Here is a 41808-nt window from a genome sequence, read left to right on the forward strand (position 1 = left end):
CGCTCCAGCCTGAATCTATCAAAGTGTCGGCCAGCCTGCCCACGATCGTAAAATGGCTGCCCACAATGGCGTGAAACGCGTGCCCGACATCGCGCGAAATCAATGCCCACATTCCGCGAAATGCGCAATCAACTTCTCGCTGATGTATTCTGGGCCATTATCGACTCTTATTGTGCCGGGCTTTCCGCGCCATTCGATGATGCGGTTGAGGCTCCGGATAACCCGTTCGGCGGGCAGGGAAAAATCCACATCGATACCCAACCCTTCCCGGTTAAAGTCGTCCAGCAAGTTCCAGAGCCGGAATGCGCGACCGTCTATTACCCGGCAGTGGTTTGCATGCAAACCATGAGAGGGCCCAAGGCGATCGGCCATGAAGTCCCCTCTCAGCGATGCCTTGCATCGCCTGCCGGGCAATGATCGACCACGTCATGTTCGGCGCTTTTGGAACCGCTAAAGCATCAGGTTTGTCCCGCTTCAACCTCTTGCGGGGTTTGATGCGCAGGCTCAACTCAAGCTCGCAATAGATCCGGTAAACGCGCTTATGGTTCCAGGGATGGCCCTTAAGGTTGCGTAAATGCAGGAAACATAGACCAAACCCCGAAGTCTTGCGCGCGTCTGTCAGATCGGTCAGCAATCTGTTCGTTCTCGTCGCTCAGAAGCGGGCTGTAACGATAGCAGGTCTCGCTGATCCCGAAGGTGCGGCAGGCCAAGGAAATGCTGCACCTGCGCCGCTCTACCGCCGTTGCGGCCATCTCTCGTCGCTGACCCTCTCATGGTTCGCAAGCGAACCACTGCCGGGCAGTAGATGGCCCTATATTTTTTTCAAGGGCTTCCTTCAGCAACTCGTTCTGCATGCTTAGTTCGGCGAACATCTTCTTCAGCCGCCGGTTCTCGTGTTCAAGCACCTTGGTCTGCGCGATCATTGACGCATCCATTTCGCCATGCTTCGCCCGCCATTTATAGAAGGACGCCGTGCACATACCATGTTCGCGGCAAAGCTCGGACACCGGAACGCCGCCCTCTGCCTGACGCAGGATCGCAAGGATTTGGGGCTCACTGTATCTCGTCATCTGAATCTCCTCAGGTATCTTGCTGAGAAAATTCTACATTCGCATCCCATTACTTTCGGGGGGGATTACCCTTGGCATGTCGACTCTGAACAAATGGATTACAGCACACCGAGACACTGATGTGGTGTCGAGAGCCGATTTAAGCCTCGCCCAAGAGAATGACCGGGTTGGACGCGAGAACCTCATTCTCAGGGAGGAGAGGGACATCCTAAAGAGGCCACCCAGTTCTTCGCGAGCCAAAAGCCATGAGGTTCAGGTTCATCGAAGAACAGTGCGGGGCCTTCCCGATTGGCCGGATGTGCGAAGTGATGAATGTCAGGCCGCGTGAGTTGCGGGCCTTTGGCAGCCGCCCTGCGAGTCGCAGGCAGCGCACGGATATGGTCGTTCTGGCACATATCAAGGAACAATCGCGCCTGAGCCTTGGCAGCTATGGCCGCCGGCTAATGACCGGAGAGCCAAAGGAGATCAGTCTGAACATTGGGCACCGGCGGGTCGGAAGGTTGATGCGGGAAAATGGGATCACCGTTGAAAGAACGCGGAAGTTCAAGGCGACCACGGACCGCGACCACAAGTTCAACATCGCGCCGAACCTGCGGGATCGTGACTTCACGGCAGATCGACCCAACCAGAAATGGACGAACGGCATCAGCTACATCTGGACTCGTGACAGTAGGTTTTATCTGGCTGTGATCCTTGACCTGCATTCCCGACGCGTGATCGGCTGGGCTGCCAGCAACCGCATGAAGCGCGATCTTGCAATCAGGGCGTTGAAGATGGACATTCCCTTCAGGTCACCGCCCAAGGGCTGCATTCATCACACCGATAGAGGCAGCCAATACTTTTCGCACGACTATCGGAAGATCCTGTGTGAACATGGACTTCGGGTCTCGATGAGTGGAAATGGCAACTGCTATGACAATGCGGCGTCGTGCCGAAAGCACGCCTCCGGCGGGGCGCTCGGCCTCGTGCCGCGGCAGCATTCCAAGGAGTTTCACAAGGCTACGGCGGCACCAATTTCCTGATCTTGTTTTGATCGACAAAATTCTCCCTTTGGCTCTTGCGCTCCCCCGGACCTTGCCGTAGGTAATACGAACTTGGCGCGGGATGGAGCAGCCCGGTAGCTCGTCAGGCTCATAACCTGAAGGTCGTAGGTTCAAATCCTACTCCCGCAACCAAAAAACAGCGCTAAATCAAACGTTTAGAACCCGACTTAATAAGTCGGGTTTTTGCGTTTCTGGTTTACATCAACGCCACATCAACACCGCACCAGAAAAACCGCACCAGCCCGCATAAGCAGGCAGTGGCATGCATCCACGCCCAAAGGCGCGCTACTCACCGTCATTCAAATCAGTTGATCACGGTGGACTGCTTATCGCTTTGCATCTGGCCCCGCGAAAAATCCCGTGGCAGCATCGGGCCATGATCACCTTCCGCCCTCTTCCCGATGACCATCCCGACCTTGCGCATTCGCCGCTCCTGCGCGCGGCGCTGTTGACGCTGCAGTACGCCCAGGAACACGGAGCCATCGGCCTGACTAAGACGAAAGCGTTCAAGCGCGTCTTCGTTCACTGGACCGTCGAACACTTCAACTGGCCGGGCTCAAGCGCGGAGGAAATGTTCCGCTACAACAAGGTCATCAATGAATATGAATTCCCGCCGCTTGAGGTGCTGCATTACTTGTTGATCACCCTGCGCCTGGGGAGGCACTTCAAAGGTGAATTCCGCCTGACAAAGCGTGGCGCAGAACTGGCACAGTCCCCAGCGCAGCTGTTTGCTGAACTCATCCCCTTCTTCGTCCTCAAGATCGATCATGCGTCCTATGCCCGCTTTGAGGATCGCCCTTTTGGCAAATGGGATGTCTGGATGAATGTCATCAACGTCGAGGCCGACCACGGCACCACCGAGCGGGCGCTGTTCGCAGCCTTCTATGGCGACGAGCATGACTGGGACAATGCAGGATGGCGCGAAATGGCCGCGTTCTCCTCCTGCGTCCTGCGCCCGCTTGAATGGGCCGGATTGCTTGTCCAAACCCGTGAAGAGCGCGACGGCAGGCATGTGCATCATGTGTTCAAGACACCGTTGTGGCGCAGCGCCCTCCAGTTGGACACGGACGGCATGTTGCGGCCTGCATCAGTTCAGTGAAAACGGCACGAACTGCAAAGAGCTGTTCTTCAAGGTCGATGCAGCGAAGGTCTCAAACGAGCCCAGACTCACCGGTGCTGCAGGCGGCGCGAACGTCGGCTTTTTTTGCGTGCGGCCAGAAACGTCACAGACTCAAGATTTCTTTTGCCAAGGGTTCGCGGCACCGGGATTTTTAATGGTTTTAGGCAGCAGGCAGCCAGTGATAAGTACGACGGTGTGTGGCGTACAGGTTTGACAGGGGATTTTTGTCCGCTAAGGCGCGGCCGCAAACAAGATGCGTGCGCTGACGCACGAACTTTGATAGTATGCTTGAGTGACAGTCTGTGCAGATGATCAGGAGGAAGATAGAATTGATTAGATTTTTTAGTTTATCTTTTGCTTTAGCAATCCTGTTGCTCTTGCTTCCAGGTAAGGCATTAGCACAATCGGTGAAATTGGATTGGCTTCGGCAAGCTGGGATATCGTGCGGTGGTGGGCTTGCGATACAAGTTCAAGGCGAAATCGACAGTGTCATCATCAAGAAGCTCAAGCTGGCTTCTATCGAAGGTGAAGGTGTATACAACCAGTCGCATGTAATCTCGCTATTGGAACAATTTAGTAACGAGAGAAAAGAACCTGTATTTAGCGAGTATGTCAGGTGTTTACTATCGCTTATGAAGATTGCCAACGATGTAGTTGGTTTGCCGCCAAGAGAAGTAGTTCTGTCCAGTCCCGTAGCAGTCGCTGGTCTCGATTTAGTAAGTCGGGGTGATCGTTTTGTGATGGTCCCAGGAGATGTAGTTGCTGTCCGAGACTACAGTTTGATCTTCACGGTGATTTCAATTGGATCGTCGGCAAATGGCACTCGCCTAAGTTACACGTTTTCGAATTCCGAAACCGGCCGTGATTCCGCCAAATTCACTCATCAAGCGGAGATCATTTCACTGGGTGAAAATTGCGTTCTTGTCCCCTACAAGGTTGATGCGGAACCCAAACAAGTGTCCTTATTGTCAAACTGTTAAGCGGTTGCAGAATCACTATTTACTTTGTCACATCACGCTATCATTCAAGATAAGCTATTTTAGGCCAAGAGTGCGTTGACGTTAAGTAGCGCGTCGCGCAGGTCGTCGACGCTTTTGTCATCGGCGGAAGCGACGGTTTTTGGTTCGTATCGAAACTAGACGTTGGGGCAATCGCAGCGAAAGTCGGGATCGTCCCGCTCTGCGGTCACTCAAGTTCAATGCCAAGAGTGACCGCGCTGAAGCAGGTTCACCCTATCGCAGTCGTTTGTCAGCGACCGACCAGACCACCGAGCCGATGGTCAGCAGCGCACCGATAACGGGCTCGATGTCGGATGCCTGGACGTAGCCCATTGCTACCAGCGCGGTGCCCGCTACGGTCAGAACTGAGCGGATCAGGGCGTCCTGACCGATTCCGAAACCCACATGGCCTCCCGACCCGTGCTCGAACACCAGCACAGTGCCGGTGATCGGCTGCACCTCGCGTCCGAACAGCAGCCAGTTGCACGCCCAGTATCCGGCGTTCTGAAAATGAAACATGGTTGCAGTCGCCAAGTGCCAAAGCGCAAGCTACCCAGAATAAGGCACAGGGCACATATCATTGATTCGACTACAACAAAGACCGCTGTTTGGATTTCTCGTGAATCCCTTTGGCACGACAGCGCGCGCCATTGAGTTAGAGGGTGATCATCTTTTGGTCACCGGACGAAACATGCCTGCGGCGCTTTCACTAGCTGATATTGGCGAGGCACCAGCCCTTCAGAAGGGCGTACTCGGAACGACGCTGTCGCTGCAGGTGTCCGCAAATAGTAATGTCATCTTGCGCGGTGCCGGTCATGCCGATGCTTGCGCCTTCGCGGACACTGTCAAAACCGCGTGGGTTCGCTTCAACACGGGCGCTTTTGATCGTGAAGCGCAGCGGTTCAATCAGCTTCATGCCGCAGTTTCCGGCTTGACGCGGCCGGGCCGCTATCCTGCGGCCTGCACTCTCGAGTTAGCTCTTCAGGACGCGCGGTCCCTGGATGCCTCGCTGCTGTCGAAGGTGAAGGCAGAAGCAATCGGGACAGATCGGGCAGAGCGGGTGACCCTTGTGCGCAAGTTCGTGGCTGATCCCCGGGCAGCCCGGGCCATTGCGATATCGGTCTTTGTCGCCACTGAACTGGATCGCTGGAAGGAATTCTTCGACACGATCGAAAGCAAGCCGCTGACGGCCGAACAGCGTCTTTCCGTCGTGGTGGATGAAGACGCGACGCTTGTGCTGGCCGGTGCCGGATCGGGCAAGACCAGCGTGATTACCGCTAAGGCAGCCTATCTGGTCAAAGCCGGGATCCGGAAACCGGACGAAATCCTGCTGCTGGCGTTTGCGAAGAATGCTGCCGCGGAAATGTCAGAGCGGGTTGAAGCGCGATCCGGTGAGCCAATTGTCGCACGGACCTTTCACGCCCTCGCGTATGACATCATTGGCGCGGTGGAAGGGTCAAAACCTGCCCTTGCCGACCATGCCACCGATGATGCAGCCTTCACCGCGTTGATGAAGCTGATACTGAAGGACCTCGTTCATACGATGTCTGCCGTGTCGCGTGCCATCATTGAGTGGTTTTCTCATTTTCTGGTCGAGCCGAAGACAGAATGGGATTTCAAGACCAAGCACGAATTCTACACCCATATGGAACAGCAGGATCTGCGCACCCTGCAAGGCGAAAAGGTCAAAAGCTACGAAGAGCTGCAGATCGCCAACTGGCTTTATGAAAACGGCGTCGAGTACGAATATGAACCCGTCTATGAGCCGAAGTTGCCTGAGACAGGGCGGCGTGACTATCAACCGGACTTTCGTTTGATCGAAAGCGGCGTCTACATCGAACACTTCGGGGTGCGGCGTCAGAAGATGGCGGATGGCACGGAGAAACTGACCACTGCGCCATTCGTGAACCGCGAGGACTATCTGGCCAGCATGGCATGGAAGCGCGAGGTTCATGCCACGCACGAAAGCACCATGATCGAAACCTACAGCTACGAACGGCAAGAGGGGAGTCTGCTGACCGGCTTGGCCGAAAAGATCTCGCCACATGTCGAACTAAGACCCCGGCCAGCTGACACGATCTATGACCGCGTGATCGAAATGAAGCAGGTCGACACGTTTTCGCAATTGCTCGGGACGTTCCTGCGCAAGTTCAAGAGCGGTGGCTACAGCCTTGAGCACTGCGAAAGCACGTCCGACAAGATGAAGCTCGGCAAACGCGGCCGGGCGTTCCTCGCGGTGTTTACCCCTGTGTTTGAAGAATATCAAAAGCGCCTGGCGGGACGGATCGACTTTGAGGACATGATCCTGCGGGCGGCCCATTATGTGGAAACCGGCAAGTATCTCAGCCCGTTTCGCCACATCTTGGTCGACGAGTTTCAGGATATCTCGCAAAGCCGCGCCAAGCTTGTAAAGGCGCTGAAAGGGCAACATCCTGACGTTCGTATATTTGCCGTCGGCGATGATTGGCAGTCAATCTTTCGTTTTGCCGGATCAGATATTCACCTGATGCGCAAGTTTGGAGCCGAGTTTGGCGGAACCTTTGACGGCGAAGCTGCGATTCACAGGACGGTCGATCTAGGCCGAACCTTCCGGTCGGTAGATCAGATCGCCTTTGCGGCTCGAACTTTTGTCCTCAGAAACCCGGCCCAGATCCAGAAACAGATTGTTCCGGCAGGAATCGCGACTGAACAAGCCATCAAAATTGTGACAACGGCAAAGCAGGAAGGCGTAAAAGCGCTTTCGGATGTGCTAGCCGCGCTCTCGTCCAAGCTGGATCCGGATGAGAAGATTGCGAGTGTGCTGCTGCTCGCGCGGTATCGATATTTGGAGCCTGACCTGCGGGATCTGCGGCGGCGGTTTCCGCGCCTGACGTTCAGTTTCAAAACCATCCATGCCTCAAAAGGGTTGGAGGCCGATCATGTGGTTTTGTTGAACGCCGACAGTGGGCGGGTGGGCTTTCCATCGGAGATCGTCGACGATCCCTTGCTGGGATTGGTATCGCCCGATGAGGAGGCATTCCAGAATGCAGAGGAACGGCGCGTGATGTATGTTGCGATGACGCGGGCGCGGCACACCCTGACGATCCTCGCATCGAACGCCCGCCCGTCGGCCTTTGTCACTGAGCTTTTGAAGGATCCGGCATATGGAATTTCCCAGCAGTCCGGCCCTGACCAGGAAGTGCATGAATGTGGCGAATGCGGTGGACGGCTGTTGAGTGTGCAAGGTCAAGACGGTCGAATTTGGTACCGCTGCGAGCATTCCGAGCACTGCGGCAATTTCCTGCCTGCCTGTTCGGAATGTGGGGTAGCCCTGCCGCGACGGGCGAAGGGTGAACCACAATCCAAGTGCAGTTGCGGTAAAGTGCACCCCGGTTGCGCGGAATGCACTGATGGCTGGCTTGTTGAGCGAACGGGCCCCCACAGTAACTTTCTCGGCTGTGTTCGCTTTCCAGCCTGCCTCGGAAAGGCGCAATTGCCTCGCGAACCGAGGAGCCGGAGTTCCGCAGGCAAACGCCGAAGTTGACGCGACGAACAAGCGGGTTGCCTGATACCTATCTGTTTCGTTTGTCGGCGACCGACCAGACCACCGATCCGATCGTCAGCAGAGCGCCGATGACGGGCTCAATGTCGGATGCTTGGACGTAGCCCATGGCGACCAGCGCGGTGCCAGCGACCGTCAGAACTTGGCGGATCAGCGCGAGGATTGCAGGTTTCAACATGATGGTATCCTGATTAAATTTCATTGGCGGTTGAGAGGAATTCGCCCGGTTTCATGGTCGGAAGGCGCTGCAAGCGGGGTGGGTAAGTTGCGGGCCAGCGGACACCGAGGAGTCGCGATTTCGCGATCCGGGCGACGGTGACGGCGTCAGACTGATTGCCACCCAGTACGTAGAAATGCGTGTCGTCCTGACCGAACGCGAAACCAACGTGGCCGCCCGATCCGCGTTCGAAGATCAGCACCGCACCGGTGATTGGCTGCACCTCGCGCCCAAACAGCAACCAGTTGCGCGCCCAGTAGGGGTTGGTGCCCAGCGCGCCAAGCAGCGGTTCATCGGGCAGCCCGATGCGAATGCAGGTTTCCACGAAGTCTCCACACCAAGGGTTCTTCGACGGATCGCCCAGGGACCTGCCATCGCGTTTCAGCCAATCCATCAGCCAGGATCGATCCCGTGCTTCGTGGCGGCCCAGCGCTGTCTTGGCCTCGGTGATCCAGGGCAAAGGCCCCGGCGGGGCGACGGATGCCGCGCGGCCATTTGCGGCCAGCAACGCCTTCATCGCGCGGGTGGTGCGCAGGCCCCAAAGGCCATCAATGGCGCCGGGGGAATGGCCAAGTTTGTCGAGGCCGCTTTGGATCAGGCGGAGGGGTTCGCGGGTATCGGTGGGCATGGGATGTTCCTTTTGCCCATGGCGGGGCATCAAAAAACCCGCCTTGCGAGCGGGGCGGGTGGGATCGAATTGATGGGTGGTTTGCTGGTCAGTCGGTGCGGCCGCGTTGGAAGGCTTCGAACATCAGATCGCGCATCGCGCGGATATCGTTTTCGATCCGTTCCAGCCGGTCCGCGTCGTCATCGCGATCCTCAGCACGCTGGCGATCGACGCGGTCGCGTTCCTGGCTGAGTTCACGATCGAGGCGTGCGAGCATCGCGTCGTTGGTGAAGGCCCGCCGTGTTACTGCGGCCAGTAGAGCGATGAAGCCGCCGATCAGTGCGGTGATAGCGGCCCCGATTCCGTTGTCGCGCAGGGCCTCGGCAACCTCCTGCAGGAAGCTGGTTTTCTCAGTCATGGAGGGTCTCCTAGAAGTCGGTTTCGACGTAGACGCCGGAGCAGTCGTAGGCGACGGCTGCTGCTGTTGCTCCGGTGTTCATGTAATTGCGGGGGCTCAGGAGCTGGGTGGCGGCAGGCATGTCCGTGGTGACGGTGAACTCGACAGCCGCGCCGCTGACTTCCTCGACCACGCGCACGCCGATGTCGGATCCGTTCGGGGCGGCCGCGATGTAAAGCGTCAGCACGTTCGTCAGGCTGTTGACCGGGAAACTGGCCCCAAGGTCGGTCAGCAACGGCGCGCCGGAGCCGTCGTTGTGCACCAGTTGCCAATTGGTGTGGGTGCCGCGCTGGAAGCCAATGCCGATGCAGTTGACCACAGTCGCCAGCGTCAATGTGGTCGCCAATGCCGCGACAGAGCCATAGAGCCCGAAGAACCCCATGCCGGTTGCCTGCAGTGTGGTCAGCGACAGTCGGTTGACGTAATTCCAACCGCCAAGCCCATCGGCATTGCCGCGCCAGCAGACCCAACCGGCAGAACGTTCCTCGGCTACCGCATCCGCGGTTGCCGCACTAGTCACCCGCCAGCGCCGCATGCTGGTCGACAGGTTGGTGGTCGCCAACGTCGGTGTGGCGACCGTGCCCACGGCGGTGCGAGGCATCCCATTGGTGTTGACGGTGGTGCCCGACGACGGGGCCCATGTCGCGATCCGGTTGACGCCAAAATGCGGCTGCAGCGGAAAAAACCGGCCCGAAGGACGCTGCACATCCAGCCATCCGGTCCCGGCGCGATCCCGGGCATAGACCGCGAGTTTGCCTGCTGGAGGCGGGTCTGGAGCGGTCGGCAAGCTGGGCATGTGCAGCGGTTCGGGCAGCTCGACCCGGCCAGAGCTGCGGTCGATCTTGATGGCCTCGTGAAACGTTCCGCCATCTGGGCTGACCTTGAAGCTGAAATCATCGCTGCCTAGAAGCCCGATCAGCGCCCGGGCCGAGAACCCGGTCTTGAACGCGAAGGCCGCATCGTTCCCGGCCGCAGCCTTGTTCACCGTTGCCTCGATCCCGGCGCCAACGTTATTGAACAACATGGCCGGGGCATTGACCGACAGTCGGTTATAGCCGTCGGCCGTCGCGCCACCAAGGCCCAGCAGTTGCGCCGTCAGGTTTGCCTGCGGCATGCCGACCTGTGTGACCGCGTTGGCGAATGAGACTGTCGGCGTGTTCAGGACCGTGGTGCCACCAGCCCCGGATGTGGCTGAGCCGATATTGACCACCGTGTTCGATCCCGAAGCCCCGCCAGTGCCAAGGTTCAGGGTTTTGGAGAGGCCAGTTGTCGTGGCCCCGGTACCTACGCCATAAGTGGTAGTACCGGTCGCGGTGCCTATTGTCGCTGTTGCCCCGGACGTAGTCAGCGTTCCCGAGGCGGTCAGCGTTCCGGAAAAGGTCTTGTTGCCGGAAAAGGTCTGGGTTCCTGCAAGGATTGCCAGTTCCGACGAGGTGTTCGGCAGGGTAAAGCTACGCGTGGTGCCGGTACTGATCCCCGACAGAGAAAACAGCGCCTTCTTCGTCGGATCGACGGCATTCACCAGACTGAAGATCGCATCCGACACATCCTGCGGCACGCCGACCGGATCCCAGGCGCTGCCATTCCAGACGACAAATGCTGCTTCATCCGCGATCCAGGCGAGCCAGCCTGGGCGCGGCACCAGCCGCATCCAGACACCATCAATCCAGAAGGCTACGTTCAGATCCCAGCCCGCCCAGAGGCCAGTGGCGCTGGACGCGACGATATGCCGGACGCCATCGGCCGGGCTGGCGGGTGGGGACGTCAGATCCCGATCCAGCACTGACAGTTGCACCATGGCATCGAGCAGCCGCAGCGCTTCATTGTGGGTGACATGCTTTTGCGCCTGCGATGCCAGGATGTAAGGCAGCAGGAGATGGGTGGTAATGTCGGACATGATTGCCTTCAGAAAATGAGGGTGACAGACTTTGCCGCGCCCCGGCCGATCAGAGCCGATAGCTGGTAGATGCGGATTTCGAGGGATTGGCCCGGGCTGAGGGGCGCGCCCCAATCGGCGGTCTGCTGGGCGGCGGTGTAAAGGGCCGAGGTCGTGGCAGTGGTCAAGGATCGCTTGACAACTGACCCGTCCAGAATGTCGAGCGCGTAAGCCTCAAAGTCCTCGGCCAAGGGCACATCGCCCGCACCCCAAGTGTCTGCCGCGAGGGACCGTGACCGGCGCGTCCAGCGGATCGTCAGATCGCCGGGACTGCGCGCGGTGCGGCATGGCTGCTCGACATGCGCGACCGAGAACGGCCGCAGGCCAGCGCCTTCAGGTGTGAAACTGGTGGCGACAAAGGTCTCGTCGCTGACCGGCTTTAAGGCGGGGCCAATGCGCCAGTTCCATGGCAAGCCCAGATCGGCTTCAGCAATGGGAAGCGACGCCAGCGCAGTATCCAGAACCACGACCCGCGCGCCAATCGGAACCACGCTGACGACAGCACCTTCTGTGCCGCGCTGTCCACGCAACAATCGGGCCAGACGATATCGCCCGGCTGCGATCAGTTCCGCTGTGCCCGCCTGGACGATCTCCCACTGGCCAGTGCCAGTTTCCACTGCCAGTGCATTGGCCCCGCCCAGCAAGGCAATATCGGTAACGCTTTCCAGCGTACCGGAATAGAGATCGACCACCAGCGTATTGCCAAGATCGAAGCGCGACACCGGGCCCGCATAAAAGTCTGCTGCGAGCACGCCGATCCGGGCGCGGCTGTCGAAGATGGTCAGCAGGTCAAAGCCATCTGTCGACGCGCTGCGATAGACCGCCATTTCTCCCGGCCATGGTTTGGCATGTGCGGAGATCAATGGTCGGTGCGCAGACTGGTCCTCGCGCAGTTGCGGAAGGTCCATAAGCGCAATGTCAGGCGCGCCGAACACCGTCGGCGTCGACAAGGAAGCGGGACGTGGATCGCCGGGCGGCAGATCGTAAACCGCGCGGTCCTGGCGCACGGCGTCGATGCTGCGCAGGTCCGAATCCGCGATCGACACCAGCCTCATCTCGTTCAAACGGCCATCGTGATCAAGCAGGATCACGTCGCAAGGATCCAGCGCCAGCCGTGAGGGCGGAAGGCGGAAGACAGCACTTTCCCGCCCGACCCAAGCCTCCATCAGCGCGCGGCGGCAGCGGCGTTCAGCCTCTTCGGGTGGCACAGTAACCGGGAAGCTTTCGGAGGCGACGCGCGTGGTATCAACGGTGATGCGCCGGGCTTCGACTTGCGCTGCGTCATAATCCTCGTCGGCACGGGCGACTTGCCACTTCAGAGCCTGCGGCAGTTCGGTTTCCTGCGCGCGGGTCAGTTCCATCACGTCACCCTGCGCCGATGCAGGGGCCACCATGCTGTCGGGCGATATGGTCAGACCTGCGATCCGGCCCCGCATCAGGAAGCGGATGCGGCCTTCACTTTCCACCGCATCGAAGCCGAAATGCCGCGCCAGCGTGGAAATTGAGGCACGCGGCGCTTCCAGCGCGGAAATGACATAGCCCTCGACCGCACCCCAAAGGCCCGAAACGTCGATCTGATCTTCCGGCATCCCGGCGCGCAAGCACAGATGACGAACGAGGGCCGCCAATGACACCGCCCCCAACCGTCCCGTCAGCCAGTGCCCCAGCCGCCAGTTCGGCCCATCGGTCCAGACATCGGTCAGTTCTGGAAAGAACGGATAGGGTCGCGCATCCCAGGTCCAGGCGGCGCATTCGGGGAGATGGACCATCGGGGCCGAATAGACAGACGATGTCGGATTGTTGGCCGGAGTCCCCCAGAACAAGTAGGTCGCTTCCAGATAGGCGCGCTGGATCGCATCATCCCGCCAGCCGCGCGAGAAATATGGCGTGAAGCTCTCTGACGACTTCGGATCGAAGAACATGTTTGGCTGATTGGTGCCCCGGTCGATGGCCGGGCAGCCCAGTTCGGTGAACCAGACGGGTTTCGACTGCGGCACCCATGCCGTCGGCGTGCCGCTCTCCACGCCTCCCGGCCGGTTGAAATGCGGGCTTTGCCACCAGGCGCGCAGATCCTTGAAGCGAAACATCCACGGTTTGGCTGCAGCGCCGTCGGTAATTGGCGTCCGGACCTGCGCGGCGCGGTCAGCCGGGTTGGCGTAGAACCAGTCAAATCCCTCGCCACCCTCGATGTTGGATTGCAGATAGCCTCGGTCATAAATCGCCGGGGCCAATGTAGCATCGGCATGATCGAACCCGTCGCGCCAGTCCGACAGCGGCATATAGTTGTCGATGCCGATGAAATCGATGTTGGCGTCTGACCAGAGTGGATCGAGGTGGAAATAGACGTCGCCGGACCCATCAGCAGGGTGGTGGCCGAAGTATTCCGACCAGTCGGACGCATAGCCGATCTTCGGCCCAGCGCCGAGGATCGCGCGCACATCAGCAGCGAGCGCCTTGAAGGCTGTGATCGCAGGATAGGTGCTGGCCCCCGAGCGGATGGTGGTCAGGCCCGGCATTTCTGAGCCAATCAGGAAGGAATCCACGCCACCAGCTGCTTTGCACAGATGGGCATAATGCAGGATCATCCGGCGCAGCGACCATTCGCCCACGGGGCCGGTCCAGCTGACGGTTTCGCCGGAAATGCTGAAGCTGGCGGGTGTGGCGGTGCCGAACAGCGCGGAAACCTGCGTGGCAGCCGCAGCAGTTTTGTCCACCGTCCCGGCATAACCCGCCGCAGGAGAGCAAGTGATCCGCCCCCGCCAGGGGAATGTGGGCTGGCCGATACTGGTGGCATTGTTGGAATACGGGTTCGGCTTGGTATGGCCGGGGGGCACATCCATCAGGATGAAGGGATAGAAGGTGACGCGCAGCCCGCGCGCCTTCATTTCCCGAATCGCCTGCACCACCGCAAAATCAGCCGGGGTGCCGCCATAAACCGGGCGGTCCTCGGAATCACGACTGACCAGAAAGGCATTGGCACGGCTGACACCGTTTACAGTCCATGCCGAGGGCGTCGTGGTCTTGGCGGCAACCTCCACACCGGGGCGCACCTTGCAGTTCCCCGCGCGCAGATCGTCACCGAACCATGCCACCACCAGCGACACGGATTCTACCGCGGGGGCCATGGCCTGCAGCCGGTCGAGTGCCACGACGATGTCCGCAGTGTCAGCAATCGCGTTCAGGTTTTCGGGGCTTGTCGTTTTGCCATAGACGTCAGTGGCCTTGCGAATGACATCAGTGGCATAGCTGAACTCGCCAGAGGCTGGGATCAGGGTGACGGCCTTCACCAGCCCTTCGGCGGTGTCAGCATCCGCCAGCGGGCGGAATACCTCGAAGCTGATCTGTGGCAGACGATTGCCAAAGGCGCCAAGGTCCAGTTCCTCGAAGACCACATAGGCCGTACCGCGATAGGCCGGGGTATTGGCGGCGCCCATCTTGGCGGCGATGAACGGGTCCGCAGTTTGAGTCTCGTCACCCGGATACCAGCGCCAGGTGACGCCGGTCATGTCCATGACCTTGCCGTCGGCCCAGACCCGGCCGATACCGGTGATCTCGCCTTCGCAAAGCGCCACGGCAAAACTTGCGTAGTACAAATACTCGGTTGTCTTGACCTTTGGCCCGCCACCCTTTCCGCCACCTTGTCTTGCCGTCTTGGTCTCTTCGCGGAAATCCGTCGCCCAGATCACGTTGCCGCCGATGCGCATCCGCCCATAAAGGCGCGGGATCACGGCTCCTTCGGTTGAGGATGTGATTCGCAGACTGTCGAGCCGCGCGCCTTCGATGCGCTGCGCTGGGGCCAGTGAGGAGACGATCCAACTGTCGACCAGCGACCCTACGCTCGATCCGATAAAGCCGCCGATGGTGACTGCGCTTATGCCAAGCAGCCCGCCGCCGATGGAGCCACCGATCGCGGAGCCAACCGCGCCGAGTACAAGCGTTGCCATGTGGGGACTTTCAGATGCTGTCGGAGGGCGAAAACAGGAAGGCGAAAGCGATGCGCCGCCGCCAAGCCGGGGTCAGGATTTCTTCGACGACGCCCAGCCGCTCGTATGAATGGATGAAGCCGTTGTGCGCGGTCAGGACCCCGACATGCTTGGCGATGGCGCGTGGGGCCATCCGGAACAGGATCAGCGCGCCAGGGCTGGCGTCAGAGAGAGCGATTTCCGGCATCATCGCCCTCGCGCCCTCCGCCAAAACTTCACGCGGACCGGTCTCGCCCCAATCGCGGCTGTAAGGCGGGATCGGGAACGGCTCACCCCCGACCACCTCGCGCCACACCCCGCGCGCAAGGCCTAGGCAATCGCAGCCAACGCCGCGCAGGCTGGCCTGATCGTGGTAGGGCGTGCCGAGCCAGCTGCGGGCAGTGGCGATGACACGGGCGGGATCTGCCACGGTTGGGTGTCGCCTCACAGCACGTTTCCGTCATGGCCGCCGTCTTGGCTGGCATAGCGCAATACGGCGTCTTGGCCGGGAATATTGGGGAAGCCTCGGAAGTTGGCCGTGTTGGCAAACTTCGCGCTGCACGTGGCAATGCGTTTGTCGCAGCCCGCACGCGCGATGAAGCTGTCACCTTCGGCGATGGCGCGCACCGGTGCTTCCAAGAGGGTCAGGGTCGCGATGGCATCGGTCAATCCATGGGCCAAAACTTCGGTAATCCGGTCGGCGTTGGCACCGCTGGTCCACGTGATCGTGCCGGATGTGAACCACCCCGCGTCAAACCCAGCCAACCCTGAGGCCATGAAGGCTCGGTCACGCAGCAGGTCAGTGATCACGCCAGCACTCTTGTAGATGGAGTTTTCCAGATCAATGCCGCAGCGCGCATCGCCCAAGCGCGCATCACAGCCCGCCTGAAACGTCCGCCCGACCGTCTGGCCGAGCACGTGCGCCAGCGATCGCACCTCGGCGACGAAGGCCATCCGTCCGCGCCGGATTTGCCCTACAGCACCCCGGCGCAGCAGCACGCGCTGGCTGGGGTTGGCCCAGTTGACGCGCCACAACTCCACCGCCGCATTGTCCCAGCGCCCATCAATGATGTCGGTTTCGGTGATCCGGTCGGAGGTCAGCACGCCACTCGCGTCCTGCGCATCGACAGCAAGGTCAGAGCCAGACCTAATTTCGGAGGCGGCAAACCCGCTCTCCGGCTCAAAACCGGTGCCGTCAAAGGCCAGCGTCCGATCATGATCGGTAAAACCCAGCGCCACGCCGTCCGCTCGTGAAATCCGCCAGCACCAGGACAGGGTGGTGGTGCCATCATCGAGATGGGCCTGCAGCGCCGGGGTGAGGGTTTTCATGAAATTTCCTTGAAATGACAGGCAGAGCAAGCCATCCTGAAATCCGAAGCGCGTTGCCGAGATAGGTGTAATGATGGCAGATGACGTCCCAGACGAAGCTGGAACCGAGAATAAGGCCGACGAACCGTGCCAGTTTGACGGCAACCCCATCGTTCTTGATGTTGTGACTCTAGAAGCGTTCCTGGCTGCGTTGAGACAATATAAGCCACCCAATGAACGGCTTTTGACTTTGGTTCGTACTCCGGCCCCTGAGACCGACTAACGATTGCCTCATTTGCGGATCTCCAGCAGCGGAATGGATGTGATCGACCCCAACCGTTCGATATCGAGGGTTACGTCGAGCACGTCGGTGTCGAAACGCACAGGGACATCAAATTCAAATCCGGCGCGGACTATGACGCCATTGCCGGGGGCGGTGGTAAAGGTGATTACGCCGGTCGTGGCATCCATCGTCCAGCCCGACATCTGCTCCGCCATGCCCAGCGCGACGCGAACCGTGCCTGCCACCGGCTTGGCAATCGTCCGCGTCCAGCTTTGCGCGCCGGAGACGTAGCGTTTCGACAGCTGGAAAATCTTCATGCTGCCGGTCCCGGTGCCAATCTGCTGGTCAATCGCGGTGATCGCCTGCGACGGCAGGCAGGATTTGTAATCGGCCCAATCCTTGTAGCGAAACCCGTGCAGGCGACCATTCCGCGCCTCGAAGAACGCCACGACTGCTGCCAGATCGTCTGCACGGCGGATGCCATAGGCGACATCATAGCGACGACGGGAGTTCGCCCAACTGGCATTTCGTTCTTCGTCGCCCGAAGCCAACTCCACGATCTGAGTGCGCCGCTCGGGACCGCCGCGTGCGCCGCGGCTGATAGTGTCGGGGAAACGAACCTCGTGAAATGCCATCACATACCCCTCCGGCCCAGCGACACGGCGCGGGCAATGTCGGCCGCAACCTGCGTGCGCGATGGTCGGAAGCTTTCGGCATCGCGGGCCATGATGGTTACATTGACGGCTGGCGCAGAGGACTGGCCTTGGCCGTAGCCAGCCGCCTCCCGGCGCGATAGAACCCGCTCGCCGCGTTGCAGGATTGCCGGAACCTCATCCGGTTTGATCCCGGCCCAGCCGCCGGAATGCATGCGCGGTGCATTAGCAAAAGCTAGTGCTGGCACCATGCGGCCCGGTCCGGGTGATCCGACCACACCGCCCGCGTGCAGGACGTTGGCAAAGAGACCGCCTGCGCCGCCCAGCGCGCCCGAGAGCGCATTGGCAATCGGGCCAAGGATGAAGCGCCGCGCCGCCAGCTTCGCCAGATCGGCGATCATCGAGGTGACCAGGTCGCGGAAATCCAGCTTGCCGGTTTTGACAAACTCACCCACCGCGTTCTCGGCCGAGGTGAAGGCAGAGACCAGCGCATTGCCGATATCCCCGCCAATGTCGCGGGCCTTGGTGGCATAATCGGCAAGGGTGGCCACGGCGGCCTCCCATCCGGTCTTGGCCACTTCGGCGCCTGCTGCTGCGGCAGCACCCGCGCCACCGGCGGCCCGCCCAGCTTCGGTGACTGATTCATCCAGCCGGTCGGCAGCGTCTGTCGCCCCATCCAGTGCGGCTTCGCCCTCTGTGCCTGCGCCTGCAACAGCGTCTTTTAGTGCCTGCCAGCTTTGCATCGGGCGCGCGGCGGCGTCGGCCAACATGCCAGAGGCCTCGCGATACGCTTCGGCCCGGAATGTTGCCTCCTCCGCCATCCCCGTCAGGCCAAGGTCGGGCGTGGAGACATAGGTCTGCGCCATTGCGGCCGAGAAAGCTTCTGCCGCAGCGGTGCCTGCAGCAGCGGCTGATCCGGCGAAGGGATTGTCGATCCGGCCCAGAGTCAAAGGATCCAGTATGCCAATCCGCACCCCGCCTTCGCCCACAGCCCATTCCGGCAGGAGGGCGAGGGCGCCGTTCAGGGCATTGATAAAGCTGTTGATGCGGGTGACCACGCCATTCAGCATCGCCTCGACGCCGCCGATCAACCCGTTCGCTGCCTGAAACGCGAAATCGCCAATGGCAGAAGGCAACTGGCCCCAGATCGCTTTTACGGCGTCGTAAGCACCCTTGAAGATACCAGCCGTCGAATTGCCAAAGCTGGTCACAGCTTCTACCGATGACTGCATCGCGCGATAGACGATGGCCTGCAATCCGGCCCAGCTGGCCTCGATTTTCGACCAGGCAGAGGCTGCGCCCAGACCAATGCGATCCCAAACCTCAAGCGCCAGATCCTTCAACAGGCCAATCGCTGCACCGAACCCGCCTGCGCCCGCGACCAGCCGGGTGAACTGAAACACCAACTCGCCTGCACCGACGATCAGGGCGCCGATGCCTGTGCGGATCAATGCGCCGCGCAGGAACACAAGGCCCGTTGCAAGCCCGCGCACTGACAAGGCGGCCGCCGCGAGTCCTGCAACCCAGCGCCCAGCCATGAGGGCGGCGAAGGTCCCGGCGTAAGTCGTCAGGCGGCCGATGTTGTCGAAAAGTGCTGTGATTGCCATGCCGATGGGGCCAGTCGCGCGCGCCATGTCTGCTAGTTTGGTGGCGATAGTCTCGAGGAATGGTGCTACGGCGACGGTCAGCCGGTTGACGAGGCCGGTCCAGATCAGGCTCAGCCGGGCAATTGCGTCGCCGGTGCGCTCGATCTGGGCGGCGTCGCTGGCGCTGACCGCGACGCCGAAATCGCGTACATCCTGCGCCGCTTCACGCAGAGTGGCGGAATCAATGCGCAGGAAGGCTAGCGCTGCCTTGTCGCCGAAGAGATCGGAGGCGACAGCCGCGCGCTCGGCTTCGGGGATAAATTGGTTCAGTGCCTCCTGGATGGCGATGATGCGTTGGTCGAGTGGCATCGCCTGCAATTGCGCCGCTGTCAGGTTCAATCGGTGCAAAGCCTCCACCGCAGATCCCGATCCGGTGGCCGCTTCCGACAGCCGCGTGGTCAGCTTCTTCGTGGCCTGTTCGATCTCGCCCATCGACACACCAGCCAGTTCCCCGGCCCATGTCAGGGTCTGCACACTTTCCACCGTGGTCCGCATCGATTGCGCGAGTTTGGCCTGTGCGTCGACATTCGCGAGGCCCGAGCGGATCATCGCCACGCCAGCAGCGGCCGCCGCAACCGTCACAGCTGCCAAGGCAATCCCGGCCTTGCGGGCGAAGCTGGCAAGCCGGGCATTGGCTAGTTCCATCTCCGTCGACAAGCGACCGAAACCCCGCGCGCCAGCATCGCCGATACCTTCCAACTCGGCGCGCACCTGGCGGCCGCCTTCGGCGACAAGGCGGACGGAGACGCGTTTTTCAGCCATGGCAATGGATCCTTGAAATTCGGAGTGGAGCGTCTTACGTTTTACTTATCGATCTAGAGAGGGTATGATCATGTCAGAGACAGCAACCCTGTCCACAAAGTTTCAAATCTCCATTCCCAAGGCGATCCGCTCAGCCCAAGCTTGGGAGGCAGGACTGACTTTTGCCTTCATCCCCAAGGGAACAGGTGTTTTGCTTGTGCCCGTCCCGAAGCGGGATGCGCTGAAGGGTCTCGCGCGCGGGGCAAACGTCGCAGACTATCGTGATCGAGAGGACCGCTGCTGATGGTCCTCGTCGACACATCGGCTTGGATTGAGTGGCTGATAGGATCCCCAACCGGGGACAAATTGACAAAGCACCTGCCGGAGCAATCTGACTGGCTTGTGCCGACGATGGTGCAGTTGGGACTGGCAAAATGGCTCACGCGTGAGGTCGGCGAAGACAAGGCCGACCAGGTGATCGCCTTCACTCAAGTTTGCCAGATCGTCCCGCTCGACACCGAGATCGCACTTGCTGCCGCAGACGCCTGCCGCGCCCACAAACTGGCGACGGCAGATGCCATCATCTTTGCGACCGCACGCCTGCGCGGTGCTACTCTTTTGACATGCGACGCGCATTTCGACGGCCTTCCCGGTGTGACCTTGATCGCGAAAACCGGCACCTGATCGGATCTCACTCTGATGGAGCGATCTGTTCGTTCAGTTTGCGCACCATCACCGCCTCGATCTCCGGCAGCAGTTCGGCGGCGATCAGGGGGTTGATCCCGAGGGCCTGTGCCAGAGCCAAGGCAGCCCCCATATCCCAGCCCAGCACCGCGCCGGGGATCACGCGCAGCTGCCCGCCGAGGCGACCTACCAAGTCCCAGACCTGCCAGCCCTCTGGCGTTTGCGGCCGGTTCAACCTTGTGGGGCAGTCGGGGCAGTTGCTCTCGCGGTCTTTGACGGGCGGGCAGGCCGCGCAATACCGGTCGCCCCCGCCGAAGGACCAGTCGGCGAGGGCGCGGAGACGTTTTTTTCCGCGTCCAGCAGCAGGCCGCGCGCGACGTATTGGGTCTGAAACGCCTCGAAGACGGGCCAGATTTCCAAGAGCGCATCGATGCCTTCAGGGCTGACTGGCACGATATTGCCTGCATCATCTCCGACACCCTCCCAATCCAGCACGGCGCGGCGGGCGACGGCTTTGGCCATAGCCAGCGCCATTTCCTCTTGGGTGGCGTGCTCGGGCAATTCCTCAACGGCCAGATCAGCGCGGGCAGAGACCATCAGGGCGGTGGTCAGCGGGCCGACCAGCAAGCGCAGGCCGGGGGCGAGGTCCAGCCATTCGGGCGTGGCGGTCAGGTTCAGTCGGATCATGATCAATAACTCGCGATGCTGTTGATGAGGGCGGCGGTGCACATCCGCGCGGGGCTGGTGGCTTTCGCGGCCTGCCAATCGAAGCTGGCCTGCACACCCTGCGGCCCGGCGATCTCGATGCGCGGGCGCGGCAGATAGACGGCATGGGCCGTGAAGGTGAAACTCGCATTCGCCCCGAGGCTGTAATTGAACTCCAACTCGCAGGGCGTCCCGTCAATGGCTTGGGTGACCAGCGTCGCGTCGGAGAACCGCACCTCGATCCGGCCGGTCAGCGCAGCCATGGTCGGGTCTGCCCCGTCGATGCGGCCATCACCCCTGATGGTTTCGATCCGGTCGAGGTTGTTGGAATAGGTGATCTCGGCGGACACCACATTGCCCAAGCTGCTGCCGTTGCGCTTCACGGTGCCGTTGAAGTGACCGAAGCGTTGCAGGCCAAGAGCGGTCGGCGTTCCGGCGGCCGTTGTTGCAGCGATGGTTTCGCCTTGGGCGATCAGCTTTGCCGAGGCGGTCAAAAGGCCGGAGCGCTGCATTTGCCAGGACAGCTGATCCAGCACGCAGCCGGAATACATCGCGAAACGCGGCACCTCGGGCATTGCCGTCTCGATCGACATGCTGGGCAGGGTCCAGTTGCCCGACTGGAAGGTGTGGGTCTTGGGCGTGGTGCCGGTGGTCGTGGGCTGGCCAAACGCCGCCTTCAGCCAATAGCCGAAGGCCTCGACATCAATGGGGATCACCACCTCGCCGTCTGATGTGACAGCATCTTTGATCGGGGCCAAAGGATCGCGGCCATAGCCTAGCAGTTCGGATTCCAGCAGCGGTTGTTCAGACCCCAGTGTTGTCCGGGCGAAGGGCATCAGCCGGAACCCAGTGACCGGCGGGGTGCCGTAAACCGTCTCATACGCAAGCGCCATCTGCGCCCGCGCGCCTTGCGCACGTGCCATGGGAGTCTCCTTTTATGGTGGGATGTCAGGCCAGAGGGCCGGTGGTGGTGTAATGCAAAACGACGGTAATCACCGCCGCCTTTAGCGCCGCCGCGCCCTCGATGGGCAGGTCGACCGAGGCCGGAGCTTCGGTTTCGACCCAGTCGCAGAGGCCGCCAAGCGTGCGGTCGGCTTCCAGCGCCGTACCGATGGCGGCGATCAGGGTGTCGAAAGCGCTGGCCCGGCCATTCGGGGCCTGGACGACGACCTCCAGCTCGGCGCGGTGCTGGTAGTGGTATCGCAGCGGTGACAGCGTCACCTCCGGTTCTCCAGGCTGGCCATCGCGTAGGATGATCAGACCAGCCGCCGGGATACGCTCGGGCGGGATTTCATCGCGCAGGATAAGGGCGGCAAGTGACAGCAGCCGCGCGTGCAGCGCGACAAGGATGGTTTCGCGGGTGCTGGTCATGTCTCAGGTCGATCAGTTCATGTTGTCAGTGCCATTGGTTTCAGGCCTTTCTAATTGGACCATTCGACGGCTAAGCTGGTAATTGTTTTTGAAAGCTTGGAGCACGAAATGGGCGTTGCTAAGACCATTCGCCACGGCAACCTTGGGAAACGAACCCTGCGGTTGGCTGAGAAGGATGGCAAATTCTACGGACTCGCCGATGGAAAAATTTGCGCCGAAGGAGATGACGCGGACCGCGTTTGGCTGCAACTGCACGACGAGGCAGGCAAATCCGACCCGCGGTACTTCGGCTACTCCGGTGCGCGAAGTCGCTTCCTAAAGTTTTTCCCTAATGGTTTTCACTCCGACGGCTACGCCAATCAGGAAAGAAACTACAAGCTCGCGGCCAAGAATAAGCTGGAAGCTGCTGCGCCGCTTGAAGAAGCGTTGACTGGATCTGGATTTGGTGAAGCTGTGCTTTCTGTTTATCGCGCGACGAACATGCTCTCACCCTTCGAAAAGACCAAGCTACAGGAGGTCTTTCGTGGCTCGAGCGCGGATGCGGTAATCCAAGCCGCGGCAGCTTTTGCAAAAAATGCTGACAAAGCTTCGCTGGTTCGGCTGGAAAACACGCTCAAACCGTTTGATTCCGCCAAATGGACCGTCGCGACCTACCTGCCGTATCTCTGGCGTCCCGAGCAGCATATGTTCCTCAAACCGGAGGTGACAAAGGACTATGCGGCGCGTGTAGGGCATTCATTCGCTTCGATTTACGAGGCGCGCCTAAACTTTAATGTCTATGTCAGTCTTCTGGATCTCGTTGATAGAACTACCGACGAACTCAACGATTTGAAGCCGCGCGATGGCATCGACATCCAGAGTTTCATATGGGTGGTCGGCGACTATCAGGAGGACCGCGAGGACATTTACACCTGAAGCCACTTCGCCACGATCAGCCCCGGTACGCCGTCCACCGCGCGCTCCGCATCCCGTGCCAGATCCAGCCGTTTGCGCAGTTTGACCTGCGGCACCAACAGGAAGATCGGCACGGTTGCCACGCCGCGTCCGGTTTTCGACTTGGACGCCACTGCACGGCCCTTTGAATTCAGCCGCCCCTCTGCGACCAGCAGGCTTGGCCCGCGGCGGCGATAGATGAAACGTAGGCGTAGGCCGGTGCGGCGCTCCCACTCGCCGGGGGTAATGCGGCCACCCTTGGTGCTTTTCCCTGCGGCTGGGGTGGGGATGGCCAACCAGAACCCGTCTTTCGACCGGATCAGCGGCCCTTTGTCATGTGCGCCGATGATGACCGGGGCGTTGGACCAAACCAGTGCTGCCGCGTTCAGGCTGTCGCCGGATTTTGGGAAGCTGGCGAGGCGGATTGAGTTGCCCAGCCGCGTCCCCAGCCCTGCGCCAGTGATCTGGCCACGCCAGGCGGATTTCAGAGAAATGCCCGCTTCTCGCATGGCGGCGGACACTGCTTTTTCGCCGGCTGCGATCTCGGCCTGCATCAGGGCGACGATGTCGGGGTCAAAGGCGATCTTCAGCTTCATGATGGGCGCAGGTCCACTGACCAGATCAGCCGTTCGCGGTCGCGGATAGGCTCCCCTTGAACAGTGAAGCTGTCCGCGCCAATGACAATCAAATCGCCGGGGCGAGGGTCTGGCAGGTCGGAGACGCGGACGTCCACCATCATGGTGTCGCTGACAAACCTCGCAGCCCCGAATTCGGTGATGCGGTCCGGGGCGCGGCGGATCACGCGGATCGGGCGTTCCTCCGAGGTAGTGGCGGAAATCCAGACTGCGGCCGCCGCCATGGACGGGTTGGCATAGATGCGGTCCATGGCGGCTGCGAAAATGGTCATGATGATTGCCCCAACCCGTCAGTTTGAGGTGTGCAGGCGGATCGCGATGCGTGGCCGCTTGTTGACAGGCAGGATCGAGGCTTCCGTCATCAGGTCGATCCAGCGGCCTTTCTCGTCGAGATGCTGGCGGGCGTAGAGCGGCAGGCCGAGTGTGTTGGCCGCCTCCAGCAGGTTGGCCGGGCCGCCATAGGTGGTGAAGGTGTCCATCGTGCCCAGCGGGAAGGCGATGCCCTCGCTGGCGGGGACAAGCCGTTCGGTGGCTTTGGTCGAGAGGGTGACAGTGCCCGCGTATTCCTCGAACACGATCCCTGCGAAGGGGAAGTTCCGCCGCACATCCTGGCGCAAGGGCTGCGCGCCGGTGGCGGCGTAAAACTTGTAGGCTTCCTCGGTCTTCGGGTGCGCGATCAGCTTGTCGAAGAATTCCCGGCTGACGAGGGCATGCACGTCCGACATGCTTTCGCCTAGAAGGTTGTCTTCCATCGCGCGCAAGACCTCGCGGACCTTGCCCTGCACGTTGGTGCCCGCGGTGCCCAGCAGGAAATCCACCGAGATTTGTGCGAGGCCGAATTCGGTGAAGTAGTTGTAGAGGGTCGTGCCCGCGCCGTCCTTCACGATGCCGCGGAGAGCGTTCATCTCCATGTATTCGCGGGTCTGGGCGTGCTTGCGGCGCATCAGCTGCAGCTTGCGGTTCATCACCTCGACCAGAGGGTCGGCACCATCGAAGACGCCGAGCGCCGGTTGGCCTTGAATGTCGCCCGGCAGGATCACGTCATCATGCGGGATCCACGGCAGGGCAAAGCTGCGCATCGACCGGCCCTCGCGGGTGCCGACGGTGGCGGGGCCACCGAGGGGGACGGAGGGCAGCAGGTTCAGCACACCCTCGTATTGCTCGATGATGACTGAGCGCTGGGTGACGCCTTCGAAGCGGAACAGGCCGATCTGACCGAGGCGGGTGTATAGGTTGGGCAGGATGTTGATGGCCTGCGTCATCTCGGCCAGCGAATAGCCGCCAGCGTCAAAGGGATTGCGGACAAGGGTCATGGGGGGAGCTCCGGAAGAAATGGGGGATCAGACGCCGTCGCGGGCGATGATGCCCACGGCGGCCAGCTGGGTGATCTTGGCGTTGATCTTGGTCGAGTCGTTGACGGTGGCCTCGTAGGCGAGGCCCGCCCGCGACACGATGGCAGGCCCGCGGGTGACGACGATGCCGACCGCATCCGCCAGCGTGGTGTTCACCGGATAAAGCAGGACCGCGACGGCGGTCTGGGAACCGTCCGCACCGGTTGCAGGCGAGAGGGTGTATTTGCCGCTTGCCGTGATGCGGCCAAGGACGGCCCCTGCGGGATAGGAAGTGCCGATCAGCAGGGTGATCACTTCGCGGGTGTAGTTCGGGTTGACCTCATATTTGAGGACATCGCCCATGCTGGGCTGTTCCGTCAGGACGGGCATCGGTCAGTCTCCATGATGTTGGGGTTGGGGCGCTGGATTAGCGCTTGGCGTCGGTCGCGGCCTTCTTTGCGGCGGCAATGATCGGGCTGTCTTTCGCGGCCGCTGCGGCAGGGGCAGTGGTGATGATGCCAGCCGCGTCGCTGCGGGCGGCGAGATCTGCCAACACGCGAGCGCGCAGGGCTTCAGGCTTCAACCCGCGCGTGACGGCATCGGCAGCGTCGATGGTCACGCCGAGCCGGGCGGCTTGCGCACAGACCTGCGCAACCTCGGCCGCCTCGGCGCGCACGGCGTCTGCGGTCATGGTTCCGTCGGGCGTTGGCATCGTGGCTTCGGCTGACGGCGAAGACGTGGTCGGTGCGTCCGGTGCTGCGGAAGGGTTGGCATGGTCAGTCGGGTTCGGCGTGTCGATGGGTTCGGTGGTCATTTGTGGACCCTTTCTGCTGGATGGACTGGTACCGCGCGGGGCGGCGGCGAATGTACGGAAGGCTGTGACTGGGTCGGCCAGTTCATCGGCGAGACCTGCAGCGATGGCATCAGTGCCGCGGAACACGGCAGCTTCTGTAGCAAGCGCTGCCGCATGTGTCAGCCGATCCCCGCGACCAACGGCGACGGTCTCGGCGAACAGGAAACGCACGACCTCCAACTCGCGCTGCATCTGGTCTTGCACGGCCTGCGGAAGAGGCTGGTAGGGGTTGGCGTCGACCTTGTGCGATCCGGCATGGATCAGCGTGACAGCAATGCCCTTCTGGTCGAGGGCCCCACTCATGTCGGTGTGCAGCGCCACAACGCCGATGCTGCCGACAGAACCGGTGCGCGGCAGGATGATCCGGTCGGCTTGGGAAGCCAGAACGTAACCAGCCGAAAGGGCATGTTCTGCGACGAATGCGTGGACCGGCTTTTGCAATCGCGCCGCTCGGATGCGGTCCGCCAAGTCAAAAGCACCCGCGACCTCGCCACCGAAGCTGTCGATGTCCAAGGCGATGCCGCGAACACCGGGATCCGCTACGGCCGCCTGCAACTGAGCGGCGATGCCTTCATAGGAGGTCAGGCCAGACGATTGCCCGATCCACGCCCCTCGATGCACCAGCGTTCCGGAGATTTCGATCACGGCAATGCCGTCGATGATGGCAAAGGGCTGGCTGCCGTTGCGCTGATGGCGCTGGGCGAGATCATTGCCAAACAGGGATGCGCGGGCGGGCAGGGCGGCCGTGGTTTGGTCGAGCTGCTCGACACCAAACCCCTGGAAGGTGATGTCTTGCCCGGTGATGCGCGGCCCGAGCCCTGACAGGAACGCCAGCGCCTTGGCCGGGTCAACCATCAGCGGGGTGTTGAAGGCGCGCTGGGCGATCTGGGCGTGGTGCATCATGCGCCTTCCTTTGCTGCGGGTTTCGCAGCGTCGTCGCCTGCACCCTCTTCGTGGGTACCATCGCGCTGGTCTTCGCCGTCGCTGTCATCATCATTGCCGGTAACCGCGCCGGGCCCCTGCGCCGGGGATCCCGGCCGCCGGAAGTCCAGGCCGAGATCGCGTTCACGCTTCCGCTCGGCAGCGATTTCGCGGTCCACCTGTTCTGCGTCGTATCCCCGCTCCGCCAGCGCCTGCGTGCGCGATTTCAGGCCCGCTTCGATCTGAACGATCTCTGCCGAGGCATCCTTCATCGGGTCGATCCAGTCCCATTTGGTCGGCAGCCAGGCGCAGGCCTGATATTGGCGGCGCTGCAGGTCATAGCCGGGCAGGTCCAAGGCACCCGAGAGCACAGCTGTATCCATCCAGCGCGTCCAGACCGCGCGGCAGAACTGATAAACCAGCACGCCATGCTGCCAGGCTGATATCCGGCGGCGGAATTCGATCAGAGAAATTCGAGTGTTGGAGAAGTTGCCCTTGGCGGTGTCACCGGTCAGATAGCCATAGGGGATGCCCAGCGCCGCCGCGACTTGCAGCAGAGTGCGGTACTGAAACGGCTCATAAGTACCGCCGGAATCCGGGGTGGCGGGTGTCGAGATATCCTCGCCGGGATCCAGACGCACCACTTGGCCGGGTTCAACCTCAAGATCCTCCTCAGTCGGTTCCAGCGGGGTTTCGGGAGCGGGCGAGGTAATGAACATTGCGAACATCGCCGCGATCTTCTTCCGTTCCAGCTCAGCGTCGTCATAGAGGTCGAGCGTGAACAGCTTCACGATTGCTGCGGCGAAGCGTGACACACCGCGCAGCTGGCCCGCTTCGACCGGATCCAGCACATGGATCACATCGCCTGCCGGGACGCGGACCGTTTCACCCGCAAGGCCTGGATCGGTCAGATCGCCGGGATGGCGGCGCAGGAAGTGATAGGCCACGCGGCGACCAATGCCGTCGAACTCAATGCCCTGCCGGATCAGACCAGCGCCGGGCAGGGTACGGTTCATGTCGAGGGGCAGCATTTCTGACGGCAGCATCTGCAACTGGAGCGGAACGGCCAGACCATCCTCGGCCCGGCGCGGGCGGAGGCGGATGAAGACTTCGCCCGACAGGAAAACTTCGCGCGTCGCCCGGCGCTGCAAACCGTAAAAGTCAGTCAAACCCTCTGCGTCTGCGTCATCGGTCCAGGCAAGCCAGAGCGCCTGCAGCTCTTCTTTCTTGGCGGCATCGGCGATAGTCGATGAGGGCTTGATGCCATCGCCGACGACATTGCTGGCGAAGGACTCCACGGCGTTCGTGGCGTAGCCGTTGTTCCGGACCAGCCAGCGAGCGCGGGCGGTGATGGTGTCGCCCGAGGCGGCAATCAGCGTGTTCACATGCGCACGGCTTGCTCGGAACCCGCGCAGGCGGCGGTGAGCTTGAGCCGCGTCAAACCCACCGATGATCGAGCCAATGCGCTGGCGGAAAGCTTCAAACGCCATGGATCACAGACCCTTCGAGGCAACGGTGCCCCAGCGACGACGGCGCGACCTGCCGGAGGTGGCGGTGGCAATCCGGCCCTCCAGATCGGCAATGGCGTTCGCTAGTTCCGCGTCCGACCCATAGTTGATGCTCTTGCCGTCATAACTGACCGAGCGGACGCCCGCGTAACGCGCCTCTTGCAGCGCCGCCAAAAGTGCGCGCATCCGTTCCAGATCCATCTCAATCCCTCATGAAGTTCGGTGTGTAAGCCCGGCGTTTGCACCGTGGCGTGGTCGGTGTTCCGGCCTTGGGCGGGGCGGGCGTGGCCGGTTCGGTTGCCGTGGCCGTTTGCGGTGCCGGTCTGGTTTCCACGCCTGCCAGCATCTCCAGTCGCCGCCATGTCGCCTCATCCCAGCGATCCGCGCCCATGATCCACGCGGCCGCCCGGGCATAGACGCGGGTGTCGAGCGCCTCGTTGCGTTCCCGCATTTTCTGCCATTCGGGGTGGCTATAGCCGCGCTTGTTGCGCACGGTGACGAGTTGCTCGGCGACCAACTGCTTCAGCCATTCGGTGTCGATCCAGTCTGGCAAATGCACGGTGCCGGGCGCATCGAGCACGCCCAAGCTTCGGTCTTCATCCGAGGGGCGTTCCAGCCGCAGAAAGCGATAGGTCTCGGTCTTGAAAGTGGCGGTGGCCACCGACCACAGCCGCGCGCCGCGGCGCAATCGTTTGCCGCCGATGGTGGTGTCGACAAAGGTTGGGCCTGACACCGGTGTCGCGCGATTTAAGCCTTCGAGGCCTTTGACAGGGACTACTTGGCTAAACCCCTGTTTGCGCGCCCATGCATAAACTGCCGCCGCTTCATAACCGGTGTCGATGGCGAGCTTGCCGATCACCATCACCGCGCCATTGGCGCAGGCCCAAGTCCGGCCGAGCAGCGCCGTCAGTTTGTCCCAGCAGGTTGGATCATCCGGACCACCCGCAATGACGATGTGATCGACCAGCCAGCTTTCTAGGCCGCGGCCCCAGGCCCAGACGTCGAGCTCGATCCGGTCTTTCTGGACATCAACGCCTGCCGTCAGGAACAGCCCGCCCTCGGGAATTTGCACGCCCGCATAGCTTTCGCGGCGCTCCGCCAGTCGCTGCCATTCTGGCGCGTCACCGCTTTCAACCCAAGTCTCGCCCAGCAGGGTGTTGCGGGCCGCGCGCAGCATTTCCTCGGAGCCCTGTGCCGCCAGCCAGTCCCGCGCGATCTGCTGCCAGCTTTTCCAGCCCAAAGGCGAATAGAGCGCCGAGATATGGAAGCCAATCGAATGCGGATCGGCCGAGACAGCGGTCGCCCGCCACTCGCCTTGCTCCAGCATTCTTGTCTTGTGATGCTCTGCGATGGGCTTCTCACAGCCTTCACAATGATACGCCGCTGTATCAGGCCGCCCCTTCGCCCAGCGCAGCCTCTCAAACTGCAACCACTGCATCGCGTCGCAATGTGGGCACGGCACGAAGTATCGCCTCTGATCAGAAGCCTCGAATTCCCGCTCGATCCGGCTCAGCCCCCGGATCGTCGGGGTCGAGACCATGAACACCTTGCGCCGGTGCGAGAAGGTGGTGGTTCGCGCTTCCGCCAGCGTGACCGGATCGCCTTCCTCGTCGGCCGAGGCCGGATAGGCATCGACCTCATCCAGAAAGATGTAGCGCGCGGGCATCGAACGCAGGCCGGTGGCCGAGTTTGCCCCGGTCAGCACTAAGATGCCGCCCGGAAACTCCTTTGAGAGCATCGAGTTGCCCGCGTCGCGAGAGCGGGCCGGATTGACCCGTTCCCGCAGCGCCGGACTCTCGGCGATCAGCGGATCCAGCCGCCCACGCGAGGTTCGCTTGGCCATTTCCACCGTCGGCAGCACCGCAAGCATTGGACCCGGTGCATGATGGATGACAAAGCCGATCCAGTTGTTGCCCGCCTCGGTCGCGCCGACCTGCGCTGCTTTCATGAAGCTGATGCGCTGCGCCGGGTGGCGGGGCGACAGCGCATCCATGATTTCGCGCAAGTACGGCGTACGTGCGGTGCGGTACTGCCCGGGTTCGGCCGAAGCCCGCGACGACAGTTTGCGGTGCTGATCCGCCCATTGCGAAACGGTCAGGTCCGGATCAGGCCGCATGCCGCGACGCCAAGACCGCAGGATGTCTTCAGCTCCATCAAACCCGAGATCGAGCCCATCTGTCAGCTGATCATCGGTCAGATCGTCGTTTTCCGTGTCGTCGTTATCCGAGGCTGACCCGGAGATCGGCAAGTGCGTCGAGTTGCTCTCTGACATGGGTTTCCAGCACCCTCTGCAGGATCGCGGCCTCGATGATCACCCGTTTTCCGGTTTGTTTTTCCACCTCTGATGCCACCTCGGCTGCCATCAGAGCTGCCACTCTGCTGGGCCAGGTCACCCACGTGTCGCGCTCTTGGCGCGCCAGCCGGAACACCAGAGTTTCCGCCCGGGCGCGATCGACCAGCGTGCCCTTCTTCTTCTGGATCGCCAGCTGGCGATCTTGTGCTTGGTAGACCGTCAGCGCGGTACGGGCTTTCAAGTAGGACGAGCTGTCGGCCGGACCAGAGAAGCCACTGTCACCGCCAGTGCTGCGGCGCTGCTGGTCCGGGTCGGTCATGTCAGCGCGGCGCACATCGGACGCGCCCGCGTTGATCGACCCGTCGCTGTAGACTACCAGCCGACTGGCTTTTCGGGCCTTCTGGATAGCCCCGCGCGACAGGCCGGAATGGGCGGAATACTCACGCTCGGACATACCTTCCATGGGGATTCAATGGACCTCAAGATATTGGAATTAAACGGAAATGACCTGATTATTCAGTTGATTACACTCCCGCGTCGAGCGATTCTGGGTCCGAGGAAACGATGCAACTCAGCTAAGGACGACACCGCCATGACCACCAAGACCGCCCCCGCCAAAGCCCCCAGCGAAGCCCTGCTGCTGGAGATCGCGACGAAACATTTCCACAGCATCGAGACGCTGGAGACCCAGAACAGCGACCGGCTCGACTTCCACGATGTGGCGGTCTGGGCGATCCGCGACGCGCTGGAAGCGGCCTATGCCGCTGGTCACGCCGCCGCGAAGCGCTGAATGAGGGCAGGGACATGAGCATGGCCACCACCACCGTCCGCATCGACATCGGCACGCTGCCTGACCATCTCGACCGCAGCCGCCCAAGCGTGGTGGCCGAGGTCGTTGAAGCCGCGCTGCGCGAGGGCGGGATCAAAGCCGACTGCTCGGACCTTTTCTCGCACATCAAGATCGACCTGCCGACTGCGCAGCTGGCCGCCGCCAGCGCCGTGCTGGTTGATCTGCAGCTGATCTGACGGAGCACAATATGAGCACCCGCGCGCAAATCGCCATCCAGATCGGCCCCGAGGAATGGGCGCATGTGTATGTCCATTTCGACGGCTATCCGGCCCACATGTTGCCCGTGCTGGCGCGCTGGAAGCCCGAGGACATCCTCACCGCCCGGGAAATCCGGCAGGTCACATCCGAGGCGCTTGATTGCTTCAGCCCGCCCCGCGATCCCCGCATCCTGCCGCGCCCGACGCGGGAATTTGCCCATCTCTACATGTGGATTGGCTGCCAGTGGGTGCACGTGGTGCCGCAAGCCGAGGCGGGCCGAGCAGCGACGGGAGTGTAATCAGAAAGCACTGTTATTGCTTGTATTTGCCTACACTGCGCGCCCCGACAGAGCGATGGTGATTACACGAAAACGATGCAACTCACCCCCGGAGACCACGCCATGACCACCCGCCGCGCGACAGAGAATACCAAGGCCCTCGACGCATTAATGACTGCCAAGTTCCAGATCGACGCGATGCTGGAGCGCCTTAAGGCGCTGAGCGACGACCACTTCCAGACCCACCCCGACGAGATCAACTGGGGCGATGTCGGCACCCTGAACCATTATGCCAGTCTGCTGCGCCAGATCACCGACGCCGCGTTCAAGGAGGGTGACCATGCCGCTTGATCCCGCCCAGCGCCATCAGATCGAACAGGATGCCATCACTGCCGCATGGGAGGCCGAGCACCTCGCCGCCTGCGATGACGCCATCGCCCTGTTGCGTGAGATTGCCGATCTGGACCGCGATGACGATGGCGACGCGTTCATCGCCACGGATGCCGACGGCCACAACGACCTGATGTCGCGCATTAGCGCCTTCCTTGCCAAGCAGGACCAATAGGGGAACGCCATGACCAAGATGACCGAAACCCAGACAATCATTCTCAGCGCCGGGGCCCAGCGCCCCGACAACATCGCCCTGCCGCTGCCCAAGGGGTTAGCCGGTGCGGCGGCGAAGATGGCCGTCACCAAGATGATCGAACACGGCTGGCTGCAGGAGGTCGACGCCAACTTGCACCGGGGCGAACCCCTCTGGCGCGAGACCGGCGACGGCCATGGCACGACGCTGGTGGTGACCGATGCCGGTCTGCTGGCCATCGGGATTGAGCCAGTGGTGGTGAAGACGGTTGCTGCGATCCGCGAACATGCCGCCAAGACCGCCGCCCCCAAGCCGTCGTCCCTGCGCACTGGCACCAAGCAGGCCATGCTGATTGCAATGCTGCAGCGCCCCGAAGGTGCGTCCATCGGCGAGATCGTCGCTGCGACTAACTGGCAAGTTCACACCGCGAGGGGTGCGATGTCCGGTGCGTTGGGCAAGAAACTCGGGTTGGTCGTGACCTCGGCGAAGGAAGAGAGTCGTGGGCGAGTGTACCGGATCAGACGTGCGGGTGTGTAATGCGATGCCTTGTCGATTTGTCCCGTGAGGATTTGATGGACGACTAACGCTTCCCATGGCGCCAAATTCGTTTGGCTTTCTGTAATCAAGCCCGCCAGTTCCAATGAGGATACTGCCAGTAAGGCTTTCCCTCGATCATTCCCTCAACGGCTTCATCGATCGTTAAACGGCGATTATACTGGCCTCGTCCAAAGTGGATTTCAGGTGATTGGTCAGGATATTCATCCTTCCCTTTTATGTCGAACCAGAAGGGTATGATTTCCTCGCAGTCAGCAACAAAAACGCCATGTTCTTTGTAATAGGCCTGATTTTCATAGCAGAGCGCTTTACCAAGTCGATTGGCTACAGGCTTGTGTGGCATGAACCAACAGACTGACACACTTGATTGAGAGTACCTCATTGTACGTGAACGAAAGTCGGCCAAGTGCTGGCTCGAGAACTGAATTTCAAAAGCAATCAGCTTGTCATCCTTGCGCCGCGCCAAAACGTCGGCAATCCATGCATCGCCATTTGGAGTTTGACCTGAAACCTCAAGATCTGCCTGATACCCGGTTCGGCGAAGTGCGAGCGCGATTTCAATCTTTAGGCGTGTGTGCGCGTAGCTTTCTGGTGCGGGCAGTTTATCAGGGTAACCGGGACGATGAGCGAAGAAGCGTAGGCCGCGAATTGAAGTCTTCGGAGTAGCGGGCCAATCTGTTTGGGGCATCAACCATGTGCCAGCGGGCGATTGGCAGATGTCTTGCCATACGCTATCTGGCGCTGAAAACGCCTCAGCCATCGCACCAGTTTTAGCATGATAGGCTATCTGTCCCACGTACTCCGCCTAGCAACTGGATCACCTCGTTCAGAGGCACTGGAAACACAGTATGGGATGTATGGCAGCCAGGGTTCAACCTCGAACACGCCGATGCGTCTGGTTTGGAACATGTCGTGCAGACACAGTGGCGTCAGCGCCGTTACGCACCGCCAACTTCTCCGTCGCCATCTCCCAGCGGCGCACGGCCACATCGCAATAGACCGGATCCAGCTCCATTGCGAAGCAGCGCCGCCCAGCGCGCTCAGCCGCGACCAGTTGGGTTCCAGAGCCGCAGAACGGTTCGTAGATCTGATCGCCGGGATCTGAGAACGCTGTCAGCACAGCCTCGACCAACGCTACGGGGAACACGGCTGGATGCGATCCGGCAGCACCCAGCCCACCTTTGTGCCGCATGATGCGGAAGACAGAATCCGGGATGCGGTGGCTTTGGATTTCGTTGCCGGTTCCGGTTTTGGCGTGGACGGTGCCGTCGGCTCCGCGCAGCCCACCGCCGCCGAGGGTTTCGCCCGCGTGTTTGGACGGGATCGTCTTGTGCGGTTTGCGGGGCGCGCGGTTGAAGTGGAAAATAAACTCGTGCGATGGGGCCAGGCGGCCGTTCCAGTCGCCCGGCAAGCCCGGACCCTGATCCCACACATACCAGCCAAACCGTCGCCAGCCAGAGCCGCGCATCCATTCCACCCATCCTTCCCAATAGGGCTGCCATTCGCTGTCGCGATGTACGAGGCCAAGGTTGACCAGCAGTTGCGCCTCGGCCGTGACCGGCGCTGCGGTGAACACGCCCTGCATCAGCGCATCCCAATCGCCGACCTTTTCCTTGGCCGCGCCATAGTCGCGCTGTTGGGCGTAGGGTGGCGAGGTGAAAATCAACTTAACCTGTTCGCCCTGCATCAGCCTCGCGACGGCGGTGGGATCGGTGGCATCGCCGCAGCACAGCCGGTGTTTGCCCAGCGCCCAGATGTCGCCCGGCTTGGTGATGGGTTCGGCGGGTGGATCGGGGATGGCATCAGCCGCATCGTCGTCGATCACCGTCCTGTCGTCGTCGCCCGCGTGCAGCAGAGCGTCCAGTTCATCCTCCGGAATCCCGATCAGCCCGAGGTCGAAATCCTCCGCCAGCAGCGCCTGCAGTTCCTGTAGGAGCAGGGCCTCGTCCCAGCCGCCCAGCTCGGTTAATTTGTTGTCGGCGATGCGATAGGCCCGGCGCTGCGCCTCGGTCAGATGGTCCAGAATGATCACCGGTGCTTCGGACAGGCCAAGATGGGCCGCCGCCAGGACGCGACCATGGCCAGCAATCAACTTGCCATCGGCGGCCACCAGCACCGGCACGGTCCAACCGAACTCGGCCATGCTGGCGGCGATCTTGGCCACCTGACCGGAATCGTGGGTCTTGGCGTTCCGGGCGTAGGGCCTCAGCCGAGCGAGGGGCCAGTACTCGATCCGGCCCGGCAGGATTGGCACATTCATGCCGCCAGCCTCTTGGCCTTCAGCTCGGCGAAGGTTTCATCGGTTTCGGCTAGGACAGCGTTTGCGCCGGTGAACTGTTGCCAGCGCTCGATGGCCACGTCAACGTAAGCCGGGTTCAACTCGATCCCGAAACAGACGCGCCCGGTCGTTTCCGCCGCGATCAGCGTGGTGCCGGATCCCATGAAGGGTTCATACACCGCCTGACCGGGGTTGGAATTGTTCAGCATCGGGCGGCGCATGCACTCGACTGGCTTCTGGGTGCCATGCACGGTGGCCGCATCCTGGTCCTTGCCGGAAATGTGCCATAGTGTCGTCTGCTTGCGATCCCCGGCCCAATGGCCCTTGCCGGTCTTCTTGACAGCATACCAGCAAGGTTCGTGCTGCCAGTGATAGTCGCCCCGGCTGAGTACCAGCCTGTCCTTGGCCCAGATGATCTGCGAGCGGACGTTGAAGCCCGCCGCCACCAGGCTCTCGGCCACAGTCGAGGAATGCAGCGCGCCATGCCAGACATAGGCCACGTCGCCGGGGAACAGCGCCCATGCCTCACGCCAGTCAGCGCGGTCGTCGTTCAGCACCTTGCCGGTGCGTTTGGTCTTGGCTGCACCCGCTTGGTTGCGCCAAGAAGGGTCATATTCCACACCGTAGGGTGGATCGGTCACCATCAAGAGCGGCCGCACATCGCCGAGCAGCCGCCCGACCACATCGGCGGACGTGCTGTCGCCACAGATCAGCCGGTGCGATCCAAGCTGCCACAGGTCACCCGCCACCGACACTGGCGTGACCGGTGGTGCGGGAATGTCATCCTCACCCTCGACGGCACCACCTTCCGCTTGATCCGGATCGCGCAGCAAGGCGTCTAGATCCTCGTCGGCGATGCCCAGCAGCGACAAGTCGAAATCCTCGGCTAACAGCCCCGCGATCTCGTCGCGCAGCATCGCCTCGTCCCAATCGCCCAACTCGGTCAGTTTGTTGTCGGCGATCCGGTAGGCCCGGCGCTCGGCTTCGTCGAGGTGGCCGAGCCGGATCACCGGCACGTCGGTCAGCCCCAGCATCGCGGCCGCCAGGACTCGACCATGCCCCGCGATCAGCTCGCCATCGTCGGCCACCAAACAGGGCACGGTCCAGCCGAACTTGGCCATGCTGGCGGCGATCTTGGCGACCTGGTCCGTGCCGTGGATCTTGGCATTGCGCGCATAAGGGCGCAGCCGATCGAGAGGCCAAGTCTCGATCTGGCTCGGTGCAAAGACCAGGTCCATGGGGCGGTTCTCAATTTGGGCAGGGCGAATACGACGATGCGAGAGGCCAACAATGGCCACGGCAGAATGTGGATCCGCGATGTGGGGGAAAACGAAAGCGCCCGAGAGGTGTATCCTCCGAGCGCTATTCTTCGATGGTCAATAGGTAGGTCAAGGGGGGCAGCTTTGTCAAATGGAAAAATGAAGTGGAATCAAGGCATATCGCCCAACGGCTATGCCGAGCCGGACTTCATGGGATGAGAGGTCAAACAGTACGGTGTGGGTGATTTCACGAAGTATGCCGCAAAAAGCTCTGTCACACTGATGACGCCAGAACCGACCTGCGGGATCTATCGTGACGAAGGCGTGGACGTGTTTCTGCGCATGTTCGGCTACTCGGACAAGGCCGGGAACGAAAGCCGGATCAACTTCGGCGGCATCTACACGATTGACCGAGATTTCCACGCGGACACAGGCTTCGCCCTGCGCATGACCGGCTTTGATGCTGTGACAGGCAATATCACCGACGTGGACGGGGCGATCATGCTCATGGACCGCGACGAGACGATAGCGGCCTCATGGGGCTTCAAAGGCATCATGGCGCACTAGAACCACTTTAGTCATCGAGGGCCGATACCCAGACCTCTGACATGGGCGCATCCGCAAGATCGTAACGGATCGTGCCGCGATCTCCAAAATACCCGGTGATCATTATGCCGTCATAGCCGCGCGGTCCAGTTGGCTGAGTGTATACGCCCCACGCACACTTCTTGCCTTTACCCCCGGGCCCACCACGGCCCGGGGCACTGGCGGGGCCGGGTTGCCCCCCATTGCTCACAAGCCCGATACCGCGTCCGATTGTTAGGGGATCCGGGGCGCCGATAAGCCAATAGTCAATGAAGATATTTCCACCATCGCCGCCACTGGTCTGATGCCCGGCCCCGCCTCTTCCACCGCGATCGCCGCCGCAACCGTTGTTGCAACTCGCCCCACGTCCTCTGGCGCCGTCTCCCGCTGCGCCCGAACCGCCACCGATACCGCCAGAAGCGTCGATGATGAGATCGATGGCACTTTCAAGCCCCATCCGAATCTGGATATTCACACCGCTACCGCCGTTTTTTCCGGGGCGTGCGTTAAAACCGACGGTCGCCTCGAACTGTACGTCCCGGCATTGTCCTTTCGGATTGCGCCTTTTTTTGGCGGGGTCCGTAACGGTTGTACCTTCTTCGCCTCGGGCGCTGATCCTGACACGACGGCCAAAGTTCGCCCGAAGGATATGCGCCCTCCATTGGCCGAAGTGGCTGGGCACAATCAGCGTGCTGTCATCCTCCATGGTGAGATCCCCAATAATAATGAACTGCTCAGCGTCGGTCAGTGTCCTGACCTCGTTAGCAGCGATGGTCATACCACCGACAGTGCGCAAGGCGCTTCGCGTATTCGGGGGCAGCTCTTGGGAAATTTGAGACGTCATGATTTCCTCCAAAACAAAAAGGCGTCCGTCGGACGACATTTCGACCGACATTCCCCAAGTGGCCTGTCGTCTGACAAAAGGATTGCCTGAAGAGGCCAGCAGATCAAGCATTTTTGGCTCTGGGTGATGCCTGCGGTCAGCCGAGCGCCCTGAGTTTGGCTTCCACAAGGTGGCTTCCGCAAACTGGCTCAGGTGGATTCCGCAAAAGAATCCAACGGGGCCAGATCGTGATTTGCTAAGTAGCTGAAATACAAACGTTTACTCGACTGTCTTCCACAAAGTGGATTCAGCCTGGATTCCCCGGTGAAACTGCCTGCCGCTAGCGAAATGCCGCGCTGCGCCCCCCCGCATACGTTTGTGGCCGGGGAGGAACCATGCCAGGGGGGCTTAGCGTCGTGATCGGCCCAGAACCGACATCCAGCGGCAACATACCTAGGCTCCAGACTCATTGATTTAGAGCCAGAACAGGACGGTTGCTGCAAGCGCGATGGCAGAGAGGAAAACCTTGGGGCAGCGATCATAGCGGATCGCGACACGACGCCAGTCCTTGAGGCGGCCGAACATAATCTCGATCCTGCTGCGCCGCTTTTAGCGACGCTTGTCATATCTGATGGGCTTGTCACGTGACTTCCGCCCGGGGATGCAGGGCTTTATTTCTCTGTTCATAAGGGCCTCGCGGAACCAGTCCGCGTCATATCCCCGATCTCCTAGAAACCAATCGGCGGATGGCAGGCTGCTCACCAGAGCCCTGGCCCCGGCGTAATCACTAACCTGACCGGCGGTCATGAAGAACCGGATCGGGCGCCCTTTGACGTCGGTGATGGCATGTAGCTTCGTGTTCATGCCGCCTTTCGTCCGCCCGATCAGCCTGCCACGCCCCCCTTTTTTAGCTGCGGTGCGGTCCATCAGACCGGACTTTCGCTGCAATAGCAGGAACAGGTGATGGGCGAATTTACACAATGCGGACAAAGCTGCTATCCTTCGAGTGTCGGCTTCCGCTCAATGTGCAGAAACGATGGTTTTCTTTGGGGACAGAAACGTATCAGTTTTGACCGAAGATCAAAATTCTTTCGGCCTGGGGTGACTTGCTTTAAGCTATGAATAGCGAGAGAGGCTTGGTTGTGGCTGACCGTGAAGCAGAAGAAGACTCGAAAGGGAAGTTCAAGCCAGGTTGGTTCTGGACGACAGTGGCGTTCGTCCTGGGCTTGGCAGCCAGCTCGGTTGGTATTGGCGAAAAGGTTTACGCTTGGTGCTGCGCGCCTCCCGAAGACGCGCCTGCTATAGCTGCCTCCTATATCGCGATGCCGCTCACCCTCGTTGATGGAGAAGCGGAGTCTTCGGAAGACCTCGCGGTTCTCGCGGGGTTTAAGGTTCTACGAACTGATGTACTGACCGAGGCAATTCAAGACGAAACTGATTATTCTGCGGTTCTTCTGGAGAGTATAAACGCCCGCCTTACCGCGGAACAAATTTGCCCGGAGCGTGGCTGTGTGTCCGAGTACAAGCGCTACATCCTCGGCCTAGTCGTGAAGAACCACGGCCATGTTCCGGTGCAATCTGGCAACCTATCCGTCGAACGATTTGAGCTTGACCGTACTACACGAGAGATATTTCAGTTTCACTATGGATACGAACTCATACAGGATGGATGCCTATATGAATACGAGGGCGGTGATTGTGTACTAGAGGTCGGCGATGTGCTCCCGGAACATAACGACATTGCACTACCTGATCTTGGACCTGGTGAAGCCGTTGTAGTCCCTATGGCTATGATCATGACGCCAGACAAACAGATACTGGATTTTTGGATGCACTATCTCGTTGGACCAGCAACCTTACCCAAGAGCCTAAGAATCGAGTATGGCGTTGGCCAGGATATCGAAATTGAAGTCCGGGAACCGCTAAAGTCAATTTATCGTCTCGACTTCGATGCTATGATCTGGGGGCTTGGTTAGCCAATCTGAATGAACCGCCACTTGTTTGCCGGAGACCCAGAAGTAAGGATGCTGGGTTTTGGAAAAGAACAAATGCGGAAAAAAATATTCACCAGATGTGCGGGAACGTGCTGTGCGGATGGTATTTTGGTCAATCCACGAGAGATCTTTAACCTACTCCAATGCTGGACTTATGTAAAAAATGTCTATTTAATGAGGTCGGGCCTATTTCCGTCGCATTGCCACAAGCTTTCAAATCCATCGAAGTTGTGGCCGACTTCATAGTCATTGGCCATAAACTTTCCGCTTGAGAACTTGCTGCCCGATACTTCGGCCGCTTGTCTCAAGGAAGAGCCAGAGCAATATAGCCGAGCATCGACTCTTTGCCATATCATATTGCATTCGCGAGGCATTTTTTCATCAAGCGTTCCAGCGTCAGGCAATTCTGGATTGTATTGCACCCAAATTTGCATCTCTACAGCATCGCGCTCAACCCCTTCGATTTCCAGTTTTGAAATCGTTAGATCACTTGGAATATCCGCGCCGCCAGACCCGTCAACAACAGCTCCAAACTCAACATTGACATCTATCAGAGAAATTGTCGCGACTTCATTACCGCTGCACTCTCCTTCTACATTGAAGTTGATATGCGAAATAAACTGTCCATCTAGGAAACCTTCTGGGCCCTGCGAGAAATCTCCATCGATGGCTTGTGCGAATGCCAGTATGCGAAAACGATTCTCGTTGCCGTCGAATCCAATCCGTTGGTTGCTTTCGTCTGAAAGCACCAGCGTCTCCAGCGTATCATCGGACAATACTTGCTCGATGTATGAATACACATCCACGCCCCGCTCGAATGGAACACTATGGGCCATTCGATCACGGACAATGTCGAAGATGAACTCTTCGGTTGGTTGCCATTGAAAGGCATATCTCTCCCACAAAGGCCGCCAACCAGCAAAGCTGTGTGGAACAAACACTAGCCGAGGCTTCTCTAAGGGGGTCCCTAAAAAGTCAACTATTGCGGGTTTGTCATCAAGTAGACGGAAGCCGCCTGGATCACGTTCAGTCTCTTTGTAAGTCGCTACAATATTACCGTTCGACATCTGCGCCCAGATTCCATCTCCCTGATACTCGAAATAATCCTCATTGCTCTTTTGAGAGCGTATTATAATGGAATCATAGCTTTCAAAGAGCAGGCGAATTTTGGTACCGGAATGGCTCGGGTTTCCGGCCCCAAATACACTTACGTACATTTCATCAAGGTTGGGAAATGCCCCGTTCAAACCGCACTCTCTGCTGTCAAGCTTGATGTCTAGAATGCCGCCTTGCGGAGGAATGGGGTCATTAATCCAGCCCTGAATGTCCGCGTTTAGCTGCTTGTTTTCAGCGACGCTTAACCCTTGTCTAAGGCGAAGTGTGAATGATCGAGTGATCGGTTCTAATATTTCAAAAGTAAGAACTCCGTTACTCTCCGAAACTACTGCTTCGTATGCGCCACTCAGGGCAATCGCGTTTGGCTCACGCGTCTTACAGCCCATTGAGAACGCTGCATAAGAATGCCTCATCCCAGCCAGCTCGCTTGAGTTTGATGCTGAGAGAGCCTTTGGATGTGTCGCGTCGGACGAC

Annotated in this window: 41 protein-coding genes, 1 tRNA gene and 3 pseudogenes; 15 read left to right on the plus strand and 30 right to left on the minus strand. The window is 60.6% G+C overall.

All coding sequences use genetic code 11. The features are described 5' to 3' along the window. Positions 1-126: 126 nt before the first annotated feature. Positions 127-1076 (minus strand): annotated as a pseudogene (locus FQ320_RS22605) (transposase); the annotation flags it as partial. On the opposite strand from FQ320_RS22605, the pseudogene FQ320_RS22610 reads away from it, so the two are divergent. From FQ320_RS22610 to FQ320_RS22625, 4 genes and pseudogenes are all read left to right on the plus strand, one after another. Beyond that, a pseudogene (locus FQ320_RS22610) lies at positions 1075-1996 on the plus strand (IS3 family transposase); the annotation flags it as partial. The pseudogenes FQ320_RS22605 and FQ320_RS22610 sit on opposite strands and share 2 nt — an antisense overlap. A gap of 172 nt (positions 1997-2168) precedes the next feature. Then, positions 2169-2245: transfer RNA gene (locus FQ320_RS22615), tRNA-Met, on the plus strand. A 244-nt stretch (positions 2246-2489) separates the two neighbouring features. Continuing rightward, a complete protein-coding gene (locus FQ320_RS22620) occupies positions 2490-3212 on the plus strand; it encodes a hypothetical protein (RefSeq protein WP_148475564.1) in 723 nt (240 codons plus the stop codon). Positions 3213-3562: 350 nt separating this feature from the next. Continuing rightward, on the plus strand, positions 3563-4213 hold the full coding sequence (locus tag FQ320_RS22625) for a hypothetical protein (RefSeq protein ID WP_148475565.1): 651 nt from the start codon (positions 3563-3565) through the stop codon (positions 4211-4213). A 252-nt stretch (positions 4214-4465) separates the two neighbouring features. Here the strand turns inward: FQ320_RS22625 and FQ320_RS26665 are convergent, their stop codons facing one another. Beyond that, positions 4466-4750 carry a hypothetical protein gene (locus FQ320_RS26665; protein ID WP_255509674.1) on the minus strand — a complete coding sequence of 95 codons (285 nt, stop codon included), beginning with the start codon at positions 4748-4750 and terminating at the stop codon, positions 4466-4468. Positions 4751-4922: 172 nt separating this feature from the next. Between FQ320_RS26665 and FQ320_RS22635 the strand changes: the two genes are divergently transcribed. Next, positions 4923-7754 carry a UvrD-helicase domain-containing protein gene (locus tag FQ320_RS22635; protein WP_222861699.1) on the plus strand — a complete coding sequence of 944 codons (2832 nt, stop codon included), beginning with the start codon at positions 4923-4925 and terminating at the stop codon, positions 7752-7754. Between the two features lie 28 nt (positions 7755-7782). Here the strand turns inward: FQ320_RS22635 and FQ320_RS25870 are convergent, their stop codons facing one another. The 9 genes from FQ320_RS25870 to FQ320_RS22675 form a co-directional block, all read right to left on the minus strand. Continuing rightward, complete coding sequence (locus FQ320_RS25870; protein ID WP_187394042.1) at positions 7783-7950, minus strand: hypothetical protein; 168 nt, start codon at positions 7948-7950, stop codon at positions 7783-7785. Positions 7951-7963: 13 nt separating this feature from the next. Then, complete coding sequence (locus tag FQ320_RS22640; protein ID WP_148475566.1) at positions 7964-8617, minus strand: TIGR02594 family protein; 654 nt, start codon at positions 8615-8617, stop codon at positions 7964-7966. A gap of 88 nt (positions 8618-8705) precedes the next feature. Beyond that, the gene (locus tag FQ320_RS22645; protein ID WP_148475567.1) at positions 8706-9014 is read right to left on the minus strand and encodes a hypothetical protein; all 309 of its coding nucleotides are present in this window, start codon (positions 9012-9014) and stop codon (positions 8706-8708) included. 10 nt (positions 9015-9024) lie between these two features. Then, positions 9025-10950: a DUF2793 domain-containing protein gene (locus FQ320_RS22650; RefSeq protein WP_148475568.1), complete on the minus strand. Its 1926-nt coding sequence runs from the start codon at positions 10948-10950 to the stop codon at positions 9025-9027. A gap of 8 nt (positions 10951-10958) precedes the next feature. Next, entirely contained in the window at positions 10959-14933 is a 3975-nt protein-coding gene (locus FQ320_RS22655; RefSeq protein ID WP_148475569.1) for a glycoside hydrolase TIM-barrel-like domain-containing protein, read from the minus strand. A 10-nt stretch (positions 14934-14943) separates the two neighbouring features. After that, complete coding sequence (locus tag FQ320_RS22660) at positions 14944-15399, minus strand: NlpC/P60 family protein (RefSeq protein WP_187394043.1); 456 nt, start codon at positions 15397-15399, stop codon at positions 14944-14946. Continuing rightward, on the minus strand, positions 15396-16280 hold the full coding sequence (locus FQ320_RS22665; protein WP_148475570.1) for a DUF2163 domain-containing protein: 885 nt from the start codon (positions 16278-16280) through the stop codon (positions 15396-15398). Before FQ320_RS22665 ends, FQ320_RS22660 begins: the two co-directional genes overlap by 4 nt. Positions 16281-16550: 270 nt before the next feature. Next, the gene (locus FQ320_RS22670) at positions 16551-17177 is read right to left on the minus strand and encodes a DUF2460 domain-containing protein (RefSeq protein WP_148475571.1); all 627 of its coding nucleotides are present in this window, start codon (positions 17175-17177) and stop codon (positions 16551-16553) included. Next, positions 17177-19603 carry a phage tail tape measure C-terminal domain-containing protein gene (locus FQ320_RS22675; RefSeq protein ID WP_148475572.1) on the minus strand — a complete coding sequence of 809 codons (2427 nt, stop codon included), beginning with the start codon at positions 19601-19603 and terminating at the stop codon, positions 17177-17179. Before FQ320_RS22675 ends, FQ320_RS22670 begins: the two co-directional genes overlap by 1 nt. A 282-nt stretch (positions 19604-19885) precedes the next feature. Here FQ320_RS22675 and FQ320_RS22685 point away from each other — a divergent pair, with 282 nt between their 5' ends. Beyond that, positions 19886-20266, plus strand: coding sequence for a type II toxin-antitoxin system VapC family toxin (locus FQ320_RS22685; protein WP_148475574.1), 381 nt, complete (start codon positions 19886-19888; stop codon positions 20264-20266). Between the two features lie 7 nt (positions 20267-20273). On the opposite strand, the gene FQ320_RS22690 is transcribed toward FQ320_RS22685, so the two are convergent. From FQ320_RS22690 to FQ320_RS22705, 4 genes are read right to left on the minus strand one after another with little or no spacing between them, the layout of a single operon-like run. Beyond that, positions 20274-20459 carry a hypothetical protein gene (locus FQ320_RS22690; protein ID WP_148475575.1) on the minus strand — a complete coding sequence of 62 codons (186 nt, stop codon included), beginning with the start codon at positions 20457-20459 and terminating at the stop codon, positions 20274-20276. A gap of 38 nt (positions 20460-20497) precedes the next feature. Next, positions 20498-20953: a hypothetical protein gene (locus FQ320_RS22695; protein WP_148475576.1), complete on the minus strand. Its 456-nt coding sequence runs from the start codon at positions 20951-20953 to the stop codon at positions 20498-20500. Positions 20954-20955: 2 nt separating this feature from the next. Continuing rightward, entirely contained in the window at positions 20956-21894 is a 939-nt protein-coding gene (locus FQ320_RS22700; protein WP_148475577.1) for a phage tail tube protein, read from the minus strand. Between the two features lie 25 nt (positions 21895-21919). After that, a complete protein-coding gene (locus FQ320_RS22705; protein WP_148475578.1) occupies positions 21920-22342 on the minus strand; it encodes an acyl-CoA transferase in 423 nt (140 codons plus the stop codon). A 54-nt stretch (positions 22343-22396) separates the two neighbouring features. Here FQ320_RS22705 and FQ320_RS22710 point away from each other — a divergent pair, with 54 nt between their 5' ends. Beyond that, the gene (locus FQ320_RS22710) at positions 22397-23257 is read left to right on the plus strand and encodes a hypothetical protein (protein WP_222861697.1); all 861 of its coding nucleotides are present in this window, start codon (positions 22397-22399) and stop codon (positions 23255-23257) included. On the opposite strand, the gene FQ320_RS22715 is transcribed toward FQ320_RS22710, so the two are convergent. From FQ320_RS22715 to FQ320_RS22755, 9 genes are read right to left on the minus strand one after another with little or no spacing between them, the layout of a single operon-like run. Next, positions 23248-23871: a DUF6441 family protein gene (locus tag FQ320_RS22715; RefSeq protein ID WP_148475580.1), complete on the minus strand. Its 624-nt coding sequence runs from the start codon at positions 23869-23871 to the stop codon at positions 23248-23250. The two genes, FQ320_RS22710 and FQ320_RS22715, sit on opposite strands and share 10 nt — an antisense overlap. Further along, the gene (locus FQ320_RS22720; protein ID WP_148475581.1) at positions 23868-24182 is read right to left on the minus strand and encodes a hypothetical protein; all 315 of its coding nucleotides are present in this window, start codon (positions 24180-24182) and stop codon (positions 23868-23870) included. Before FQ320_RS22720 ends, FQ320_RS22715 begins: the two co-directional genes overlap by 4 nt. A gap of 18 nt (positions 24183-24200) precedes the next feature. Beyond that, entirely contained in the window at positions 24201-25223 is a 1023-nt protein-coding gene (locus FQ320_RS22725) for a major capsid protein (protein WP_148475582.1), read from the minus strand. 27 nt (positions 25224-25250) lie between these two features. After that, positions 25251-25631 (minus strand): head decoration protein, encoded by a 381-nt coding sequence (locus tag FQ320_RS22730; protein WP_148475583.1) that lies wholly within the window; start codon positions 25629-25631, stop codon positions 25251-25253. Positions 25632-25668: 37 nt separating this feature from the next. After that, positions 25669-26997 (minus strand): S49 family peptidase, encoded by a 1329-nt coding sequence (locus FQ320_RS22735; protein WP_148475584.1) that lies wholly within the window; start codon positions 26995-26997, stop codon positions 25669-25671. Continuing rightward, entirely contained in the window at positions 26994-28505 is a 1512-nt protein-coding gene (locus FQ320_RS22740; protein ID WP_148475585.1) for a phage portal protein, read from the minus strand. Before FQ320_RS22740 ends, FQ320_RS22735 begins: the two co-directional genes overlap by 4 nt. Positions 28506-28508: 3 nt before the next feature. Continuing rightward, complete coding sequence (locus tag FQ320_RS22745) at positions 28509-28724, minus strand: phage head-tail joining protein (protein WP_148475586.1); 216 nt, start codon at positions 28722-28724, stop codon at positions 28509-28511. A gap of 1 nt (position 28725) precedes the next feature. Continuing rightward, positions 28726-30795 carry a phage terminase large subunit family protein gene (locus tag FQ320_RS22750; RefSeq protein WP_148475587.1) on the minus strand — a complete coding sequence of 690 codons (2070 nt, stop codon included), beginning with the start codon at positions 30793-30795 and terminating at the stop codon, positions 28726-28728. Continuing rightward, on the minus strand, positions 30743-31279 hold the full coding sequence (locus tag FQ320_RS22755) for a hypothetical protein (RefSeq protein ID WP_148475588.1): 537 nt from the start codon (positions 31277-31279) through the stop codon (positions 30743-30745). Before FQ320_RS22755 ends, FQ320_RS22750 begins: the two co-directional genes overlap by 53 nt. 129 nt (positions 31280-31408) lie before the next feature. Here FQ320_RS22755 and FQ320_RS22760 point away from each other — a divergent pair, with 129 nt between their 5' ends. From FQ320_RS22760 to FQ320_RS22785, 6 genes are all read left to right on the plus strand, one after another. After that, positions 31409-31606: a hypothetical protein gene (locus FQ320_RS22760; protein ID WP_148475589.1), complete on the plus strand. Its 198-nt coding sequence runs from the start codon at positions 31409-31411 to the stop codon at positions 31604-31606. Between the two features lie 20 nt (positions 31607-31626). Then, on the plus strand, positions 31627-31842 hold the full coding sequence (locus tag FQ320_RS22765; RefSeq protein ID WP_370513102.1) for a hypothetical protein: 216 nt from the start codon (positions 31627-31629) through the stop codon (positions 31840-31842). 11 nt (positions 31843-31853) lie between these two features. Continuing rightward, the gene (locus FQ320_RS22770) at positions 31854-32162 is read left to right on the plus strand and encodes a hypothetical protein (protein ID WP_148475591.1); all 309 of its coding nucleotides are present in this window, start codon (positions 31854-31856) and stop codon (positions 32160-32162) included. A gap of 102 nt (positions 32163-32264) precedes the next feature. Beyond that, positions 32265-32492, plus strand: coding sequence for a hypothetical protein (locus FQ320_RS22775; protein WP_148475592.1), 228 nt, complete (start codon positions 32265-32267; stop codon positions 32490-32492). Next, positions 32482-32706, plus strand: coding sequence for a hypothetical protein (locus FQ320_RS22780; RefSeq protein WP_148475593.1), 225 nt, complete (start codon positions 32482-32484; stop codon positions 32704-32706). Before FQ320_RS22775 ends, FQ320_RS22780 begins: the two co-directional genes overlap by 11 nt. A 9-nt stretch (positions 32707-32715) precedes the next feature. Further along, positions 32716-33261 carry a DUF3489 domain-containing protein gene (locus FQ320_RS22785; RefSeq protein WP_148475594.1) on the plus strand — a complete coding sequence of 182 codons (546 nt, stop codon included), beginning with the start codon at positions 32716-32718 and terminating at the stop codon, positions 33259-33261. A gap of 85 nt (positions 33262-33346) precedes the next feature. Here FQ320_RS22785 and FQ320_RS22790 read toward each other — a convergent pair whose 3' ends face one another. The 3 genes from FQ320_RS22790 to FQ320_RS22800 all read right to left on the minus strand — a co-directional run bounded on the left by FQ320_RS22790 (position 33347) and on the right by FQ320_RS22800 (position 36795). Beyond that, complete coding sequence (locus tag FQ320_RS22790; protein ID WP_148475595.1) at positions 33347-34075, minus strand: competence protein CoiA family protein; 729 nt, start codon at positions 34073-34075, stop codon at positions 33347-33349. 75 nt (positions 34076-34150) lie between these two features. Further along, positions 34151-35539 carry a site-specific DNA-methyltransferase gene (locus FQ320_RS22795; RefSeq protein WP_255509675.1) on the minus strand — a complete coding sequence of 463 codons (1389 nt, stop codon included), beginning with the start codon at positions 35537-35539 and terminating at the stop codon, positions 34151-34153. Beyond that, positions 35536-36795 (minus strand): site-specific DNA-methyltransferase, encoded by a 1260-nt coding sequence (locus FQ320_RS22800; RefSeq protein ID WP_148475602.1) that lies wholly within the window; start codon positions 36793-36795, stop codon positions 35536-35538. Before FQ320_RS22800 ends, FQ320_RS22795 begins: the two co-directional genes overlap by 4 nt. Before the next feature lie 258 nt (positions 36796-37053). On the opposite strand from FQ320_RS22800, the gene FQ320_RS22805 reads away from it, so the two are divergent. Continuing rightward, positions 37054-37383: a hypothetical protein gene (locus tag FQ320_RS22805; RefSeq protein WP_187394044.1), complete on the plus strand. Its 330-nt coding sequence runs from the start codon at positions 37054-37056 to the stop codon at positions 37381-37383. A 7-nt stretch (positions 37384-37390) separates the two neighbouring features. Here the strand turns inward: FQ320_RS22805 and FQ320_RS22810 are convergent, their stop codons facing one another. Together FQ320_RS22810 and FQ320_RS22815 are read right to left on the minus strand one after the other, a co-directional pair. Beyond that, a complete protein-coding gene (locus tag FQ320_RS22810) occupies positions 37391-38356 on the minus strand; it encodes a hypothetical protein (RefSeq protein ID WP_148475597.1) in 966 nt (321 codons plus the stop codon). 342 nt (positions 38357-38698) lie between these two features. Then, positions 38699-39133, minus strand: a pseudogene (locus FQ320_RS22815) (IS5 family transposase); the annotation flags it as partial. Between the two features lie 233 nt (positions 39134-39366). Between FQ320_RS22815 and FQ320_RS22820 the strand changes: the two are divergent. Continuing rightward, positions 39367-40200, plus strand: a complete 834-nt coding sequence (locus FQ320_RS22820; protein ID WP_148475598.1) for a hypothetical protein — start codon at positions 39367-39369, stop codon at positions 40198-40200. A 185-nt stretch (positions 40201-40385) separates the two neighbouring features. On the opposite strand, the gene FQ320_RS22825 is transcribed toward FQ320_RS22820, so the two are convergent. After that, positions 40386-41808, minus strand: a 1423-nt coding sequence (locus tag FQ320_RS22825; RefSeq protein WP_222861698.1) for a hypothetical protein, incomplete at its 5' end; no start/stop codon positions are given.

Source organism: Oceaniovalibus sp. ACAM 378, assembly GCF_008085915.1.
In the GTDB taxonomy this organism is placed as follows: Bacteria; Pseudomonadota; Alphaproteobacteria; order Rhodobacterales; family Rhodobacteraceae; genus Oceaniglobus.

Excerpts from the sequence above, each read along its gene's own strand:
- FQ320_RS22620 (WP_148475564.1), top strand. The coding sequence starts at position 2,490 with ATGATCACCTTCCGCCCTCTTCCCGATGACCATCCCGACCTTGCGCAT.
- FQ320_RS26665 (WP_255509674.1), bottom strand. The coding sequence starts at position 4,750 with ATGTTTCATTTTCAGAACGCCGGATACTGGGCGTGCAACTGGCTGCTG.
- FQ320_RS22635 (WP_222861699.1), top strand. The coding sequence starts at position 4,923 with ATGCCTGCGGCGCTTTCACTAGCTGATATTGGCGAGGCACCAGCCCTT.
- FQ320_RS25870 (WP_187394042.1), bottom strand. The coding sequence starts at position 7,950 with ATGTTGAAACCTGCAATCCTCGCGCTGATCCGCCAAGTTCTGACGGTC.
- FQ320_RS22640 (WP_148475566.1), bottom strand. The coding sequence starts at position 8,617 with ATGCCCACCGATACCCGCGAACCCCTCCGCCTGATCCAAAGCGGCCTC.
- FQ320_RS22645 (WP_148475567.1), bottom strand. The coding sequence starts at position 9,014 with ATGACTGAGAAAACCAGCTTCCTGCAGGAGGTTGCCGAGGCCCTGCGC.
- FQ320_RS22650 (WP_148475568.1), bottom strand. The coding sequence starts at position 10,950 with ATGTCCGACATTACCACCCATCTCCTGCTGCCTTACATCCTGGCATCG.
- FQ320_RS22655 (WP_148475569.1), bottom strand. The coding sequence starts at position 14,933 with ATGGCAACGCTTGTACTCGGCGCGGTTGGCTCCGCGATCGGTGGCTCC.
- FQ320_RS22665 (WP_148475570.1), bottom strand. The coding sequence starts at position 16,280 with ATGAAAACCCTCACCCCGGCGCTGCAGGCCCATCTCGATGATGGCACC.
- FQ320_RS22670 (WP_148475571.1), bottom strand. The coding sequence starts at position 17,177 with ATGGCATTTCACGAGGTTCGTTTCCCCGACACTATCAGCCGCGGCGCA.
- FQ320_RS22675 (WP_148475572.1), bottom strand. The coding sequence starts at position 19,603 with ATGGCTGAAAAACGCGTCTCCGTCCGCCTTGTCGCCGAAGGCGGCCGC.
- FQ320_RS22685 (WP_148475574.1), top strand. The coding sequence starts at position 19,886 with ATGGTCCTCGTCGACACATCGGCTTGGATTGAGTGGCTGATAGGATCC.
- FQ320_RS22695 (WP_148475576.1), bottom strand. The coding sequence starts at position 20,953 with ATGATCCGACTGAACCTGACCGCCACGCCCGAATGGCTGGACCTCGCC.
- FQ320_RS22700 (WP_148475577.1), bottom strand. The coding sequence starts at position 21,894 with ATGGCACGTGCGCAAGGCGCGCGGGCGCAGATGGCGCTTGCGTATGAG.
- FQ320_RS22705 (WP_148475578.1), bottom strand. The coding sequence starts at position 22,342 with ATGACCAGCACCCGCGAAACCATCCTTGTCGCGCTGCACGCGCGGCTG.
- FQ320_RS22715 (WP_148475580.1), bottom strand. The coding sequence starts at position 23,871 with ATGAAGCTGAAGATCGCCTTTGACCCCGACATCGTCGCCCTGATGCAG.
- FQ320_RS22720 (WP_148475581.1), bottom strand. The coding sequence starts at position 24,182 with ATGACCATTTTCGCAGCCGCCATGGACCGCATCTATGCCAACCCGTCC.
- FQ320_RS22725 (WP_148475582.1), bottom strand. The coding sequence starts at position 25,223 with ATGACCCTTGTCCGCAATCCCTTTGACGCTGGCGGCTATTCGCTGGCC.
- FQ320_RS22730 (WP_148475583.1), bottom strand. The coding sequence starts at position 25,631 with ATGCCCGTCCTGACGGAACAGCCCAGCATGGGCGATGTCCTCAAATAT.
- FQ320_RS22735 (WP_148475584.1), bottom strand. The coding sequence starts at position 26,997 with ATGATGCACCACGCCCAGATCGCCCAGCGCGCCTTCAACACCCCGCTG.
- FQ320_RS22740 (WP_148475585.1), bottom strand. The coding sequence starts at position 28,505 with ATGGCGTTTGAAGCTTTCCGCCAGCGCATTGGCTCGATCATCGGTGGG.
- FQ320_RS22745 (WP_148475586.1), bottom strand. The coding sequence starts at position 28,724 with ATGGATCTGGAACGGATGCGCGCACTTTTGGCGGCGCTGCAAGAGGCG.
- FQ320_RS22750 (WP_148475587.1), bottom strand. The coding sequence starts at position 30,795 with ATGTCAGAGAGCAACTCGACGCACTTGCCGATCTCCGGGTCAGCCTCG.
- FQ320_RS22755 (WP_148475588.1), bottom strand. The coding sequence starts at position 31,279 with ATGGAAGGTATGTCCGAGCGTGAGTATTCCGCCCATTCCGGCCTGTCG.
- FQ320_RS22760 (WP_148475589.1), top strand. The coding sequence starts at position 31,409 with ATGACCACCAAGACCGCCCCCGCCAAAGCCCCCAGCGAAGCCCTGCTG.
- FQ320_RS22765 (WP_370513102.1), top strand. The coding sequence starts at position 31,627 with ATGGCCACCACCACCGTCCGCATCGACATCGGCACGCTGCCTGACCAT.
- FQ320_RS22770 (WP_148475591.1), top strand. The coding sequence starts at position 31,854 with ATGAGCACCCGCGCGCAAATCGCCATCCAGATCGGCCCCGAGGAATGG.
- FQ320_RS22775 (WP_148475592.1), top strand. The coding sequence starts at position 32,265 with ATGACCACCCGCCGCGCGACAGAGAATACCAAGGCCCTCGACGCATTA.
- FQ320_RS22780 (WP_148475593.1), top strand. The coding sequence starts at position 32,482 with ATGCCGCTTGATCCCGCCCAGCGCCATCAGATCGAACAGGATGCCATC.
- FQ320_RS22785 (WP_148475594.1), top strand. The coding sequence starts at position 32,716 with ATGACCAAGATGACCGAAACCCAGACAATCATTCTCAGCGCCGGGGCC.
- FQ320_RS22795 (WP_255509675.1), bottom strand. The coding sequence starts at position 35,539 with ATGAATGTGCCAATCCTGCCGGGCCGGATCGAGTACTGGCCCCTCGCT.
- FQ320_RS22800 (WP_148475602.1), bottom strand. The coding sequence starts at position 36,795 with ATGGACCTGGTCTTTGCACCGAGCCAGATCGAGACTTGGCCTCTCGAT.
- FQ320_RS22810 (WP_148475597.1), bottom strand. The coding sequence starts at position 38,356 with ATGCTTGATCTGCTGGCCTCTTCAGGCAATCCTTTTGTCAGACGACAG.